This window comes from Arthrobacter sp. CP30 (assembly GCF_053470025.1).
In genome coordinates, this window is record NZ_JBQEMM010000008.1 from 1 (window position 1) to 57096 (window position 57096).

The 57096-nt window shown below is 67.0% G+C and carries 53 protein-coding genes, 2 pseudogenes and 1 other annotated feature; of the genes and pseudogenes, 37 read left to right on the top strand and 18 right to left on the bottom strand.

All coding sequences use genetic code 11. The features are described 5' to 3' along the window. Positions 1 to 1375: hypothetical protein (locus tag ACTIMO_RS11440; protein ID WP_448182492.1), on the bottom strand; the 1375-nt coding region annotated here is incomplete at its 3' end. Between the two features lie 699 nt (positions 1376 to 2074). Here ACTIMO_RS11440 and ACTIMO_RS11445 point away from each other — a divergent pair. Continuing rightward, positions 2075 to 2731 carry a response regulator gene (locus ACTIMO_RS11445; RefSeq protein WP_448182493.1) on the top strand — a complete coding sequence of 219 codons (657 nt, stop codon included), beginning with the start codon at positions 2075 to 2077 and terminating at the stop codon, positions 2729 to 2731. A 259-nt stretch (positions 2732 to 2990) separates the two neighbouring features. Then, positions 2991 to 3254: an ANTAR domain-containing protein gene (locus ACTIMO_RS11450; RefSeq protein WP_448182494.1), complete on the top strand. Its 264-nt coding sequence runs from the start codon at positions 2991 to 2993 to the stop codon at positions 3252 to 3254. A gap of 59 nt (positions 3255 to 3313) precedes the next feature. Here ACTIMO_RS11450 and ACTIMO_RS11455 read toward each other — a convergent pair whose 3' ends face one another. Further along, a complete protein-coding gene (locus ACTIMO_RS11455; protein WP_448182495.1) occupies positions 3314 to 3877 on the bottom strand; it encodes a hypothetical protein in 564 nt (187 codons plus the stop codon). Between the two features lie 334 nt (positions 3878 to 4211). Between ACTIMO_RS11455 and ACTIMO_RS11460 the strand changes: the two genes are divergently transcribed. The 6 genes from ACTIMO_RS11460 (at position 4212) to ACTIMO_RS11485 (ending at position 8825) form a co-directional block, all read left to right on the top strand. After that, positions 4212 to 4829, top strand: a complete 618-nt coding sequence (locus tag ACTIMO_RS11460; protein WP_448182496.1) for a SipW-dependent-type signal peptide-containing protein — start codon at positions 4212 to 4214, stop codon at positions 4827 to 4829. Between the two features lie 2 nt (positions 4830 to 4831). Then, positions 4832 to 5488 carry a SipW-dependent-type signal peptide-containing protein gene (locus tag ACTIMO_RS11465; RefSeq protein ID WP_448182497.1) on the top strand — a complete coding sequence of 219 codons (657 nt, stop codon included), beginning with the start codon at positions 4832 to 4834 and terminating at the stop codon, positions 5486 to 5488. 95 nt (positions 5489 to 5583) lie between these two features. Beyond that, complete coding sequence (locus ACTIMO_RS11470) at positions 5584 to 6246, top strand: signal peptidase I (RefSeq protein ID WP_448182587.1); 663 nt, start codon at positions 5584 to 5586, stop codon at positions 6244 to 6246. 23 nt (positions 6247 to 6269) lie between these two features. After that, positions 6270 to 6947, top strand: a complete 678-nt coding sequence (locus ACTIMO_RS11475; protein ID WP_448182498.1) for a hypothetical protein — start codon at positions 6270 to 6272, stop codon at positions 6945 to 6947. Between the two features lie 146 nt (positions 6948 to 7093). Beyond that, on the top strand, positions 7094 to 7924 hold the full coding sequence (locus tag ACTIMO_RS11480; RefSeq protein WP_448182499.1) for a GAF domain-containing protein: 831 nt from the start codon (positions 7094 to 7096) through the stop codon (positions 7922 to 7924). Positions 7925 to 8408: 484 nt separating this feature from the next. Further along, complete coding sequence (locus ACTIMO_RS11485; RefSeq protein ID WP_448182500.1) at positions 8409 to 8825, top strand: DUF7793 family protein; 417 nt, start codon at positions 8409 to 8411, stop codon at positions 8823 to 8825. Between the two features lie 1237 nt (positions 8826 to 10062). On the opposite strand, the gene mscL is transcribed toward ACTIMO_RS11485, so the two are convergent. The 6 genes and pseudogenes from mscL to ACTIMO_RS11515 all read right to left on the bottom strand — a co-directional run bounded on the left by mscL (position 10063) and on the right by ACTIMO_RS11515 (position 15820). Further along, on the bottom strand, positions 10063 to 10482 hold the full coding sequence (gene mscL, locus ACTIMO_RS11490) for a large conductance mechanosensitive channel protein MscL (protein WP_448182501.1): 420 nt from the start codon (positions 10480 to 10482) through the stop codon (positions 10063 to 10065). A gap of 270 nt (positions 10483 to 10752) precedes the next feature. After that, positions 10753 to 11376, bottom strand: coding sequence for an ANTAR domain-containing protein (locus tag ACTIMO_RS11495; protein WP_448182502.1), 624 nt, complete (start codon positions 11374 to 11376; stop codon positions 10753 to 10755). Positions 11377 to 11696: 320 nt separating this feature from the next. After that, positions 11697 to 12533, bottom strand: a complete 837-nt coding sequence (locus tag ACTIMO_RS11500; RefSeq protein ID WP_448182503.1) for a GNAT family N-acetyltransferase — start codon at positions 12531 to 12533, stop codon at positions 11697 to 11699. Between the two features lie 297 nt (positions 12534 to 12830). After that, positions 12831 to 13226: an SRPBCC family protein gene (locus tag ACTIMO_RS11505; RefSeq protein WP_422389831.1), complete on the bottom strand. Its 396-nt coding sequence runs from the start codon at positions 13224 to 13226 to the stop codon at positions 12831 to 12833. A gap of 122 nt (positions 13227 to 13348) precedes the next feature. Continuing rightward, positions 13349 to 14610: pseudogene (locus tag ACTIMO_RS11510) on the bottom strand (IS3 family transposase). Beyond that, positions 14177 to 14310, bottom strand: a sequence feature (AL1L pseudoknot). Its footprint overlaps the pseudogene before it by 134 nt. Before the next feature lie 253 nt (positions 14611 to 14863). Next, complete coding sequence (locus ACTIMO_RS11515; RefSeq protein WP_422389830.1) at positions 14864 to 15820, bottom strand: hypothetical protein; 957 nt, start codon at positions 15818 to 15820, stop codon at positions 14864 to 14866. A gap of 314 nt (positions 15821 to 16134) precedes the next feature. On the opposite strand from ACTIMO_RS11515, the gene ACTIMO_RS11520 reads away from it, so the two are divergent. The 5 genes from ACTIMO_RS11520 (at position 16135) to ACTIMO_RS11540 (ending at position 19709) form a co-directional block, all read left to right on the top strand. Then, entirely contained in the window at positions 16135 to 16896 is a 762-nt protein-coding gene (locus ACTIMO_RS11520; protein ID WP_448182504.1) for a DUF7793 family protein, read from the top strand. 347 nt (positions 16897 to 17243) lie between these two features. Beyond that, the gene (locus ACTIMO_RS11525; RefSeq protein ID WP_448182505.1) at positions 17244 to 17513 is read left to right on the top strand and encodes a hypothetical protein; all 270 of its coding nucleotides are present in this window, start codon (positions 17244 to 17246) and stop codon (positions 17511 to 17513) included. Positions 17514 to 17854: 341 nt separating this feature from the next. Further along, positions 17855 to 18781: a DUF1349 domain-containing protein gene (locus ACTIMO_RS11530; protein WP_422389829.1), complete on the top strand. Its 927-nt coding sequence runs from the start codon at positions 17855 to 17857 to the stop codon at positions 18779 to 18781. Between the two features lie 200 nt (positions 18782 to 18981). Beyond that, positions 18982 to 19299 (top strand): hypothetical protein, encoded by a 318-nt coding sequence (locus ACTIMO_RS11535; RefSeq protein WP_422389828.1) that lies wholly within the window; start codon positions 18982 to 18984, stop codon positions 19297 to 19299. 320 nt (positions 19300 to 19619) lie between these two features. Beyond that, positions 19620 to 19709, top strand: a complete 90-nt coding sequence (locus tag ACTIMO_RS11540) for a DUF1905 domain-containing protein (protein WP_235498948.1) — start codon at positions 19620 to 19622, stop codon at positions 19707 to 19709. A gap of 171 nt (positions 19710 to 19880) precedes the next feature. Here the strand turns inward: ACTIMO_RS11540 and ACTIMO_RS11545 are convergent. Then, a pseudogene (locus ACTIMO_RS11545) lies at positions 19881 to 20635 on the bottom strand (IS3 family transposase); the annotation flags it as partial. A 451-nt stretch (positions 20636 to 21086) separates the two neighbouring features. Here ACTIMO_RS11545 and ACTIMO_RS11550 point away from each other — a divergent pair. Beyond that, positions 21087 to 22451: an MFS transporter gene (locus ACTIMO_RS11550; RefSeq protein WP_422389827.1), complete on the top strand. Its 1365-nt coding sequence runs from the start codon at positions 21087 to 21089 to the stop codon at positions 22449 to 22451. An 86-nt stretch (positions 22452 to 22537) separates the two neighbouring features. On the opposite strand, the gene ACTIMO_RS11555 is transcribed toward ACTIMO_RS11550, so the two are convergent. Next, the gene (locus tag ACTIMO_RS11555) at positions 22538 to 22660 is read right to left on the bottom strand and encodes a JAB domain-containing protein (protein WP_162237546.1); all 123 of its coding nucleotides are present in this window, start codon (positions 22658 to 22660) and stop codon (positions 22538 to 22540) included. Between ACTIMO_RS11555 and ACTIMO_RS11560 the strand changes: the two genes are divergently transcribed. Both ACTIMO_RS11560 and ACTIMO_RS11565 read left to right on the top strand, forming a co-directional pair. Further along, complete coding sequence (locus ACTIMO_RS11560; RefSeq protein WP_422389826.1) at positions 22659 to 22997, top strand: ArsR/SmtB family transcription factor; 339 nt, start codon at positions 22659 to 22661, stop codon at positions 22995 to 22997. The two genes, ACTIMO_RS11555 and ACTIMO_RS11560, sit on opposite strands and share 2 nt — an antisense overlap. A 257-nt stretch (positions 22998 to 23254) precedes the next feature. After that, positions 23255 to 23746, top strand: coding sequence for a DinB family protein (locus ACTIMO_RS11565; protein ID WP_448182588.1), 492 nt, complete (start codon positions 23255 to 23257; stop codon positions 23744 to 23746). Positions 23747 to 23879: 133 nt separating this feature from the next. Here ACTIMO_RS11565 and ACTIMO_RS11570 read toward each other — a convergent pair whose 3' ends face one another. Beyond that, positions 23880 to 24731, bottom strand: a complete 852-nt coding sequence (locus ACTIMO_RS11570) for a LysR family transcriptional regulator (protein WP_448182506.1) — start codon at positions 24729 to 24731, stop codon at positions 23880 to 23882. An 86-nt stretch (positions 24732 to 24817) separates the two neighbouring features. Here ACTIMO_RS11570 and ACTIMO_RS11575 point away from each other — a divergent pair, with 86 nt between their 5' ends. Together ACTIMO_RS11575 and ACTIMO_RS11580 are read left to right on the top strand one after the other, a co-directional pair. Next, positions 24818 to 25708 (top strand): EamA family transporter, encoded by an 891-nt coding sequence (locus ACTIMO_RS11575; protein WP_082471511.1) that lies wholly within the window; start codon positions 24818 to 24820, stop codon positions 25706 to 25708. A 209-nt stretch (positions 25709 to 25917) separates the two neighbouring features. Further along, positions 25918 to 26304 (top strand): VOC family protein, encoded by a 387-nt coding sequence (locus ACTIMO_RS11580; protein WP_055771324.1) that lies wholly within the window; start codon positions 25918 to 25920, stop codon positions 26302 to 26304. 164 nt (positions 26305 to 26468) lie between these two features. On the opposite strand, the gene ACTIMO_RS11585 is transcribed toward ACTIMO_RS11580, so the two are convergent. Continuing rightward, positions 26469 to 26729, bottom strand: coding sequence for a hypothetical protein (locus ACTIMO_RS11585; protein WP_422389822.1), 261 nt, complete (start codon positions 26727 to 26729; stop codon positions 26469 to 26471). Between the two features lie 201 nt (positions 26730 to 26930). On the opposite strand from ACTIMO_RS11585, the gene ACTIMO_RS11590 reads away from it, so the two are divergent. After that, complete coding sequence (locus ACTIMO_RS11590) at positions 26931 to 27875, top strand: oxygenase MpaB family protein (protein ID WP_448182507.1); 945 nt, start codon at positions 26931 to 26933, stop codon at positions 27873 to 27875. A 117-nt stretch (positions 27876 to 27992) separates the two neighbouring features. Here ACTIMO_RS11590 and ACTIMO_RS11595 read toward each other — a convergent pair whose 3' ends face one another. Then, positions 27993 to 29270, bottom strand: coding sequence for a PrsW family intramembrane metalloprotease (locus tag ACTIMO_RS11595; protein ID WP_448182508.1), 1278 nt, complete (start codon positions 29268 to 29270; stop codon positions 27993 to 27995). A gap of 96 nt (positions 29271 to 29366) precedes the next feature. On the opposite strand from ACTIMO_RS11595, the gene pyrR reads away from it, so the two are divergent. From pyrR to ACTIMO_RS11660, 13 genes are all read left to right on the top strand, one after another. Beyond that, positions 29367 to 29954 (top strand): bifunctional pyr operon transcriptional regulator/uracil phosphoribosyltransferase PyrR, encoded by a 588-nt coding sequence (gene pyrR / locus ACTIMO_RS11600; protein ID WP_055771314.1) that lies wholly within the window; start codon positions 29367 to 29369, stop codon positions 29952 to 29954. Further along, positions 29951 to 30988: an aspartate carbamoyltransferase catalytic subunit gene (locus tag ACTIMO_RS11605; protein WP_055771311.1), complete on the top strand. Its 1038-nt coding sequence runs from the start codon at positions 29951 to 29953 to the stop codon at positions 30986 to 30988. The genes pyrR and ACTIMO_RS11605 overlap by 4 nt, the downstream gene beginning before the upstream one ends. Further along, a complete protein-coding gene (locus ACTIMO_RS11610) occupies positions 30985 to 32403 on the top strand; it encodes a dihydroorotase (protein ID WP_448182509.1) in 1419 nt (472 codons plus the stop codon). Before ACTIMO_RS11605 ends, ACTIMO_RS11610 begins: the two co-directional genes overlap by 4 nt. Before the next feature lie 11 nt (positions 32404 to 32414). Then, complete coding sequence (locus ACTIMO_RS11615; protein WP_448182510.1) at positions 32415 to 32966, top strand: PH-like domain-containing protein; 552 nt, start codon at positions 32415 to 32417, stop codon at positions 32964 to 32966. Further along, positions 32963 to 34312 (top strand): glutamine-hydrolyzing carbamoyl-phosphate synthase small subunit, encoded by a 1350-nt coding sequence (gene carA / locus ACTIMO_RS11620; RefSeq protein ID WP_448182511.1) that lies wholly within the window; start codon positions 32963 to 32965, stop codon positions 34310 to 34312. Before ACTIMO_RS11615 ends, carA begins: the two co-directional genes overlap by 4 nt. After that, complete coding sequence (carB, locus tag ACTIMO_RS11625) at positions 34312 to 37617, top strand: carbamoyl-phosphate synthase large subunit (protein ID WP_055771305.1); 3306 nt, start codon at positions 34312 to 34314, stop codon at positions 37615 to 37617. The genes carA and carB overlap by 1 nt, the downstream gene beginning before the upstream one ends. Continuing rightward, a complete protein-coding gene (gene pyrF, locus ACTIMO_RS11630; RefSeq protein WP_055771302.1) occupies positions 37607 to 38488 on the top strand; it encodes an orotidine-5'-phosphate decarboxylase in 882 nt (293 codons plus the stop codon). Before carB ends, pyrF begins: the two co-directional genes overlap by 11 nt. Before the next feature lie 130 nt (positions 38489 to 38618). After that, positions 38619 to 38957 carry an integration host factor, actinobacterial type gene (gene mihF, locus ACTIMO_RS11635; RefSeq protein ID WP_055771299.1) on the top strand — a complete coding sequence of 113 codons (339 nt, stop codon included), beginning with the start codon at positions 38619 to 38621 and terminating at the stop codon, positions 38955 to 38957. Between the two features lie 9 nt (positions 38958 to 38966). Next, positions 38967 to 39536 carry a guanylate kinase gene (gene gmk, locus ACTIMO_RS11640; protein ID WP_448182512.1) on the top strand — a complete coding sequence of 190 codons (570 nt, stop codon included), beginning with the start codon at positions 38967 to 38969 and terminating at the stop codon, positions 39534 to 39536. A gap of 43 nt (positions 39537 to 39579) precedes the next feature. Continuing rightward, positions 39580 to 39840 carry a DNA-directed RNA polymerase subunit omega gene (gene rpoZ, locus ACTIMO_RS11645; RefSeq protein WP_055771293.1) on the top strand — a complete coding sequence of 87 codons (261 nt, stop codon included), beginning with the start codon at positions 39580 to 39582 and terminating at the stop codon, positions 39838 to 39840. 10 nt (positions 39841 to 39850) lie between these two features. Continuing rightward, positions 39851 to 41062 carry a bifunctional phosphopantothenoylcysteine decarboxylase/phosphopantothenate--cysteine ligase CoaBC gene (gene coaBC / locus ACTIMO_RS11650; RefSeq protein ID WP_448182513.1) on the top strand — a complete coding sequence of 404 codons (1212 nt, stop codon included), beginning with the start codon at positions 39851 to 39853 and terminating at the stop codon, positions 41060 to 41062. A gap of 77 nt (positions 41063 to 41139) precedes the next feature. Beyond that, on the top strand, positions 41140 to 42351 hold the full coding sequence (metK, locus tag ACTIMO_RS11655) for a methionine adenosyltransferase (RefSeq protein WP_338403214.1): 1212 nt from the start codon (positions 41140 to 41142) through the stop codon (positions 42349 to 42351). 43 nt (positions 42352 to 42394) lie between these two features. Then, a complete protein-coding gene (locus tag ACTIMO_RS11660) occupies positions 42395 to 44602 on the top strand; it encodes a primosomal protein N' (RefSeq protein ID WP_422389814.1) in 2208 nt (735 codons plus the stop codon). A gap of 86 nt (positions 44603 to 44688) precedes the next feature. On the opposite strand, the gene ACTIMO_RS11665 is transcribed toward ACTIMO_RS11660, so the two are convergent. From ACTIMO_RS11665 to ACTIMO_RS11685, 5 genes are read right to left on the bottom strand one after another with little or no spacing between them, the layout of a single operon-like run. Further along, positions 44689 to 44973 carry a hypothetical protein gene (locus tag ACTIMO_RS11665; protein ID WP_055771281.1) on the bottom strand — a complete coding sequence of 95 codons (285 nt, stop codon included), beginning with the start codon at positions 44971 to 44973 and terminating at the stop codon, positions 44689 to 44691. Positions 44974 to 45007: 34 nt separating this feature from the next. Next, positions 45008 to 46129, bottom strand: a complete 1122-nt coding sequence (locus ACTIMO_RS11670) for a glycosyltransferase family 4 protein (RefSeq protein ID WP_448182514.1) — start codon at positions 46127 to 46129, stop codon at positions 45008 to 45010. Beyond that, the gene (locus ACTIMO_RS11675) at positions 46126 to 47022 is read right to left on the bottom strand and encodes an alpha/beta fold hydrolase (RefSeq protein WP_055771273.1); all 897 of its coding nucleotides are present in this window, start codon (positions 47020 to 47022) and stop codon (positions 46126 to 46128) included. The genes ACTIMO_RS11670 and ACTIMO_RS11675 overlap by 4 nt, the downstream gene beginning before the upstream one ends. Continuing rightward, positions 47022 to 47855 carry an aldo/keto reductase gene (locus ACTIMO_RS11680; protein ID WP_422389812.1) on the bottom strand — a complete coding sequence of 278 codons (834 nt, stop codon included), beginning with the start codon at positions 47853 to 47855 and terminating at the stop codon, positions 47022 to 47024. Before ACTIMO_RS11680 ends, ACTIMO_RS11675 begins: the two co-directional genes overlap by 1 nt. Before the next feature lie 46 nt (positions 47856 to 47901). Continuing rightward, the gene (locus tag ACTIMO_RS11685; protein ID WP_055771592.1) at positions 47902 to 48900 is read right to left on the bottom strand and encodes a sugar-binding transcriptional regulator; all 999 of its coding nucleotides are present in this window, start codon (positions 48898 to 48900) and stop codon (positions 47902 to 47904) included. A gap of 155 nt (positions 48901 to 49055) precedes the next feature. Between ACTIMO_RS11685 and ACTIMO_RS11690 the strand changes: the two genes are divergently transcribed. The 5 genes from ACTIMO_RS11690 to ACTIMO_RS11710 all read left to right on the top strand — a co-directional run bounded on the left by ACTIMO_RS11690 (position 49056) and on the right by ACTIMO_RS11710 (position 57051). Then, positions 49056 to 50768 (top strand): glycerol-3-phosphate dehydrogenase/oxidase, encoded by a 1713-nt coding sequence (locus ACTIMO_RS11690; RefSeq protein ID WP_055771267.1) that lies wholly within the window; start codon positions 49056 to 49058, stop codon positions 50766 to 50768. Positions 50769 to 50907: 139 nt separating this feature from the next. Continuing rightward, on the top strand, positions 50908 to 51654 hold the full coding sequence (locus tag ACTIMO_RS11695; protein ID WP_055771264.1) for an MIP/aquaporin family protein: 747 nt from the start codon (positions 50908 to 50910) through the stop codon (positions 51652 to 51654). Between the two features lie 66 nt (positions 51655 to 51720). Continuing rightward, entirely contained in the window at positions 51721 to 53238 is a 1518-nt protein-coding gene (gene glpK, locus ACTIMO_RS11700) for a glycerol kinase GlpK (protein ID WP_055771261.1), read from the top strand. Positions 53239 to 53633: 395 nt separating this feature from the next. Next, the gene (gene leuS, locus ACTIMO_RS11705; RefSeq protein ID WP_422389811.1) at positions 53634 to 56132 is read left to right on the top strand and encodes a leucine--tRNA ligase; all 2499 of its coding nucleotides are present in this window, start codon (positions 53634 to 53636) and stop codon (positions 56130 to 56132) included. Positions 56133 to 56205: 73 nt separating this feature from the next. Continuing rightward, entirely contained in the window at positions 56206 to 57051 is an 846-nt protein-coding gene (locus ACTIMO_RS11710) for a DegV family protein (RefSeq protein ID WP_448182515.1), read from the top strand. The last annotated feature ends 45 nt before the right edge of the window (positions 57052 to 57096 follow it).

Here is a 57096-nt window from a genome sequence, read left to right on the forward strand (position 1 = left end):
CTTCCTGGGTGCCGGCAGCTGCGTCCACGGCCGCTTCGGCTTCCAGGACGGCGTCGTTCAATCCGTCGAGTACCTCGATGGCGGTGTTCACGTCTGCCTGAGCGTCGGCGACAGCAGCATCAAGGCCGGGCTGGGCGCCTTCGGCGTCGGTCAGGCCGAGCTCTGCTGCTTCCACGGCGGCCGCCAGCCCGGCGAGGGCTTCCTGCGCGTCGGTCAGGCCGGTCTGGGCGGCGGTGACGTCGGCGTCGAGGCCTGCCTGTGTTTCCGCGCCGGCGGTGACTGCGGCTTCGGCGTCGATTACTGCGGTGTCCAGTCCTTCCTGGGTGCCGGCAGCTGCGTCCACGGCCGCTTCGGCTTCCAGGACGGCGTCGTTCAATCCGTCGAGTACCTCGATGGCGGTGTTCACGTCTGCCTGAGCGTCGGCGACAGCAGCATCAAGGCCCGTCTGGGTTTCCTGAGCTTCATCGAGCGTCACCTGCGCGTCGATCACGGCGGCGGCGAGGCCGTCCTGTGCATCGATGGCTTCCTGCACGTCGGCTTCGGCAGTGATGACGGCCGCGTCCAGTGCTGCCTGCTCCTCCTCAGCGGTGCGGACATCTTCCTGTGCTGCCGCCGCTGCCGCGTCCAGGCCCGCCTGCGCTTCGAGGGCGGCGTCGACGTCGGCCTGCGCGTCAGCGGCTGCCGCGTCCAGGCCCGCCTGCGCTTCGAGGGCGGCGTCGACGTCGGCCTGCGCGTCTACGGCTGCCGCGTCGAGAGCGGTCTGCGCGGTGACGGCGGCGGCGAGCTGCTCCTCAGCGGTCACAACGGCACCATTAAGGCCAGCCAGAGTCTCGATCGCCGCATCGACGTCGGCCTGAGCAGCGGCGACCGCGGCTTCGAACTCGACCTGCGCGGAGACAGCCGCGTCACGAGCGGTCGTCGCCGCATCGACCGCTGCCTGGGCGTCGGCCAGTGCGGTGCGTGCTGCGTCAAGGTCGGCCTGCGCGTCGACGACGGCCTGATCGAGGGGAGCCTGCGCTGCTTCGGCCGCGTCGAGTGCTGCCTGTGCGGCGTCGACGTCTTCCTGCGCATCGGCGAGGACGGCAAGAGCTGCGTCGAGGGCTGCCTGTGCGGCCTCGGTGTCAACGGGGACGGCGGCGACAAGAGCGTCCCGCTCAGCCAGGGCCACGAGTACAGCTTCGAGGGCTGCCGAGAGCTCATCCGAGAGTTCCTGGTCCAGTGCCGCATTCTCCAATGCCGCGCGGAACAGGTCCTGAGCGGCGAGGCATTCTGCGGTATCCGGTGCGGCCGAGGCTGGAGCCGCGGTAAAGAAAAGACCGCCTGCTACGAGAGCGGCGGTCGAACCTGCGGCGAGAAGACGCGTGGGCTGAGACATGATGATATTTCCCCTGTTGATAGAGCTTCCCTGAGTGAAGCGAGCCAGCAGGACACGAAAGAAACCTGAGAATTTCCTGAAACCGCGTCCTACCCCCATCGCACAGCATGGAGAGGGATGACGCCACGCACATCCGGCCACACTTTCAGGTCCGAAAGACGCGCCCAGATAGCCAAACGGACCGGCGCCTCGAGCGGTGCACGATGCTTGTCCCCTATTCCTTTACCGCAAGCTGCATCGCGCACCGAAATTCCTCATCGAACCAAGGAACAGAGCACCCGAGATCCACAGCAGCTCAGATCAGCTCCTCCTCACCCTCCACAGGTCCTCCGCTAGTTCTTCGTACTGATGCCTCAGGTCAATGAGGTCGACTCTCTGAGCATCGAGCCCCGGTGGGAACGGTGGGTCCGGTGCAGCAAGTGCGTCGGCGCTGGTTCGGGCAGGTGTAAGGGGGACGGTCGTGCGAACTTTGCACTTACGGGTAGTAGGTCCCTTGCCTTGTGCCCCGATGAAAGACGCTCGTTCAAGGTCTTAGGTGGTCGCTTCGATTTACGGGTTGCTCCGTCGGCTCGGTCAAGGGTCCGTCTAGCTATCGGCGCCTGGATCGGATAAACCCTTGTATGTAGTCGGATGCTTACGAGCGACGACCGCAGGATCAGTGACGGGCAGGTCGCTGACGTCAGGGGGAAGGTCTCAACAATGCAGCAAACAACGCTTCGAGTTCATCTGGTCGACAACGACTATCTCGTGCGCCTCGGTATGGAACGTCTCCTTGAGACGATGGACGGCATCGAGCTTCAATACGTGAGCTCAACGGGGAACGACGCCATCAAGGCAGCCCTAATGCATCGACCCGACGTCATCCTCATGGAGACCATGGTGCAACATGTCGATGGTGTTCAGGCAGTACGGGAGATTGTCACCCGCGCTCCTGACATCAGAGTGGCCATGGTGTCCTCGGCGATGGATCTGGACTTGATCTGCGATGCCTACCGCGCCGGCGCCACGAGCTACCTGTCGAAGTACTCAGTCACCACCGATCTGGGCGCCGCTATCAGAATGATCCACCAAGGCGACAGCATCTTCTCCCTACCACCAGATCTTTCACGCTTCCCGCTACCGGTGAAACAGTCACGTTCCATCGAGGTCGATCTCATCAAAGGTCTACCGAGTCGGGACCATGCCATCCTCACCGCGTTGACTGCAGGTCGAACGAACCTCCAGATCGGGGCTGCTCTGAGACTGAGCGAGGGAACGGTCAAGGCACGTATCGCAAAGATCATGCTGAAGCTCAACGTCGAAGGCAGGGTGCAACTAGCAGTCCTCGCAGTCCAGGCCGGCCTCGCCGCACACTGAGGTCTTACCGGTCACCAGGATAGGGCTCGTCAACGCGTCACCTGCATACCAGCTACGTACAGCTGCATACCAGCTACGTGCCAGCTACGTGCCAGCTCCGTGCCAATTGCTGTCAGGGCGCCATGCATTGGCTTTGACTCAGTTGGGTGCTTCGTGTCGAACAGGCGAGGAGCAGTGGGGCGGATGCGGCGAGGAAGGGTAAAAACCTTCTATACTCAAGCGCCTGACCGATACCCCGCTTATCGAGCAGTAGGAGCCCATGAACGACCTCGACACGGACGTGCACGACGTTTCCGGTAAGCCCTTCACCCAGGACTTTCGTCGGACTGCCACCGATGACGAGTTCGATCAGGCCCTCGCTAATCGCTCGGTCTTGGATGTAGCGGTGGGCATCACGATGAGGTCCAACGACTGCAGGCGGGATCTGGCCCTCGCTCACCTGCACAGAGTCGCCAGAACCTTCGACATCACAGTGCTGGAACTGGCCCGCGGACTCATCGAGAGTTCCGGCAAGCACCTCTGACCGCCGGCATCTGACCAGTACACCCCTCTCACTGCTGCCATCGACCGATGAGATCGCGCTCAGGTCAGGTTGCGGCAGGTTCCCCCCAGACCGGCGATCAGACCAGCGTTCGTAGCGGTCGATGCCGCCTTGGACGTCCACCCGTACTCACTGATCACGATAGATACTTCGAGTTCCGTGCCCAGGCCCAGGAGTCCGCCGAGAAGATTGGTCGGAACCGTGGTGATGTAGTGACCGGCGGTGTTATCGAACCGGGTGTTCTGACTGAGGTTGTAACCGGTCAGGGGTGCCAGGACCGATCCGAGACCAGAGGTCGAAGCCCAGACCTGCGCCTTGGATATGTCATAACCGGTCGGTGGGATCCAGTAGATTTCGACCCGCCCTCCAAGACCAAGGACGCTGACGTACCGGCACGTCCTGGTGAGCTGGGCCGAAGGAATCGTGACAGTAGCAAGAGTGCCACCAGTGACCTGCATGCGCTGCCAGGAAGCGACAGAGGGCTCTACGACCGGCAGTCCCGGTCTCAGCAGGAGCAGGGTCGCAGCTATGACCGACAGGGCGGTCCGGCGCATCCGGCGGTCCCTGAACGCCAGCGGCCGAAGCGTCGCCAGACGAGTGCTCATCAATGACTCTGTTCTAACAGGAGTGGCAGGGGCGGCAGGAAAAGTTCGGCGAGGACTTGGGCGGTACCGCCCTACTCCCAGAGGACGGAGGAGCGTCGACATGTACCTTCGGATTGTCAGCTTATGCGGCACAGACGCCATTCAATACCTTCTGTTGGTGCTCCGCGTTGGTCATCCGGCCCCTGCGCGCAGAAGGGACTGATACGGGTCAGCAAGAGAACCCTGTCGGCCATCAGGTCCGGGCAGAAGGGCCATCCCTGAATAGCCGGTTCATCCTCTAGCGTGAAGCCGCCGGTCGTCTCAGCCGGATCCACGCAACGTCTAGGACTGCATCATGACCACAACCACGCCCGACACCACTGCCGACAGCCGCCACGTGAAGCGCCGCAGGGTGCGCGCTATCCTCGCGGGAGGTCTGGTGCTGGGTGTCGGTGCTGCAGTTACTCTCGCAGCATGGAACGATTCCGAATTCGCTATCGGGAACTTCCAGGCCGGCAGCTTCGACCTGGTAGGCAGCACCAACGGGACGGACTTCGACGACCACGCAACAGCAGCGGGCGCAGCAACGCTCGACTTCTCACTGAACCCCACGAACCTCGCACCGGACGACGTCGTCTATGCGCCCTTCTCCATCGCTCTCGACACCGGCACCACCTACGGCGCTGACGTCACCATCACATCAACGCCGGTGACCGGAACGCTCGAGAACGTCACCTACGAGCTGCTGCAAACCACAACATTCGGGTGCACCGCCGACACAACCGGCACAGCTCTCGTACCCACCGCAACGGACGTGGGAACCACTCCCGGCACCGCGGCCTTCAGCTTGGCAGCGCCAACTGGGCAGACTCTGGCGCCAGTGAACCTCTGCTTCAAAGTCACAGCCGGTGCAATCGCGCAGGGTGACACCGGATCCGCGACGTGGGAGTTCGCGGCCGAGTCGCAGTCCTGACCATGGGCGCGCACAGCGCTCCTGTACGCGCATGGCCGGCGAGGATCCGAGCGGTCCTCGCGGGGGCGCTGGTCCTCGGGGTCGGAGGATCTGCCACCGTGGCGTCCTGGACGGACAGCGAATACGCCTCGGGCACCTTCTCCGCCAGTACCTTCGCCATCGAATCGACGATCGCCAACCCCTACGCCGCTGCTGGCCCCTGGACAGTGAACGAAGCAGCGCCAGGGGCGACCCTGGCCTTCAATGCCAGCGGAATGTATCCAGGCGGCGCCGTGTATGCGCCGATCGCCCTCCGAACACGGACCGGATCTGTTGCAGGTACCACGACGCTCAGCGGTGCGACCGTCAGCAACACCTCTACGACCCCACCCCTCCTCGGCTCAGCGCTGGTTTACCGCGTCGTCCGCTCCGATGTGTGCGCTGCATCAGCGTTCAGTACCGGCGCGACCTTCCTCATCGGAACTGACACAGTCCGCCAGCCACTCATCACAGCGCAAGCAGCAGGCGACAGCACCATCCTCCCCGCAGCCACTCCTACAGGCCCAGGCACCAGCGTCCGCTTCTGCTTCGAAGTCACCCTCCCGCTCGGTGCGGACAATCGCCTCCAAGGCACCTCCGCCACCGCCGTGTGGACCTTCACTGCAACCTCGACTCCATGACACCAAGGCCAGCATCATCAGGGATAACAGGGCCATCGATGGCGTCGGCGACATCCGGGCTGGTGAGCTCGTCACGTGAGCAGGCTGAGGCAACGATGGGTCGGAGACCCTCGAGCCTGCGCGTACTGCCCGTCCTTCGTGAGCTCCTGTTGAACCTTGCCGCTGTGGGTGGGGCCCTCTGCGTCCTCCTCGTCATCCTGGCGCTACTTCTCGACATCACCCTGATCATGTTCAAGACAGGGTCGATGGCACCGTCGATCCCAGCAGGGTCGGTTGCTGTCGTTCAGGAAATACCGGCCTCCGACGTGCACGTTACGGACGTTGTGACGGTCGATCGCGCCGGCGCTTTGCCCATCACGCACCGTGTCACCTCGATCAAGGACGCGGGCGGGCCAGCACGAACCATCACCATGAAGGGCGATGCGAACGTCGCCGGGGACCCGGCTCCGTACACGGTTACCAGTGTCCGTCGTGTCCTATTCTCGGTACCCCGGCTCGCCCCTGTCATCGTGCGAATGTCAGAACCAGCAGTGATGGCCGTGATCACCCTCGCCGTAGCAGGCCTCGTGACTTGGGGGAGCTGGCCCACCCGCACCCCGGCCAACCGCACCACGCCCGCACGCACCACGCCCACCTCACCCCGGCACGGTACCCGCGACTCCGATCTGTTTCACCGTAAGAGCAGGCGCCGAGCCGATCACCGAGCTGAGCGTCGAGCGGTGAGGAGCGGGGCACTCGGACGCATGACGACGAAATGAAGAGACGCGGACGCCACTACGCAATGGCGGCCATCACCCTCTCCTGCCTGCTGCCGACACCAATCAACGCCCACGCCTCGGGACCCGGCAGTTCGGTGACCGGAACACCTCCGCCTGCGGACTTGCTCCGCCTCGACTACTCGAAGGAGCGCGTCCGTCTCACCCCTGGGGAGCAATCCTCTTGGGACGTCGACGTGATTCTCAGTCCGGGCCTCGTTGACGTCCTCGCCCTCGATCTCACAGTCCCCGCCATGATCCCCGTGACGGCGGTCAGATCACAGGATGTTTTCACGGTATCGGTGAACGGGTGCACCAACCCCTTCACATCCATCGGCTGCCGAGGGGACACCATCGTGCTGCTCGATCCTGTCGGGACAGCAGCGAAACTAGTGTCAGAGCGCGTAGTCCTGCAACCATTTACGGTTGGTGTGAAAGACACCTTGTACCTGCGCGTCACCGTGGACTGGCAAACCACCGGTACCTCCCCGACCTCGACACCCGGCACTTCCTTACCAGTTCACCTGTCCGTCACAGCCTCAAGCAGCGATGAGAAGCAAACCTCGGAAGCTCAGCTGACTGGCACACGCCTGCCCACGACAGGCGCATCCATCAGCCTTGCATTTTTCTTCGCGACCAGCGCAGTCAGCGCCGGACTGATCATCTCCAGCGTCGCCCGACAGCGATACCGCCAGCCCGAGTGATGACCGCCCTTTGTCCATTGAGGAGATCTTCGACCTATATCGATTTCTTTGCCTGATGTTCATATGACAGTGGGATGTTGAGTCTGTACCTTTGAGGGCACGACGAAGAGGTCGTGGCTGGGGAGCCTAAAGGGGGCGATGGGTGTATGAAAGATGCCGACGTGCAGCAGGGTATTACCGTCGATGTCGTACAGCAGCACGCTTTGAACGCATCCAGTATCTATGCCCTGTACGCGCAAATAGGTGGAATGAACACCGAAGACGAAGTCTTGAGCTACTTGACGGGAGCCTCTACCCTTCCGCAGCTGCAGCGTGACCTCCTCGCGGAGGCGGTCAATGAGCAGCTCAATGATCTATGCATACGGGTCGGCTCAGGTGGAAGTATGCGGGCCCCGTACAGCAGTGTGAATGTGGCAACAGCCGGCGGGTACTCGGTCAGCGAGTTCGACGGCGAACGCCTGATCCAGCACCGGCTACCACCACACCATCCATTCCCGCTGCCGAAGGACGCAGAAGAAGACCGCATCGCGTCCTTGTACGCATCGGGGCTCTTGGATCGCACGTCGGCAGGAAGTCTGGAGAGACTACCGCGGATGACGCGGGCGTATTTCAACGTCATGGGCGCAGCGCTGACCCTCATTACCGAGGACAAGCTCATCACGAAGTCGCTCATCGGAACCCTGGAAGGAGCGATGCCGCGGGATCAGACCTTTTGTAACCAAACCATCCGGTTCGACCAGACTCTGGTCATCTCAGACACTCACACGGACCCGCAGTTCAAGAACAGCCCATTCGTCACCGGCCCGCCGTTCATCAGGTTCTACGCCGGCCATCCGATCTACGGACCAGGCGGAATGCGGATCGGAGCTTTATGCATCATCGACGACTCGCCCCGGAGCTTCAGCATTGCCGACGAGCACAAGCTCCGCACCCTCGCAGCGCTCGTACAACTGGAAATCTGGGATGTTCGTGGATGAACCCCGAGCAGCTCAGGCCAAATCCCATCAATAGTGGTCAGGTGTGGTGCAGCGACGGCGGGCCCTGCAGGTAGCAGGCCGCCGTCGGCTTCCTCCACGTTCAGTTTGACCACCAACATGACGCACCGCCGCATCAACCACGGGGCGCGGACGGCGCCCGTGGACCACACCGTAGGACCGCGTGCAGGAAGAGTCCACACCGAGGTGATCGCCGCTCACTTTCTGGCGGCACGTAGGGTGATCCCTTAGCGCTGACCCCACCCACCTGTGACCCGCCATCGGGAACCGACTATTGACCCGATGCCCTGCGACAGTCGGACAATCCACCATTCGATCAGCCAGTATCTGCTGGCCTCCGATCGGCATGTCATAGGGCAGTCTGTAGCTTCACAGCGCACCCAGACGTGCCTTACTCTGGGTCCACTGGTCTCAAAACCTTGTCGTGCCGGCCTCGCAGTCGGATGTCTCCACGAAGGAGTGCGTTATGGATCAGTTCGCAGTGCGCCGCGACAGCGATGTCTTGTTCCTCCGGTGGACGCCGGGAACACGTATCACCCACCTACTCGCGATCGAAGCAGCACTGGCCCTCAAACACCTCAGCGACGGGCAGACACTGCCATTGATCGTCACCATGTCCGGCATCGACGGGCTGGCGTTGAAGGCCCGCATGGGAATGAACGCTTACCCCGGGTTCAGTGCTGTCGCATTGATCGGTGACAGCCCTGTTGATGAGGTCCTGTCCGGCTTTTCCCACCAGTCCATGACCGACACCCGCTACTTCACCAGCGAAGGGGCCGGCCTGGCATGGCTTGAAGAAGCTTCCGGACCTAACGCCACCGCGCCGAGGGCAGCACGGACGCGAACGGTCATGACCGACGAACAGGCGGAATCAGCAGCCTGAATCAGCTGCCTGAATCATCGGCAGGCTCGCCGGCGACCGGCCAGCAACAGAAGTGCCCGGTCCGCGGGTGATGCGACGTCGGGTTCCAACGTGTTCCACTCGAACCAGTTGACCAGGGGCGATCGGCGCCGATCGCGGTGTCCGCTCACGTTCAATGACAGGTCACCCCGTGCAGGTTCGGGTACACGGGGTTACGGCCATCCCCTTTCACCGTGAGTGTTCCACCTGCCGCGCTCCAGGACAGCTCGTACCGTTCGTCGGCGATCGGCCGGGTCCCGTCGTCGGCTGTCCATGTTCCTGTACGAAAGCCGATTCCTGTCGGGTGTATCGAGTAGACCTGGCCTGCACCGGACGTGAGGAACGAACTTTCCCGCGCAACAGCTCGGCATCCTCCTGGCGGGGATGGCTCCAGAACGGCGTAGGTAGCAGAAAAGATAGCGTCGCCGAGAAACGCGGTCACGCACCCCGCGGCGGCGATCGTGCTCACGACACGCTATGCGACCGGCACTGTCAGGTCGTTCTCGCGAGCGCTCACGCGCCGAGAGCTACGGGTGAGGATGACGGCCGCGATCACAAGGGCGGCACACGGGATCCACGGAGGAAGGATGAACGGGCCGACCACCAGGATCAGTCCGCACCACCCCAACACCACAAGCATCAGCGCGGCCACCGCGCACAGGACACAAGTCCAGCCGAGCCGCTGTCTTAACAAGCGACCCGTCGAGCGCCGAGGCGTGGTCATCGTGGAAGCGTACTACGGCTGTCTTGCTCGTCGGTGAGTTCGATCGAGTCCAACCTGCCCCCAAGCATCAATGGGCTCGCCCGCTTCTGGTCGTGGCCGCCTGATGAGGGGGGGCAGGTCGTACCACGGAGGACCTTCACCACAGGAAGGCCGTCAAGGGTCGTGACAGTCGGTCGAGAGCGCTTTCGTGAGGCTACCTGCTGCTCCTCAAGGAGAAGCGAACCTCGCCGGCGATGATCAAGACTCAGGAGACCGGAGCGCCCACCACATCGGTGGGAACCCCTCCTCCAGCAGAAATCAAGACGCCGATCACTACGGACACCGCGGCGACAACGAACCGGATGGTGCGAGCTCCTATCGAGAAGATGCCACCTTTCACGTGAGGCGGTGATGCTTCAGGCGAGGCGATGGGGCATCCCCGATGGTGCTGGTATGTGGTGACGTCGAGTAAGCGGGCCCGAGCTTCGATGGTGGTAAAGCCACAGTGTTGCCGTTTCAGAGGCGACCGCTGCGTGAGTCGATGCGCTGGAGCAGGTCACGCATTTCGGTGAGCAGGGCGACGTCCACCGGGACTGGTTCGGCTGCCGGCTCTCGGACTTCCGCTCGAGCCCTCACGCGTGCCGCTGCGTGGTTCATCGGGACGACGAACACGAAGTACACCACTGCTGCTGTGATGAGGAAGGTGATGGCCGCGGTGATCAGGCTGCCGAAGTCGACGAATGTTGCTGTGTTGCCGGGCCGGATCTCGAAGCCGAGACCTGCGGCATCGACGCCGCCGGCCGAGGCGATGACCGGGTTGATGATGAAGGTCGAGAAAGCGCCGACGAGTGCGGTGAACGCACCGCCAATGACGACGGCGATCGCCAGTTCGATGACATTGCCCCGCATGATGAAGTCCTTGAAGCCCTGCAGCATGATGGGTGCCCTTCGTTTCCAGCCGTACGGTGTGCACGGGCGTCGATACCCACACAGTAGACCGGGAACGTTCTTTCGCGGGTGGCAGGGGGAGAAGCAGCTGTACTCAATTGCGGTGATTGAGGACCGCAGACGAACCGACTCCAATGACGAATAGCGCGCCCATCAGCAGTGTCATGACCATGGGCGTCTCGGCGCCGAAGCCGATGGCCGGCGTGGCGATCCCGATCAGGGGAAGGGATGCGAGCCCGACGACGGCCGAAGCGCTGGTCAGGAGGGTGTCCTCACGCTCGTCGCCGGTCTGAGTTCAGGCGCGTTCGAACGTCGTGGCTCGACTTTGCGGTTGACGTTCTGGCTGTAGCTGCTGATGCGTTGGAAGGCTTCCAGCGCACTGATCCCGTGCCGGCTCATGAGGATGCCCTTGGCTTGTTCGATGACTGCCCGGCTGACTGTTGACGCGGCGACGGCTTCGTTCGCGAGCTGGTGCCGGTCGGCGTGGATGGACCGTGTGAGGTCCACGACGAGCCCCCATACCCCGACGGGGGTGTCGCCGTCGAGGATGAGGTCGGCGCTCATCAGGATCTTATGGACCCGGCCGTCCACCGACCGCAGGGACGCGTACGCTGAGGCGGGGCCCTTGGTCGTGGACACGCGGTCCCAGAACGCCTGGATCCTGTCCCTGTCGACGGGTTCGATATGCGCGAGACCGAGCTCGAGAGTGGGAACGATGTCGCCGCGTTCATAGCCGTGGATCCGGAACAGCTCATCGGACCACTGGAACGTCGGTGATCCGAAATAGTATTCGACCGTCCCGGTCGGACAGTCGATGAAGGAGTCGATACCTGTGTCCCCGGTGCGGGGTGCCGCCGATTCATCGGAAATGGTCATGGTCATGAAACCCATTCAACGGACTTGCCTCGGGCTAGCGTGTTAACCCGAACCTCAGAAAAGGACAGTAGCAAAGTCCTCCGACACCATTCCCCGTCATCACTGTGGCGGATCGGACGCGTGCCATTGATCGCCCTACCACCACGACGGCATCGGCGCTCCCAGTGGCACCTGACTGGGGGGTACGGGCGGGCGACGATGGGATTGATCCTGGTCACTGCCCTCACCTGGGACGAGCTGAACGTCCCGGAGTGTCTGGCAGTGTCGCCTGCTCCGTCTTCTGTGGTGGCATTTTGAAGGTTGTCCGCAGTGTTGCGCGGGTCGGTTCAGGTGTGGACGAGTTGCTTGTACTGGGGGTTGAGCTGGAGGAAGTCCTGGGCTTTCTGGCAATACGCGATAGCTGCGAGGCGGCGCCGGTGGGCGGTGAGTAAGACCTGATGGATCAGGATGCCCTCAACGCCCTGATGCTCGAACGGCTCCGAAACGACCGTTCGCTTCAGGCGCAGCACCCCTGCCCGCATGGAGTAGGCGATATAGCCGGCAAGCACACCGTCGCGGAAGAGTTCGAACCGTCGGCCCAGAGCGTTGTCCCGGAACTTCTGCCGGAACTCCGGCGGGTTCGCGCTGGAAGCCGCGTCGGCATCACGGCGTTCGATTTCCTCGATGACTCGTGTGTAGTCATCAACGATCATGAAGGACGGCGAGTCCCTGTTCAGTTGCTTGAACAGGTCATTACTCCACCGGCGTAGCTGACGGTCGCTGGCCTCGCCCAGGTGGAACGGGATGACGTCCGGCGCTTCGCTGGCCGGCCGAGACCAGCCCTCGAGCTCCGAGTCCGAAAGGCCCTCGATGCGATCCGAGGAAGACGCAATACCGTCGACACCATCAACGCCGTCGACGCCGTGGAGGTCATCATCAGGTGACTCGGATGAGGTTCCCGCTTGCGCTGAAGCGGCGACGGTGAGAGCGACGACGGAGCCGATGACTTCCTCAGCGACACATGCCGGATCAGGCGCATGAGCCGCCCTCGTCGCTCCGGAAGTCGGAGCCGGATCAGCCAGATCCGCCGGGTTCGCTAGATCTGTTGTCTGCGGGCACATAGATGGGGAGCCGTAGGCTGCATCAGTAGCCTCAGCGGCGTCGGTCACGGGTGAAACGGACATGTAGTCGTCCTTCGTGCAAAAAGCTGTAGTGGCCGTTTCTTGACCTGAGGTCCACTGTACGCACTCAACTCACGACCCGTAAAGCTAGGCAAACTAGCTATCAGCCTTGTTCGGATACACTGACCTGCAACGGGGGCTCCTGACCGCGAGTTGTCCGCGCCGTCGTCTTACTCGAATGCGTTCTGCCTGAGCGGCCGGCTCGCAGGTGTCGTGTCGGCAGCGGTGCGGACGCGGTTCCTGTCGTCGGTCTCGTCGGGAGATTCTTCGGTGAAAGTGGCGTTGACAGCAGCCCGATGGCTAGGACTGCTGACCAAGCTGGCGATCAAGTCGCTCTAGATCGGCTTCGACCAGGGTGATATCCCTGGCGAATTGTTCGTCGTCGAGCTCGATCTGGCGGACCGTGAAGACCACTTCAGCCCCATCCGGGTGCGCTAGCACCCGAACAGGGTTTGTGACCACGGTCCCGGACGGCAACGTCACATCGTGGTCGAGGACGCCGAAGCGGTTTTGTTCGACGAAGCGGACCTCCACCCGACCCATCGGTGATTCCACGAACAGCGTGTCGCCATTCCTGACTACTTCGCTCTGTGCAAGTCCCTCAGCCCATGCGGGAAGGTTCTCGATGTTCGACGCATAGTCGTAGACGACATGCGGGGGCGCGCTGATGACTCGGCTTACATGTTGGCTCTTCATAGCGGCATCATGCGCTCAATCGAGTCGGCCATCAAGCGTGCACTCAGGAGATTGTCGAAGGCGGTTCCAAATTATCGAAGGTCGTCGCGATCGAACCGCTCTGGGTTTGATGGAGACTCGGGTTATGTGACTTCGACCAGCTGATGGCGGTCGGTGTGCCCAGCATTGAACCTCCGCTCGAACTCCGCAGGCGGAACATCGCCGGGGTAGCCGTGAATGCGCTGCGTGTTGTGCCAGTGGACCCATCCGAGCGTCGCTAGCTCGAGGTCCTCGACGGTTTTCCAAGGTCCCGGGCGTGCTGGACGTCGAACGAGCTCGGCCTTGTAGTAACGGTTCACCGTCTCGGCCAGAGCGTTGTCATGTGAATCGCCAACAGTCCCGATCGACGAGGTGGCGCCTATCTCAGCAAGGCGTTCGCCGTACCGGATCGACGTCAATTGGCTCCCCGCATCGCTGTGACACCGAAGGTCCGCAGGGCGAGTGCCTCGGCCCACATCGCCATTTCGATGGCGTCGAGGATCATCTCGCTGCGCTTGAGAAACGCGCACCTCCACCCGACGATCGTCCGCGAGTACGCGTCGATGATGAAGCAGACGTACGCGACGCCGGCCCAGGTCGGAACGAAGGGCAGGTCAGTCTCCCACAGCCGGTTTGGCGCTGGCGCCGTGAATATACGGCGAACAAGGTCCGGGTGTCGTGTCGCGGCGGGATCAGGCCGCGTGGTCCTCACCCTCTTCGAACGTGTCGCACCTTCAATGCCGGCGGATTGCATCAATCTGCCCGTCTGGTCGCGGCCGATAGCGATACCGGCGGCGGACGGTTTTCCAGAGTTCAGGGACACCGTAGACCCGGTGATCGGCCTCCCACGGTGTGACCAGCTCGGGTGTGAGGGCCGCGTCGCTGTCGGCACGCGTGGATGGCACGCGGTTCTTCGCGGCGTAGTCCGTGCTCGGGGCCACCTGCAGCAGGGTGCAGATGGGCTCGACCCCAAGCGGTCGCCTTCGACGATGTCGTGTCTGTTCGCGTTGATGAACGCAACTACTTCCGGTGGTGGCGGTCGAGCTCCGCCCCGACGAAACGCGCGGCCCGCATCAGGATTTCGTTCGCCCCGCCACAGCTCCCGGACTTCTTGTTCAAACTCCCGCAACCACTAAGCCTGGGCGGTACTCACGCCGGCGGCGTGACCTTCATCGACGCCGGCCTGCCGGACCCATGACCGTGCCGATTCCGTTCCGAACCCGAGCTGCGACGCGACCCGACGGACCGTCCCGTGCTCGGTCCCGAGCTCTGCCCGCAGCGTTCGCACCACCAGGACCGCTGCGGCTTTGTCTTCCGGCGAGTACCGACGTGCTGTCGGCTTGCCCGCTCCTTGACTTGATGCCATGACTCTCTTCTCGTTTCAAGGTCAGAAGTTTCCATCAAACCCATAGCGGTTCAACCGGCCGGCGGCGGCACATATGGGCCAGCATCGGTCTCCTCGCGCATTCCGCTCCCGCCTCCGAGTGCTCTCAACAAGGGTTCGCTGGGAGGACGATCAGGCGAGTTCGGCGGCCGACCTACGAGTCGCAGCGATGAAGGCTGACTTGTCTTATTGTTGAGTCACCTTTGTCGGATGGGACGGGTCTTTCCGGGCCGGGCTAGCGGGGAAGAGTCCTGATCCATTCCGAGAAGTAGGTGAGTTCAGTTCCGGTGAGCGCGGCGGTGGGTCCGCTGTCCATGGGGTCGGCGAGGAGGGCCAGCGAGTCGGCTGGGAGGTTTTTCGTGGCCTCCCAGACGACCGACGACGGTAACGCTGCGTCGGGCCAGCAGAGGAAGCTAAGGGCATCCGAAGGGGTGGACTCCACGATGCCGACCCGGTGCTTGAGCAGGTCGATGAGTTCACTCGTGTACATGCGCCCGGCCACCGCGCCAGCAGTTAGGAGAACGCCCGATTCCAGAGTGCCCTTGCGTCCGCGGGGAAGAGGGATCCATTCGGCTCGAAGGGTTGCGCCTTGCCAGGGCTCGACGTCGCTGGGCGCCGGGGAGTTGTGGGTTTGCTGTTTGGGAAATCGCTGGTGCAGGTAGGCGACGATGTTGTCATAGCTGATGCTGATCTTTGTCGCAGTGAAGAGCGCCCTGCCGTTCACGTCCTTCACGTCGATTCCGCCAAAGCTATGGAGTGCCCGGCGGATCGAACCGATTTCGGTCAGTGCGACGATCCGCGTCGCTCGGAACCAGGGGCGGACCGTCAGGTGGTTGTCGAAGGCGTCTACCCGGAATCGACGAATACCAATGGCGAGAACGACGAGGAGAGCTCCAGCGACCGCGATGCCGGCCGCACTGATGAGGGGACCCGGCCCGTCCATCTCCTCGGATTCCACGATCGAGACGAGCGTGGATAAACCGCCGATTACTAGGAAGGCGATGCCGAGCGCGCGAAATAGGACGGACTGCCAGCGACGATTCGTCACCGTGAACAGTGCCTCCGTGTCTGGGTTCCGGCGAACCCCTGCGTGACCGTTGCGGTCAATTCGCCGGCCAGCCGCTCCGACGATCACGGGGATCACGATAGACAGCAGAACTGCAACGAGCACGGGAAACGCGATGAGAAACACCCGCCGAATGTCATGCCGGTCTCGTGCATGCGATCGCCGCAACGCCCAAGCAAAGGATTTTTGCTTGGATGCCGCAACTGCCGGGGCCACGATGGGGTGAGTCGTGTGCCGGTCGCGTCGATCGTGAGTTGGCGCAGTCTCCGCAGTGTGTCGCAAGGGAGAATCTCATGTAGCCGCTTTTGATATTTTCGTTGAGGGTGTCTGGTGGCGCTGACGTTGGTGCCTGTCGTTGGTGGGATGATGATGGGTCGGTTGGGCCCCCGTCCGTTCGTTCCGGGAAATTTCTCGGTGGTGTGAAGGTCAGGAACTGTGTGGTGAGACAGACAACGAGCGGACGGTACGCGCTCGAGGACGCCGGCGACCATCTCCGCCTCCGGTGGTCCGCAGACATCACGGTCGACTCCGCGGACGTTGCCTCCGTTTCGGCTGAGATCACCGTCGCATCCCCGGAAGGGCCGCGTCCTTTGCTGATGTACGTCAGCCTCGTTGGCGGCATCACCGCCGAGGCCAAGCAACTTCTCATGAGGAACACCAGGTGTTCCCGCATCGCCATCGTCGGAATCGACGACATCGGACGGATCCTCACCGCTTTCACCCACCGGTCGGTGACACCGACCGGGTACTTCACGGATGACACCGCTGCCCGCGAATGGCTGCTCGATGACACCCACGAGCATCCCAGTATCTTCGGCGAGAGCTACGGTGTGCAGCACGCCTTCGTCTCGGAGATGAGGGGCGGTGTGCTGTGGGTGAGGTGGACGCAGGCCTTCCACATCACCGAGAAGATTGCTGAGAACCTCCTCGCACGGGCCGAATTCATGAATCCCACCACGTGCCCGCCACTGCTCCTGGAACTTCACGAGATGCTGTCCGCGTCCGAGGGTGCCATGAAGATCCTGGCTGATGGTTTGAACATCACAGCCCTGGCCGTCGTCAGCGCTGACCCGAGCGGTCGGACCTTGACCAGTTTCTACCGGCAGCGGGCCCGCCCACCCTATAAGACCAGCTACTTCACGACCGCCGAAGAAGCACGCCACTGGCTGGCAGGACATCCCTCACCGCCTGCAACGGACTGATGCCAGCGCTTGTGAGCGACGTTTGACCCGTATCTGATGGTCGCGTGCGACAGTAGCAGCCCGGTCTCCCCTGTAGTGAGGTGATACAGATGTCGCAAGCGGATCGCCTTCTACGCGTTGCCTTGCTCATCACGTCGACGGTCCTGCTGACCACCTGCACTTTGCAGGTGAGTAGCGGCGGCCCGCTCAGGGCGGGAGGTGATCCCTCTGAAGTCTGCAGCGTGCAACCCGACTAAGGCAGCGCTGTCTTCGGGAACGTCGTAACGAACGACGGCGATACGACACTCACCATCACGGGGGCCGTTCTGGTCGAGGGGGAGAGCCTCGAAATCCGGGATGCCTACGTCATGCCGGTCGATGAGACTCACTCGTTCGTCATCGGCACGGGTTCGACGGATCCGACGGAACCGGAAGCGATGGCGGCCTGGGACAGCGCGAGGAAGCTTGATGACGACAAACTCAGAGCCGGCCAGCAGGTGAACATCGTCCTCGTGATCGATAACGGAGCTGCAGACGTTGGCACCACCCGAGCTGTCCGCTTCACCTACGAGCAAGGACCCGAGCAGTTCACGGCCGATACGAACATGATGCTCGAACTCACGGATAACCAGTGCTAGCACCACAGACAAACCCCCCGGCGGTCGAAAGCAGCAACCCGCTCAATAACGTCTACCACGACGAAGAGACAAGCTTGAGTAATGCCTACCGCGCTCCGGGTTCTGCCGGGCTCACCGCTACCACACTGTCCCTCCTCGCCGCCTAAGTCTTCGCAACCAACCTCGCCCTCACCTTCGACGTCACATCCAATCCGCAATTCTTCTTCACTGTGTCGCACGTCAGTCCTGCCCTGCTCTACGTGAGCGTCCCGATCCCTTTCGCCCTGGTTGGTAGAAAAAGTAGCTGCCGTGCGGGTCTCGTGGAGCTAGGTACGATCCTTCTGGCCGGCGCCACGCTGCCCATGCTCATCGCCAATGGAATGTATCTCGCAACCGTCACACCACAAGCAGTCGGCAATCACATCGGCGGGGCCGGACTCATGCTGTTAGGCGCGGTAGACCTTCTCGCCACCTCGCTTGTTGTCGTCTTCGCCCTTCCTGCCCGCCCCGTCGGCGTCGGCCGCCTCGACAACCAGCCCACCCACGGTCACAGACAAGCCCATCGGGACGATGCGCAATGCCGGGAAGCGGACCGGCTTACCGGAACCTCGCTGTTGTGTCGGATGTGTCATTGGTTGAATGGGGTCCGAAGCTTGAACGAAAGACATAGGGGATATGGCATGACACGAACAATCAGTGAGGCCGGCGATGTCTGGGACCGGGGGACATGGCGCAATTCGCCTGTGCGTGCCGTCGCTGAGGGGGGAGCTCTGCGGGTGACTGCGGCCGAGAACAGCGACGCCTGGAGGCACACCTCGTACGGCTTCGTCCATGACAGCGCGCATGCCTTGCTGGCACCGCTGCCCGCCGAGGGTGCAATGGAGGTCTCATTTCTCCTGGATTACACCGAGCAGTTCGACCAGGCGGGGATCTACCTGCACGTTTCGGATTCCGTGTGGATCAAGGCCGGTGTGGAGGTGTCAGACGGAGTCCCCCAGGTTGGGGCAGTCGTGACACAGGAGGTCTCTGACTGGTCGGTGGCACCTGTCCCTGAGTGGATCGATCAGGAGATCACAGTACGCCTCAGCAGGGCCGGTAACGCCGTCACCATTCGGGCCCGCGCTGGGGATGAGCCTTTTCGGCTTATCCGCGTTGCACCTCTGAAGGAGACCGCGAGCGTCGAGATCGGCCCATTCTGCGCCTCGCCTACCCGGGCCGGCCTCACGACCACCTTCACCCGATGGATTGAAACCGATGCAGATGCGACGCTGCACCCTGAACACGACTAGAGCTACACCACACATCTACGGGATGCGCAGCATGCTCGGCTGAACGAGTGAATCAACGCGACCAGTAAATGGATCCCGCTGGAGGATCGTGCTGCGGACGGCGGGGGATCATCGACCGGGCAGGCGGGAAGTATGGTCCCCAGGTCATGTGGCAGTAGGTTCCGGGGAATTCGCATGAGCGAGGAAGTGAGTGGAGCATCGTGAGAGAGGGCGATGCTACGAAAGCCGTGTCGGTTGCTGCGGCTGTTCTGTTCGCCGGTTTCCTGGGGGCCTGGTTCTGGATCACGATCCAGCAGGGTGTTGCGCTTAAAGTTGCCGGCGACACCCAGGCATTTCGGCTTGCTGTCGCAGTTCTACTCTTCGCGCCCTTCCTCGTGCTGATCTACCTTTGCCTCGAGCCTGAGGTTGCGCTCAAAACACGGTCCTCCCAGGGAAGCCTTCTGTTCGCTGCCTTGAGGTTCGCCTGGCTACTGTGCGCACGGTTTTACTCTCTTCTCCTCGGATTCGCTCCGTTCTGAAAGCGCTGAGACGGAATCTCGTAGGTGCCGACTGGCTGTCCGCACAAGGATCCGCTTGCGGGCGTCGTCCCGATATCCTCTGAAGGACCGCGCCACCAGAGACGATGAGGAAACTACTGTGAGTACGAGAGTCGGTCCACTCGATCTCGCCTTCTCCGCGCTGATCGGAGTCATTGTGAAAGGTGACCTCTGGTCATGCGTGGAGGTGCCAGACTCGGTTGAATCCTTCGGAACAGGTAAGACAATCAAGGTCGTCGCTACCGTCGATGGTGAACCGCTTACAGCAGGTCTCCTGCCCACTGGTATCGGGGGGGGGGCACATGCTCTCGATCAGCGTCAAGCTACGGAGGAAGCTCGGCAAAGAGCTCGGCGACACCGTTACGGTGCACCTGACTGAACGCCTCAACTGACAGCACTTCTTCAGTGAGATTTGGTGCTCAGCTAGCTCTTTTCTGACCAGCGGCACCGTCATCACTGTCGGAGGTGATGTGGGCCGTTCCGCGTTGACTGCGCTTGGTCCTACTCGGGTGCCGTGGGCGGGGGACTGCCCACGGTTTGGTTGACTCGTGGGTTGATAGATTTCAGGCGGCTAGCGCCATGTTGTTGATTGTCTCGAATTCAAGCGGGGCGAGTTTGCCGAGTGCTTTCTGCCGTGTCCGACGGTGGTAGGTTCGCTCGATCCAGGTGATGATGGCCAGGCGGAGTTCCTGCCGGGTTTCCCACCGTTTGCGGTTCAGGACGTTCTTTTGCAGCAGGGCGAAGAATAATTCCATGGCAGCGTTGTCACCGCATGCACCGACCCTACCCATCGAGCCGTGCAGCCCGTTCGCGTGCAGCGCGGAGCCGAATGTCCGGCTTCTGAATTGGCTACCTCGGTCCGCATGCACGACCGTTCCCGAGGGGCTTCTGAGCGCCACGGCGTGGGCCAGTGCTGCCACCGCGCAGGAGGCTTTCGTGCGCCCGTCGATGGAGTGGCCCACGATGCGGTTCGAGTGCAGGTCCTTGATCGCGCAGAGGTAGAGCTTGCCCTCAGCGGTAGGCTGCTCGGTGATGTCCGTGACCCACCGCGTGTCCCTCGTAGTGGCGGTGAAGTTCCGCTCGAGCAGGTCATCGTGGACCGGTGGACCGGTGGGCCCGCCTGCCGGTCGCCGACCCGTTTGCGGTGGATGACCGAGAGGATGCCGCTGGCTGAGCACAGTCGCCAGATGCGACGCTCGCTGGCCACACGGGTAACACCGGCGTTGAGCCCGTCGGCGATGAAGCGGTACCCGAACGCCGGATCATCGGCGTGAAGATCGAGGGCCGCGTTGATCAGGCGTGCTTCTTCCCAATCCCGGTTTGGGTCAGCTGTATGGACCAGAAGAGCCGTGCGCGAGAGGTTCGGGCGGCCCGCGTGGATCGAGATGCGCTCTGACACTGGTCGCAGAGCGGTGCGATAGAACACACTCAACAGGGCAGCGCGACATCGCTGGAATCGCGTTGCTTTATCGCCCGGTCACAGTGTCGGAATCGTTGCGCCTGGGGCTCGGACACCGTGCGACCGGGGTAGCAGGCGGATGGCAGCAGGGGGTACGAGGGGTATAGAGGCCGAATCTCAGGCAGCGCTGCAGGACATGTGCACCACCCGCCGGTAGGGCACCCTGTCTCGACTCGTGTGCGCGCGATAGGCGACATCCTTTAGTTCCTCGGCTGGACCGTCCGACCCGCAAGTCAGGCACATATACATCAGTGCGTAATAATGCACGTATCATTGGCGGTCGTGTTCCTGCTGAAGATGGGTCCCCCTCGTGCTTTCTGTTCTGCGCCGCACGGCGTACCGCAACCTCTTCACCGCTCAGGTGGTCGCCCTACTGGGTACTGGCTTGTTGACGGTCGCCCTGGGCCTGCTCGCGTTCGATCTGGCCGGTGGACAGGCCGGTGCGGTCCTGGGAACGGCGCTGACGATCAAGATGATCGCGTATGTCTTCGTCGCCCCCGTGATGGCGGCACTGGTCGAGCGCTTGCCGCGCAAGGGTGTCCTGGTCGGCGCGGATCTGGTGCGGGCGGCGATCGCGTTGAGTCTGCCCTTCATCGATCAGGTCTGGCAGATCTACGTGCTCGTGTTCATCCTGCAATCCGCCTCGGCGACGTTCACGCCCGCGTTCCAGGCCCTGATTCCCGTCGTCCTGCCCGGGGAGAAGGAGTACACCAAGGCACTGTCCCTGTCCCGGCTTGCCTATGACCTGGAGTCCCTGGTGAGCCCGCTGCTGGCGGCTGCTCTCCTGGCGGTGATGAGTTTCCACAACCTGTTCGTCGGGACGATGATCGGATTCCTCGTCTCCGCGGCGATGGTCCTGGCGACCCGGCTGCCGGCCATCCCGGCGTCGCACTCTCAGGGCTCGTTGCTGCACCGCACCACGCTCGGAACCCGGATCTTCCTTAGGGAACCCTCCCTGCGCGGCCTGATGGCACTGAACCTGGTGGTCGCCACCGCAACGGCTCTGGTGCTGGTCAACACCGTCGTCTACGCGAGGGACCTGTTCGGCGGTTCCAACACCGACGTAGCAATCGCTTTGGCCTTCTACGGGGTCGGCTCGATGCTGGTGGCCTTCCTCGCACCTCGGGTCCTGGAACGGACCCCGGACCGCACCTTCATGCTGACAGGTGGGTGGATCCTGATTGCGGGCCTGATCGCCGCGGCCTTCCTCGCGTCCACGGAACAGAGCAGCATCCACCTCACCGACAACTCGTGGGCGATCTTCCTTGGCCTGTGGGTGCTGCTCGGCATCGGCACGTCGATGATCAGCACACCGTCCTCCCGTCTACTGCGCCGGGTCGCGACCGACGACACCCGCAGTTACCTCTTCACCGCCCAGTTCTCGCTGTCCCACGCCTGCTTCCTCCTCGCCTACCCCCTCGCCGGGTGGGTCGGCGCCGCCGCAGGGCAGGAGACCGTGGCGTTGGTCCTGGCGGCATGTGCTCTCATCGGGACGATCGCCGCGCTCGTCCTCTGGCCCGCCACCGTCCCTTCCGGACCACAGGAGGAGGTAGGGCCGCCTGCACGGAACGGTTCGACGCAGTTGGCGGCGGAGGCTGAGGGAGAAGGATCTGTCGACGCGGCGTCCGGCGAATCAGCTGAAAAGGCGCAGCACGGTACCGAACGCGGGCAGTAAGGGGTAGGGGAGGGCGGTAACGTGGATGACGTACCTGCGGGACGGACAACGGCGTTCGGGACGATCCACCGGTATCAACAGGGCGATCAGGGGGCCAGGAACATCATGGGCGACGTACAGGCCGACCGGTCGAGGGCATCCACGACCACTTCCCGGACGTCCACGGGTGAGGACGTCAGGCCTGAGGACGTCACGGGGGTGCGCCCCATGACTCCGAGTCTGGTGCACTCGGTCCACCCCGACGCGGATCGCCTGGCCGCAGGTGCGGCGACCTTTCAGATGCTAGCGGACCCCACCAGGCTGCACATCCTCTGGATCCTGACACAGGGCTCGGCCGACGTCGGGACCCTCGTCGCCGGAACCGGAGCGAACCGCACCGCGGTCAGTCAGCACCTGGCCAAACTCCGCCTCTCCGGGCTCGTCTCCACCCGCAAGCAAGCTCGCAACGTCATCTACAGCATCATCGACGGACACCTCACCCGCCTCATCCTCGAGGGGATGAACCACGCCGACCACCGCGTCACCGGTGAACCCGTCCACGAATAGACGCCGACCGGCACTCGAAGGGTGGTGGGTCTCCGCGATACAGTGCCACGTTCCGTGATCGATGGGACCTTCCGGCCGGTGGGAGGGCCACGGAACTGGATCACCTGTCGTAGACCCTCCGACCTCGATCGTCGGGACCGTCGAGCTCCCGTGTCCATCCGTCGACGTTCCCTTCCAGGTGTTGTCACCCGCGCCGCCCCCACCGCAGGGGGCGACCGCCACGGGCGGGTGACGACCGGGACGTCCACGTCCCGGTACTGACGGACGCCGAATACCTGTGGGAACCGGTCGGCGGGTGCTGGTCGGTGCGACGGCGTGCCGACGGTCCCGGACGCGGCGCTGCACAGCTGATCGGCGCAGGGGAGTGGGGGCGGGACGGAGCCCCCGACAGTCCGTGGCCCCCGCCTCTCACAACGATCGCCTGGCGGCTCGATCACCTGTCCGAGACGCTCATGGGCCGCGCCAGTCATCTGGGCGGTGATCGCACCTTCACTCGAGCTGCCTACGTATCCCCCGCCGATGCAGCCGGCGCCATTGCACAGATCCGGCGAACGGCGGCCGACTGGCGCCGGTCGCTACTCCAGGTCGCCGAGTCCGACGACGACCGGACCGGCCTCAGCAGCTACCCGTACGGCAGTGATGCCGAGGAGACGTTTCCCTCGATCGTCTGGTGGATGAACCAGGAGATCCTGCACCACGGTGCCGAGATCGCGCTCCTCCGCGATCTCTACGTTCACCGCGCGCGTTGAGGACGAGCGAACCTCGGACCGCTCAGGGCATGGACGTGCCCCCGCGCCCGGCGCAGCTGCGAACGACCACCTGAGGAGCCCGCACCCTCGCCGTCGTAGCAGGAGTCCCATGCAGCCAGCACCTCCTTCGGGCTCAGCGGTAGAGGCCCGCGAGGAGCACGATGATGTCCTGCAGGATGGCTGGCGGGTCGGTCCGGGTCCAGGCGGCGTAGACGGGTACGGGTGCTGCATCGCGGATAGGTCGGTAGGTGAGCCCCTGGCGGCGGTACTGGTGTGCTGTCGATTGCGCGGTCACTCCACGGGCTTTTCCACTGCTGATGACGGTGAGCCAGTCATCGACGTCGGTGGTGGGGATGGTCTGGCGTGGTTGGCCGGCGTCGGGCCAGAGGTCGAGCTGGGTGCTTCCGGTCCGGTGATCGATCGCCAGCGGAGCTGCAGCTACGTGAGCGAGTGTCACTGTACGTTTGGCCGCCAGGGGGTCCCCGACGGCCATTGCGCAATAGCGTTTCTCGGTACCGATCAGGACCAGGTCGAGGTTTGCCACATCCGGTAGCCGACGCAGGATCACCACGTCACTCGTCCCCTCGGCCAGTCCTGCTGTGGGTGTGTTGATCCGGGTCAGTCGCAGCTCGTGGTGGGGGAGGGCTTCGGCCCATCGGCGTTGGAACTCGGGGGTGTGCCTGCCCAGGGCTGACCATGCGTAGCCGACCCGGAGGGTGCTCAAGCCGGCGACGGCGTCCTGGCGCAGGTCTCCGACGACAGCCAAGGCTCGGCGGGCATGCCGAAGCACCCTTTCACCGTCCGGAGTGAGGTCCACGGTCCGGGTCGTGCGGTGCAGGAGCCGGACCAGGAGGATGGACTCGAGCGCGGCGACATTGCGGGAGACAGCGGTCTGCGAGATACCGAGCTCGATTCCGGCGTCGGTGAAAGTGCCCGTATCGATGACGCTGACGAAGGATCGAAGGTGACGCAGTTCGATATCCATCCCTGAATCCTACTCATGCCTCAAACGCATCAATCATGGGATTCATGCATTGTGAGCAGGCCGTGGCGGTTCTGCACACTTCCAGCATGACAAAGCTGAAGCACGCGGCGGGTGACCGCACAACCGGTCTGGCAACTGCTCTGGGCGGTGCGCTCTCGAATCAGTTCGGGGCGGCCAGTGGGTCTCTGGCTTTCCCGGTCATCGGGCCGCTCGGTGTCGTTGCTGTCCGCCAGATCGTCGCCGCCGCGATCCTGCTGCCGCTCGTCAGACCCCGGGTGCTCGACCTCACCCGGGCTCAGTGGTGGCCGGTCCTGCTCCTGGCGCTGGTGTTCGGGACGATGAACCTCACCTTGTACCTGGCCATCGATCGCATCGGCCTCGGCCTGGCTGTGACCCTCGAGTTCTGCGGGCCCCTCGCGGTCGCCCTGCTCAGCGCCCGGACCAGGAGCAGTGTGATCTGCGCTGTCATCGCAGGAGCCGGCGTCACCGCGATCAGCCGGCCTCAATCCACCACGGACTATGCGGGCATCGGGCTCGCCCTCATTGCTGCGTGTAGCTGGGCCGCCTACATCCTGCTCAACAGGACCATCGGCTCCCGCATCCCTGGAGCACAGGGTACCGCCACAGCGACGGGAGTCTCCGCCGTTCTCTTCCTGCCCATCGGCGGCTGGGTCCTCGTCACCAGCCGTCCGGACGCATTCACCCTGCTCTGCGCCATCGGTGCCGGCGTCCTCGCCTCGGCGGTTCCATTCATGGCGGACCTGATTGCCCTCCGGAGGATCCCTGCGAATGTGTTCGGCATCCTGATGAGCATCAACCCGGTGCTGGCCGCACTCATCGGAGCGGTACTCCTCGACGAGCACCTGGGAACGGTGGAATCGGTCGGGATAGTTCTCATCGTGACCGCGAACACGGCCGCCCTACGCCTGGCCGCCCGCACAACACGATCAGCAACCGCGCGAGCCGATGAAGGCTGATCAAGCAGTGACCTCGATCCACCTGCGCGACCGTGCGGAAGCCGGTGGAATCTCGGCCCGTGCAGGCAGCTCCAGCCGCGCACGGTGGGACGGGCGTCCCGTGGTCCGGGCCCCCGTCGGTTCCCGTGGCCGTCTGCCGAGTCTGCCGAGAGCTGTCCACGGACGTCCGACTCTGGTGGCCACCCATCCGGAGTGTCACACTGAGCCGCATGATCGATCAGACGAAAGCATTCAGTGGCTTCTCGGTGCGGGACCTTCACGAGGCGAGGGTGTTCTACGAGGAATCACTCGGACTGTCGATCACCGAGGAACACGGAATGCTCTCGATCGATCTGGGGAGTGATCATCATGTGCTCGTGTACCCGAAAGGGTCAGCTCATCAGGCTGCGTCGTTCACCGTCCTGAACTTCCCGGTTCCGGACGTCGACGCCACTGTCGACGAGCTCGCGGCCAAGGGCGTTGTGTTTGCACGCTACGACGGTATGACCGACGACAAGGGGGTGAATCGACACGGTGGTCCCCTCATCGCCTGGTTCACGGACCCCTCCGGCAATGTCATGAGTATCATCGCGATGCAGGAGCTGGGTGAACCGTAGCGCTGGAGACGACGCACTTTGGTCGCGCGTCGTCGCACCCGAGGGTGGATCCTCGGCTCGTCGCCGCCCGCTCAGTCCATGCCATCACGACATCGAAGCCGGGGCCACTGTCCGCTTCATCGTCCGAGTGGGCGAGCCCTTCACCGACCTGCAGGGGATGATGCCTACGCGATGATGCCCAGAGCACTGGCGATGGTCCGGGCGAGCAGGACCGGAAGGGCCGGGGTGATCAGGTCGACGCTGACGCAGATCCCCAGCCACATCAGAGCGGCCGTGGGCGGAGGCTGCAGGCGAAGGACGGCGACAACGTCGGCGCGCAGTGCTGCAGTGAAGGCTCCTCGGGTAGGGCGTGCGTCGTAGCGCGAGCCGCGCAGCCTTGGGGCCGGGCAGGCCCCGGGTGCCGGTGCACGGCCCAACTCGTTCATGTCGATACCCGCTCACCGCGGACGGCTGATCGTCGCTCGTGTGGCCGGACCCCTGTGCTTCTGCTCAGGTGCATCCCGTCGTCGGCTCCACGACGTCACTGGTCCTCGCGTCGATCGCCGTGTCAGAGCGGTGTTCTACGCTTCGTAGTAGATTCCTGTCCGGGGTGTCCGTCGTACCCGACCTACCGTCGTTGGAGCATCATGCCTGTCAGCTCGATACCGCGCCCCGCCGAAGTGGCCCACCGCGTCCGCAGCGCTTTCCGTGCCCGGGTCTCCGGAGACCCCACCGGTGCACCTGACTGGGTGCGCGACATCGCCCTGGTCGGGGAGGGCCCCGGCTTGTTCGAGCCCGACGGCGTCGTCTGGCAGGTCCACGGTGGCCTCTCTACTCTGGTCGGCGGCGTCGCGGCCCTCCTCGGACAGGGTGCGCACCCCCTCGCCATGGCCGGTGTTGCACGTCACTCCTCCTACCGCAGTGACCCCTGGGCCCGCCTCGCCGGGACCGCGCGCTGGCTCACCATCACCACCTTCGGCTCCGCGGAACTCGCCGAGCGGGACTCGGCTCGGGTCCGCCGCATGCACGGGCGGGTCAATGGCACCACCGACGACGGCCGCGCCTACTCCGCCTCCGACCCCGCCCTCCTGCGATGGGTGCACCTGGCCTTCACCGATGCCTTCCTCGGGGCCCACGAAGCCGTCGGCCACGACCTGGCCCCACGGTTCGGCCGCAACTGGGCCGACACCTATGTCGCCGACTGGTCCCGCAGCGCCCGGACTCTGGGAGCGGAAGATCTCCCGGTCAACCGCCGGGAACTCGCGGACGCACTGCGTGCGCTGGAACCCGAGCTCGAACCCGTCCCCGCCGAATTGCTCACGTTCCTGTCAGCCCCGGACGGGCTGAACCGCGCGGAACGGATCTTCTACAGCGGCATCGCCAGCGCTGGAGCGCTGGTCATATCACCGTCCGTGGCACCCCTCGCCGGGGTGCCCGGCCGCGGTGACCGCTCGCTCGCAAACCGCCTCCGGTTGCAGCGCACCCGCGTGCAGCTGCGGACCTTCCAGCTGGCCCTCGGACCTCACAGCCCCTCCGTGGATGCGGCGCGCTACCGGTTGGGCCTCGCCGGCCGCCCGGACTGGCTCGACTGACCCTCACCGGCGGAGCGCGCGGCGGCGTAGCGTAGGGCGGCCGGCGCATCGGCTTCGCGCCGAACGACTTGCGGTCCGGACTCGCCCGCAGAGACGAACGGAGTGCGCGGGGAGGACCTACCGGGGCGTCGACGCGAGCTGGAAGATGCGCGCCCGCCGCTGCGTCGCCTCGTCGAGGAGGACGCGCTCCTCGGCCGCGTAGTCGGCGTCGCGCCGTCCGCCGAGCATCCGCTGGCGGGTGTAGGCGATCCGCGATGCCGTGCGGATGAACCCGCGCATCTCCTGCCGGGCACCGACCGAGCCCGCCCACGCCAGGGCCTGCGAGCGCCCGGGCCGCGTGGCCAGCATGCGCACTTCCTCCGGGGTGAACCAGCCCGCGCGGGCGTAGTCGCCGAGGCGTGACTCCGTCAGACGGCGCTCTGAGCGGCGGAGGAGCACGACGGCGATGACGGCGGCGACGAACAGCGGCACCTGCACCACGAGGTAGAAGAGGAAGAAATCGTGGAACAGCACGAGAGTGCCGCCGTTCCAGAGCATGTGTCCCGCGATCGCGGGGATCAGCCCCAGCACGAACGCCCCGAGGATCCGCGCATTGCCACCCCCGCGGCTGAGGGCGAATCCGAGCACGAAGCCGAGGAGCGAAGTGAACATGACGTGCGCGAAGGGCGAGAACAGGCCGCGGAGGATGAACACGCCCACCACCGCCGCTGCGTTCCCCGACTCCACGACGGCCGAGCCGAAGTAGAGGATGTTCTCCGTGAAGGCGAAGCCGGCCGCCACCGTGCCGGCATAGACGATCCCGTCCACGGGCCCGTCGAAATGGCTGCGGCGCGTGTACACGAGGATCAGCACGCCGAGGCCCTTGGCGAACTCCTCGACGAGCGGTGCCTGCAGTACGGGTCCGATGAGGTCGGGTGACGTGGTGGTCAGCGCACTGCCCAGCAGTTCCACCACATAGGTCCCCAGGAGCAGGGTCACCACCACCGAGGTCCCCGCGCCCCACAGGAAGGCGAACAGCAGGGCCCCCCTCGGCTCGGGATCCCAGCGGTCGATCCAGCGCAGTCCCAGCAGGCAGATCCCGAGGGGGACGAGCGCGAGGATGCCGCACAGGATGAACGCCGACGGCCCGAGGGAGAGCGAGAGCAGGAGCAGCACGGCCGCCACCACGAGCGCGGCGACAACGACCAGGATGACGTTGAGCACTCCGCGCCGCCGGGGCGCGGGCTGGTCCCAGACGGGCCGGGACGCCGGCCCGCCCGGACGCAGGGGCGCGGGCCGGTGCTGCCGGACGGTGGTGGTGCCCCACCAGCCCTGGTCCTGCCGATCGGGCGCGTACTGCTGGTGGCCGACGTCGCGCGGCTCGCCGCCACCGGGTCCAGGGTTGTTCATAGCCATGCTGCAACCCTAGGGGTCGGCGCTGCTGTGATAGTTTTGACCCCGCAACCAGCCTTTAAATTCCGTCCCGTGAGGCGGGGAAGGAGGAAGCGTGTTATGACTGTGCCTGCCTCGGAATCCGGCATCCACAAGCGCGTCGTTCTCGCAGAAGCAGACATCGATCGCGCCCTCACGCGCATCGCCCACGAGATCCTCGAGGCGAACAAGGGGTCCCGTGACCTCGTGCTCCTCGGCATCCCCCGCAGGGGTTTCCCCCTCGCCCAGCGACTCGCGCAGAAGATCGCCGCCGTGGACCCGACGGTCGATCCCGACCTGATCACCGGCCAGCTCGACGTCACCATGTACCGGGACGATCTCCGCCGCCATCCCACCCGCTCCCCGCTGGCCACCCAGCTGCCGCCGTCGGGCATCGACGACAAGGTCGTGGTGCTCGTCGACGACGTGCTCTACTCGGGGCGGACCATCCGGGCCGGCCTCGACGCGCTCGCCGACCTCGGCCGCCCGCGCGCGGTGCGCCTCGCCGTCCTCGTGGACCGCGGGCACCGCGAACTGCCCATCCGCGCGGACCACGTGGGCAAGAACCTCCCGACGTCGTCCCAGGAGCGCGTCCGCGTGCACCTCGCGGAGATCGACCTGATCGGCGGCTCGCCGGTCGACGAGGTCGTCATCGAGGACCGCGCGTGAAGCACCTGCTCAGTACGCAGGACCTCTCGGCCCGGAGCGCGCTCCGCCTGCTGGACACCGCGGAGGAGATGGCGGCCGTGGGGGAGCGGGAGATCAAGAAGCTGCCCGCCCTGCGCGGCCGCACCGTCGTGAACCTGTTCTTCGAGGACTCGACGCGCACGCGGATCTCCTTCGAGGCCGCCGCGAAGCGCCTGTCCGCGGACGTCATCAACTTCGCGGCCAAGGGCTCCTCCGTGTCGAAGGGTGAGTCGCTGAAGGACACGGCACAGACGCTCGAGGCCATGAGTGCCGACGCCGTCGTCATCCGCCACCCGGCCTCCGGCGCACCCGCACGGCTGGCCGCGTCCGGCTGGATCGATGCTGCCGTGGTCAACGCCGGTGACGGCACGCACGAGCATCCCACCCAGGCGCTCCTCGACGCCTTCACGCTCCGCCGCCACTGGGCGCGGATCGCCGGCACCCCCTCCGCGGGGACCACGCTGGCGGGCATGAAGGTCCTGATCGTCGGCGACGTGCTGCACTCGCGCGTCGCCCGGTCCAACGTCTGGCTCCTCACCACCCTCGGTGCCGAGGTACTCCTCGCGGGTCCGCCCACGCTCCTGCCGGTCGGCGTCGGCAGCTGGCCCTGTAGGGTCTTCTACAACCTCGACGACGCCCTCGCCGAGCGCCCGGACGCCGTCATGATGCTGCGGCTGCAGGCCGAGCGCATGAACGCCGCGTTCTTCCCGTCCACGCGGGAGTACTCGCGGCGCTGGGGCTTCGACGACGGCCGCCTGGCGCTGCTCGACACCATGGGACTCGACGACACCGTGATCATGCACCCGGGGCCGATGAACCGCGGGCTCGAGATCTCCTCCGCCGCCGCCGACTCCCCGCGGTCCACCGTGCTGGCGCAGGTGCGCAACGGTGTCTCCGTCCGCATGGCCGCCCTCTACCTGCTGCTGTCCGGTGACCCGCAGGACGACGACGCAGCGGACGGCCGCGCCGACCAGGACGACCCGCCCGCCACGACCCCGGAAGGCCGTACTCCGTGAGCCACGACACCACACCCCGTCCAGACGACGCCGGATACCTCATCCGCGGCGCCTCGCTCCTCGGCGGCGCGCCCACCGACCTCCTCGTCCGCGGCGGCGTGATCGCCGCCCTCGGCCCGGAGGCCGGCCGTGACGCCGGCACGGACGCCGTCACGATCGAGGCCGACGGGCTCGTCGCGCTGCCCGGCATGGTGGACCTCCACACGCACCTCCGCGAGCCCGGCCGCGAGGACGCCGAGACCGTCGAGACCGGCTCGCGGGCCGCGGCCCTCGGCGGGTTCACCGCGATCCACGCCATGGCCAACAGCTCGCCCGTCGCGGACACGGCGGGCGTCGTCGAGCAGGTCTACCGCCTCGGGCTCGCCTCCGGGTGGGTCGAGGTCCGGCCGGTCGGCGCCGTCACCGTCGGGCTCGGCGGCGAGCGCCTGGCCGAACTCGGTGCCATGGCAGAGTCGCGGGCCGGCGTCCGGGTCTTCTCCGACGACGGCATCTGCGTGCACGATCCCGTCCTGATGCGCCGGGCCCTCGAGTACGTGAAGGCGTTCGACGGCGTGATCGCGCAGCACGCGCAGGAGCCCCGCCTGACGGAGGGCGCCCAGATGAACGAGGGCGACGTCTCCGCCGTCCTCGGCCTGACGGGGTGGCCGGCGGTCGCGGAGGAGAGCATCATCGCCCGCGACGTCCTGCTCGCCCAGCACGTGGGCTCGCGCCTGCACGTCTGCCACGTCTCCACCGCCGGGTCGGTGGAGATCATCCGCTGGGCCAAGGCCCGCGGCATCGACGTGACGGCCGAGGTCACACCGCACCACCTGCTGCTGACCGACGAACTGGTCCGCAGCTACGACCCCGTGTACAAAGTCAACCCGCCGCTGCGCACGTCCGACGACGTCCACGCGCTCCGGGCGGCCCTCGCGGACGGCACCATCGACGTCGTCGGCACCGACCACGCCCCGCACCCGAGCGAGCACAAGGAGTGCGAGTGGGCACAGGCGGCGATGGGCATGACGGGCCTCGAGACCGCCCTGTCCGTGGTGCAGCACGCCATGGTGGAGACCGGTCTGCTCGACTGGGAGGGCTTCGCGCGGGTCACCTCGGCGACGCCGGCACGGATCGGCCGCCTGGCGCACCAGGGCCGTCCGCTCGCCGTCGGGGAGCCCGCGAACCTGATCCTCGTCGACCCCGCGGCCCGCTGGACCGTGGACCCGTCGACGATGGCGACCAAGGGGCGCAACAGCCCCTTCCGCGGCCTCGAACTGCCCGGCCGCGTCCGGGCCACGTTCTTCGGGGGCCACCCAACCGTCCTCGACGGCAGCCTCGCGACCCCACGACCGACCCCGCATTCGGCCCCGCACGGGGAGCAGACCGGGGCGCAGGGCGGTCTGCAGGGCGGAGAGGCTCCGGCATGGAATATCTAGGCTGGATCCTGATGACCGTCGCGATCATCGTCGTCATCGTGGCACTCATGGCCCTCGGCTGGCGGAACCGGCTCCGACGCCAGTCGGACGTCCCCCCACCACCCGAGATGCCCACCGATCCCGGACGCGTCCTGTACGAGGCCGACGGCCAGTACGTCGCCACGACGACAGCCGGAGACTGGCTGGACCGCATCGCCGTCCACGGCCTCGGCCTCCGCGGCAACGCCGTCGCCACCGTCCACCCCCACGGCGTCCTGTTCACCCGTACCGGGGCCCGCGCCGTCTTCGTACCGCGCGAGGACCTCGTCTCCGTGCAGCTCGCCGGCGGGATGACGGGCAAGTTCGTCGAGAAGGAGGGCCTCGTCGTCGTCACCTGGCGGCTCGGAACCGGCCCGGACGGCGAGCAGCGCCGCGTGGACACCGGCTTCCGCACGCGCCACGCGGTCCACAAGGCCCAGCTCGTCGCGGCCGTCGCCGCCCTCATCCCCGCTGGGCCCCCGAACGGGACCAGCCGCACGACCCACCGAACTCCACCGACCCCCGAAGGCAGGGAACAGCTGTGAGCCACGCTCCATCGACGGCACCGATCCAGGCGAAAGCACTCGCGGTGCTCGTCCTCGAGGACGGCCGGACCTTCCGCGGCCGCGCCTACGGCGCCCGAGGCACCGCGCTCGGCGAGGCGGTCTTCGCCACCGGCATGACCGGCTACCAGGAGACCATCACCGATCCGTCCTACGCACGCCAGCTCGTCGTCCAGACCGCACCGCACATCGGCAACACCGGCGTGAACGCGGACGACGCCGAGTCCCGCCGCATCTGGGTGGCCGGATACATCATCCGTGACGCCGCCCGCCGCCCGTCGAACTGGCGCTCCGAGCAGAGCCTCGACGACCAGCTGCGCGAGCAGGGCGTCGTCGGGATCGAGGGCGTGGACACGCGCGCCGTCACACGCCACCTGCGCGAGCGCGGCGCCATGCGCGCCGGGATCTTCTCCGGCTCCGAGGCCGGGCTGACGGAGGCGCAACTCGTCGAGAAGGTCCTCGCGCAGCCGTCCATGACGGGCGCCCGGCTCGCCGAGGAGGTCAGCATCGACGAGGCGTACGTCGTGGAGCCCGCCGAGCACGGGTGGACCGGGGAAACCCTCGCGACCATCGCGGCGCTCGACCTCGGCATCAAGGCCATGACACCGAAGCACTTTGCCCAGCGCGGTGTGCGGACCGTCGTCCTGCCCGCTGCCGCCACCTTCGAGGACGTCGTCGCTGCGCAGCCCGATGGCGTGTTCATGTCCAACGGACCCGGCGACCCCGCCACCGCGGACGCGCAGGTGGAGCTGCTCCGCCGTGTGCTCGACGCCCGCATGCCGTTCTTCGGCATCTGCTTCGGCAACCAGATCCTCGGGCGCGCCCTCGGCTTCGGGACCTACAAGCTCCGCTACGGCCACCGCGGCATCAACCAGCCGGTCCTCGACCGCCGCACCGGAAAGGTCGAGATCACGTCGCAGAACCACGGGTTCGCCGTCGACGCTCCCCTCGACGGCCCCGTCGAGGCTCCCGCCGGACGCTACGGCCGCGTCGAGGTCAGCCACGTCAGCCTGAACGACGACGTCGTCGAGGGCCTCGCGTGCCTGGACCTGCCTGCCTTCTCGGTGCAGTACCACCCGGAGGCGGCAGCGGGTCCCCATGACTCCGCCTACCTCTTCGACCGGTTCATCGACCTCATGCAGGCCGAGAAGGCCGCGCCCGGCTCGGGGAACGCCGTCCTGGCCTCGGCACTCGATGCCGGCTCCGAAGCCGGGGCACTGGCTGAGGCAGCCGCCGCCGAACTCGGCACCCACGGTTCGAAGGTGACGGGTAACCAGTCCCGGCACAGCCACGCAGAACAGACCAGCACCACGCAGGAAGAGAACTGATGCCCCGCAGAACCGACCTCAAGAGCGTCCTGGTCATCGGCTCCGGCCCGATCGTCATCGGGCAGGCCGCCGAATTCGACTACTCGGGCACCCAGGCCCTGCGCGTCCTGCGCGAGGAGGGCCTGCGCGTCATCCTCGTCAACTCGAACCCCGCGACGATCATGACGGACCCCGAGTTCGCCGACGCCACCTACGTCGAGCCGATCACGCCCGACGTGGTCGCGAAGATCATCGAGAAGGAGCGCCCGGACGCCCTCCTGCCCACCCTCGGCGGGCAGACGGCCCTGAACACGGCGATCGCCCTCGACAAGAACGGGGTGCTGGAGAAGTTCGGCGTCGAGCTGATCGGAGCGAACATCGCCGCCATCGAACTCGGCGAGGACCGCGAGAAGTTCAAGGGCGTCGTCGAGCGCTGCGGTGCGGAGTCGGCGCGGTCGGCGATCATCCACTCGATCGACGAGGCGCTCGTCGCCGCCGACGACCTCGGCTACCCGATGGTCGTCCGGCCCTCCTTCACCATGGGCGGCCTCGGGTCCGGGCTCGCCTACACCGAGCAGGACCTGCGCCGGATCGTCGGCCAGGGCCTGCAGTACAGCCCCACGAGCGAGGTCCTCCTCGAGGAGAGCATCCTCGGATGGAAGGAGTACGAGCTCGAGATGATGCGGGACAGGAACGACAACGTCGTGGTCGTCTGCTCCATCGAGAACTTCGACCCCGTGGGCGTGCACACCGGTGACTCCATCACCGTGGCCCCCGCGCTGACGCTCACCGACCGCGAGTACCAGCGCCTGCGCGACATCTCCATCGCCGTCATCCGCGAGGTCGGCGTGGACACCGGTGGCTGCAACATCCAGTTCGCCGTCGAGCCGGACACCGGTCGCGTCGTCGTCATCGAGATGAACCCCCGCGTGTCCCGGTCCTCGGCCCTCGCATCGAAGGCCACGGGCTTCGCGATCGCCAAGATCGCCACGAAGCTGTCCCTCGGCTACACGCTCGACGAGATCCCGAACGACATCACGCTGAAGACCCCGGCGTCCTTCGAGCCCACGCTGGACTACGTGGTGGTCAAGGTCCCGCGCTTCGCATTCGAGAAGTTCCCGGCGGCGGACCCCACGCTGACCACCACCATGAAGTCGGTCGGCGAGGCCATGGCGATGGGCCGCAACTTCACCGAGGCCCTGCAGAAGGCGCTCCGCTCGCTCGAGCAGAAGGGCTCCCAGCTGTCCTACGCTGCCGTGGCGCCCGAGGAGGTCGACGCCCTCGTCGAAGCCGCGAAGCGCCCCACCACCGAGCGCCTTTCGCAGGTGCAGCGCGCGCTGCTGGGAGGTGCGAGCGTGGAGCGCCTATACGAGGCGACGGGGATCGACCCCTGGTTCCTCGACCAGCTCGTGCTGCTCAACGAGGTCGCCGAGGAGGTCCGCACCGCCCCCAACCTCTCCGAGGACGTGCTGCGCCTGGCCAAGCGCCACGGCTTCTCCGACGAGCAGATCGGCGCCCTCACGCACACCCCCGACGCCGTCGTCCGCGGCGTGCGCCACGCGCTGGGGATCCGTCCCGTGTTCAAGACCGTGGACACGTGCGCCGCCGAGTTCGCGGCCTACACCCCGTACCACTACTCCTCCTACGACGAGGAGGACGAGGTGGCCCAGCACGAGAAGCCGTCCATCATCATCCTGGGGTCCGGTCCCAACCGGATCGGCCAGGGCATCGAGTTCGACTACTCCTGCGTCCACGCCACCATGGCGCTCCGCGAGGCCGGCTACGAGACCGTCATGGTCAACTGCAACCCGGAGACGGTGTCCACGGACTACGACATCTCCACGCGCCTCTACTTCGAGCCGCTGACCCTCGAGGACGTCCTCGAGGTCATCGCCGCCGAGGAGCGCACGGGAGGCGTGCTCGGCGTCTTCGTCCAGCTCGGCGGCCAGACCCCGCTGAAGCTCGCGCAGGAACTGGCCGACGCCGGCATCCCGATCCTCGGCACGTCACCGGAGGCCATCGACCTCGCCGAACACCGCGGGGCCTTCAGCCGGGTGCTCGACGCCGGCGGGCTGATCGCGCCGAAGAACGGTACCGCGGTGTCCTTCGAGGACGCGAAGCGGATCGCCGACGACATCGGCTACCCCGTGCTCGTGCGTCCGTCCTACGTCCTCGGCGGGCGCGGCATGGAGATCGTCTACGACGAGCCCAACCTCTCCCGCTACATCGCCAACGCCACGGAGATCACCGAGGCGCACCCCGTGCTGATCGACCGTTTCCTCGAGGACGCCATCGAGATCGACGTCGACGCGCTGTACGACGGCACCGAGATGTACCTCGGCGGCATCATGGAGCACATCGAGGAGGCCGGCATCCACTCCGGCGACTCCGCGTGCGTCCTGCCCCCCATCACCCTCGGCGCCGACGTCCTCCAGCGGGTCCGTGAGGCCACGCTGGCGATCGCGCAGGGGGTCGGGGTCCGCGGACTGATCAACATCCAGTTCGCCCTCGCCTCCGACGTCCTCTACGTCCTCGAGGCCAACCCGCGGGCGTCCCGTACCGTGCCGTTCGTGTCGAAGGCCACGGGGGTGCAGCTGGCCAAGGGCGCCGCCCTGATCGGCACCGGTGTCACCGTCGCCGAGCTCCGCACGCGGGGGTTCCTGCCCGCACAGGGGGACGGGGGCTCCCTGCCCCTGGACGCCCCGGTCTCGGTCAAGGAGGCCGTGCTGCCGTTCAGCCGCTTCCGGACGCCGGAGGGCACCGTCGTCGACTCGCTGCTCGGCCCCGAGATGCGTTCCACCGGCGAGGTCATGGGGATCGACAAGTACTTCGACACCGCCTTCGCCAAGAGCCAGGCCGCGGCGAATGCAGCCCTGCCGGTCGAGGGCAAGGTCTTCGTCTCGGTGGCGAACCGGGACAAGCGGTCCATCATCATGCCGGTCAAGCGGCTCGTGGACCTCGGCTTCGAGATCGTCTCCACGGGCGGCACCGCCGACGTGCTGCGCCGCAACGGCATCCACGCCACGACGGTCCGCAAGGTGGCCGAGGGAGCCGGCGAGGGGCAGGGCACGGTGGTGGACCTCATCACCGAGGGCGGGATCGACATGATCATCAACACGCCCTCCGGTGGACAGGCCCGCGGTGACGGCTACGAGATCAGGGCCGCTGCGACCTCCTACGGCCTGCCGGTCATCACGACGATCCCCGAGGTCGGCGCCGCCGTGCAGGCCATCGAGGCCATGCGGTCCTACGAGTGGTCGGTCACGAGCCTGCAGGAGCACGCCGCGAACCTGCGCGCGTCCACCGAGGCACGCGATGCGTCCTGAGGTCCCTGCCGCCGCACCCCGGGCATCCAGCACCTCCCGCGCTTCCTTCGGGGAGCGCCTCGCGGCGGCCCGGAGCGGCAAGGGCAGCCTGTGCGTCGGCATCGATCCCCATCCGGCGCTCCTCGCTGCGTGGGGCCTCCCGGACTCACCCGAGGGCCTGGAGCGGTTCTCCCTCGCGGTGCTCGACGCCGTGGGGCCGGTGTCGGTGGCCCTCAAGCCGCAGGTCGCCCTGTACGAGCGGCACGGCTCACGCGGGCTCGCCGTCCTCGAGACGCTGCTGGCCCGTGCGGCCGACGCCGGTGCCCTGACCATCGCGGACGCCAAGCGCGGCGACATCGGCTCCACCATGCAGGCGTACGCCGAGGCGTGGCTGGGGGAGGGCAGCCCGCTGGCGGCGGACGCAGTGACCCTCAATCCGTACCTCGGCTTCGAATCGCTGCGGCCGGCGCTCGACCTCGCTCGGTCCACGGGGCGGGGGGTCTTCGTCCTCGCCCTCACATCCAATCCCGAGGGCCGCTCGGTGCAGCACGTCGGCGGGGACGCCTCCGTCGCCCGCTCGATAGCGCTTGCCGCAGCCGGCGAGAACGCGGACCAGGACGGCGCGGGCCGACCGGGCCATGTCGGGCTCGTCGTCGGAGCGACGATCGGTGACGCCGCCGAGCGGCTCGGCCTCGACCTGGCACGGTTGAACGGCCCGATCCTCGCCCCGGGAGTGGGCGCGCAGGGGGCGGGGACGCGCGAGCTCCGCGCCGCGTTCGGCGGCGCGCTGCCGCTCGTGCTCCCGACGTCGAGCCGTGCCATCCTCGCTGCGGGGCCGGACGGGGCGCGGTTGCGGGCAGCCGCCGAACGGACACGCGACGAGCTCGCGTGAAGCAGGGGCAGCATTGATTTCAGGGGTGTGCGCCCGGTAGGTTCGGTTCCAGTCCGACCCCGGAACGTGACCGATCCAATCGACGAGCAGCCGCCGCCCTCCGTGGTGCCGTCCAGCGCAGGGAGCATGAGTGAGCCTGAAGCCATTGACGGATGACGAACGAACCCGGGCGCGTGAGAAGGCGACGGCTGCGCGGGCGGTGCGGGCGGACATCAAGTCCCGGCTGAAGACCGGTAAGCTCTCTGTTGCGGACGTGATCGAGAACCGCGACGGCGACGACGCCGTGGGCCGCCTGAAGGTCCTCGACCTCCTCAAGGCACTGCCCGGCGTCGGAGACGTCCGGGCGGTCGCGATCATGGCGGAGGTCGGCATCGCGGGCACGCGGCGCGTCCGCGGCCTCGGCATCCACCAGCGCAAGGCCCTGGTCTCTCACCTCGAACAACATCACACCGGCCCGGCCGGTAAGTAAGGAACCCCAGTGTCACAACCCCGGTTGACAGTCCTCGCCGGTCCGACGGCGGTCGGCAAGGGAACGGTCTCCACGTACATCCGTGACAACTATCCCGAGGTGTGGCTGTCCGTCTCGGCCACCACGCGCCCGCCCCGCCCCGGTGAGGTGGACGGTGTGCACTACTTCTTCCTCTCGTCCGAGGAGTTCGACCAGCTCGTCGACGAGGGCCAGCTCCTGGAGTGGGCCGTGGTCCACGGCCGCAACCGCTACGGGACCCTCAGGAGGACCGTGCAGGCCGCCATGGACGAGGGGCGACGGGTGCTCCTGGAGATCGACCTACAGGGTGCGCGGCAGGTCAAGGAGAGCATGCCGGACGCCACTTTCGTGTTCCTCGCCCCGCCCAGCTGGGAGGAGATGGTGCGCCGACTGGTCGGCCGCGGCACGGAAACACCCGAGGAACAGCAGCAGCGGCTGGAAACGGCTAAACTGGAACTTGCTGCCGAGCCGGAATTCAACCACACCGTCGTCAACGACTCCGTGGAGCATGCGGCAGACGAGCTCGTATCACTGATGGGACTGCTTCCGCTGCAGCGCTGACAACGCCCTGCACCCGCCGTCCCGCCTAATATTTGGAGATTCTGTGTCAACTCAGCCCGAAGGCATCATCAACCCGCCGATCGATTCTCTGCTGGAGGCCTCGGACTCGAAGTACGCCCTCGTGATCTACGGTGCCAAGCGCGCCCGCCAGATCAACGCGTACTACTCGCAGCTCCACGAGGGCCTGTTCGAGTACGTCGGCCCCCTCGTCGACACCAAGCTGAACGAGAAGCCGCTGTCCATCGCGCTGCGCGAGATCAACGAGGGCATGCTCGTGTCCTCGCCCATGGAACAGTCCGAGTAACCGCCGAGCGGTGCGCATAGTACTGGGTGTCGGAGGAGGGATCGCAGCCTACAAGGCTGCATCCCTCCTCCGTCTTTTCACGGAGTCCGGCCACGACGTCACGGTCATCCCCACGGATGCTGCGACCCGCTTCGTGGGGACGGCCACCTGGGAGGCGCTGTCCGGCCACCCCGTCAGCAACAGCGTCTGGGACGACGTCGACAAGGTGAACCACGTGCGCCTGGGCCACGAGGCGGACCTGATCGTCGTCGCGCCCGCCACCGCGGACGTCCTGGCGCGTGCCGCCGCGGGGCTCGCGAACGATCTCCTGACCGGGACCCTCCTGATGGCGCACGGCCCGGTCGTGATGGCCCCGGCGATGCACACCGAGATGTGGCAGCACGCCGCGACCCGCGCCAACGTCGAGACCCTCCGCTCACGCGGCGTGACGGTCATCGAGCCGGCGTCCGGGAGGCTGACCGGCTCCGACTCGGGACCGGGCCGGCTCCCCGAGCCCGCCGACATCTTCGCGGCGGCCATCGCGGCCACGGGTGCCGCGGGATCCGGAGCCCTCGCGGGCAAACGGGTGACCATCACGGCCGGCGGCACGCGCGAGGCGCTGGACCCCGTGCGGTTCCTCGGCAACAGGTCCTCGGGCAAGCAGGGGATGGCCCTCGCCGAGGCGGCGCTGGCGCAGGGGGCCCACGTGACCCTGGTCCTCGCCCATGCCGAGGTGGCTCCGCCGTCGGGCTGCGACGTCGTCCGGGTCGAGTCCGCGCTGGAGCTCCGCGACGCCGTCCTCGGCCTCCTGCCGACCACCGACGTCCTGGTGATGGCCGCCGCGGTGGCCGATTTCCGACCGGCAGAGGTCATGGCCACGAAGATCAAGAAGACCGACGACGGCGCCGATCCCGTCATCACGCTCGTCCGGAACCCCGATGTCCTCCGTGAGGCGGTGATCGCCCGCTCGTCGCTGGCGGAGCCCCTCGTCATCGCCGGATTCGCGGCGGAGACCGGGGACGCAGCAGCGGACCCGATCACCCACGCCCGGGCGAAGCTCGCCCGGAAGGGCTGCGACTTCCTCGTCCTCAATGTCGTCGGCTCCGGCCTCGTCTTCGGCCAGGACGCCAACGAGGTCACCATCCTGGACGCGGACGGCACCGAATCAGGTCCGGTACGCGGGTCCAAGCGGACGGTCGCGGACGCTGTGATCGACCACGCCGCCCGCCTGCTCGTCCGCTGACGCCGTCGTCCGTCCCGTCCCGTCACGTGGCTCGCCGCCCGGGCAGGATCGTCCCTCCGACCAAGTAGAGTGAGCACGTGAATTCACCCAGCACCGATTCCCCCCTGCGCCTGTTCACCTCGGAATCGGTCACCGAGGGCCATCCGGACAAGATCTGCGACCAGATCAGTGACGCCATCCTCGACGGCCTGCTGACGCAGGATCCCGATTCCCGGGTGGCCGTCGAGACGCTCGTCACGACCGGCCTCGTGCACGTCGCGGGCGAGGTCACCACCGAGGCGTACGTGGAGATCCCCGAGATCGTCCGGAAGACCATTCTGGGAATCGGCTACGACTCCTCCGCCAACGGGTTCGACGGCGCACGCTGCGGTGTCTCCGTGTCCATCGGCCAGCAGAGTGCGGAGATCGCGTCCGGCGTCTTCACCTCCCTCGAGACCCGCGAGGGCACCGGGGTCGACCCCTACGACGCGCAGGGAGCCGGCGACCAGGGGATCATGTTCGGCTATGCCAGCGACGAGACGGCCGTCCTGATGCCGACGCCCATCTGGCTCTCGCACCGACTCTCCGAACGCCTCACGCACGTGCGCAAGGACGGGACGCTCCCGTACCTCCGTCCGGACGGCAAGACGCAGGTCACCATCGGGTACGACGGCGATCGCCCCGTCTCCATCGACTCCGTCGTCATCTCCTCGCAGCACTCGGCCGAGGTCTCCCTCGACGAGCTGCGCGCCGATCTCGCCGAACACGTGATCGGGCCCGTGCTCGCCGAATCGGAGCTCGACACCTCCTCGGTCCGGCACATCCTGAATCCCGGCGGGGCCTTCGTCATCGGCGGTCCCGTGGGGGACGCAGGCCTGACGGGCCGGAAGATCATCGTCGACACCTACGGCGGGATGGCCCGCCACGGTGGTGGCGCCTTCAGCGGCAAGGATCCCTCGAAGGTGGACCGTTCGGCCGCCTACGCCATGCGCTGGGTCGCGAAGAACGTCGTCGCCGCCGGGCTCGCGCGCCGCGCGGAGATCCAGATCGCCTACGCGATCGGCATGGCCCAGCCCGTCGGCATCTACGTCGAGACCTTCGGCACCGAGACCGTCGATCCCCAGGCCATCGGTGACGCCATCCGGGAGATCTTCGACCTCCGGCCCCTCGGCATCATCAACGCGCTCGACCTGAAGCGTCCCATCTACCAGCGCACCGCGGCCCACGGGCACTTCGGACGCGAGGACGAGGACTTCACCTGGGAGCGCACCGATCGCGTGGAGAAGTTGCGGAGCTACTTCAACGCCTGACGCGGAGGGACGGGACGGGCCGCCGAGGCGGACGGCCGACACCATGACCGACAACGAGAGCCGCACCGCCGGGCCGTCCCGGCGCGACGGTGAGAGCGGGGGACAACTCTCCCTCCTGCACGGCTTCGGGGCCGCGAACCTCCCGATGGCGGATCCCGAACGGGCCGCCACCCTGCCGATCGCGCGCGTGGTGCTCGACGCGCAGCTGCCCCACCTCGACCGGTACTTCGACTACGCGGTGCCGGCGGCGATGGACGTCGACGCCCAGCCGGGCGTCAGGGTGAAGGTGCGCTTCGCCGGGCGCGAGCACGCCGGTTTCCTTGCCGAACGCGTCGCTCGGTCCAGCACGACCGCGACCCTGCTGCCGCTCGGGAAGGTCGTCTCCCCGCTGCAGGTCCTGACCCCCGACGTCCTGGCTCTCGCAACGTCGGTCGCCGCACGCTCCGTGGGCACGGTGAGCGACGTCCTGCGGTCCGCGATCCCGCCGCGCATGGCGCGCGTCGAGGCGGAGTTCCTGCCGGCCGCAGGATCGGGGACGGGGCACGCACCGGCGTCGTCCTCCGGCGTCGCCCCCGCATCGGACAGCCCGGGCAGCGTCAGCAGCTCCGGCGCCTTCGGGCGGTACACCAACGGCGTGGCCTTCCTCCAGCACCTCGAGGCCGGCGAGGCGCCCCGTGCCGTCCTCAGCAGCCTCGGCGGGTTCGGGCCGCGAGCCTGGACGGAGGAACTGACCGATGCGGTCGCGGCGACGGTCGCCTCGGGGCGGGGAGCCCTCGTCGTCGTGCCCGACCAGCGGGACCTCGCCCGTGTCGAGGCCTCGCTCGCGGCGAGGCTCGGGGCCGGGACCGTCGCACGGCTCACGGGTGAGGACGGAGCGACGCCGCGCTACCGGAACTTCCTGCGCCTGCTCCACGGGTCCGCCCGTGTGGCCGTCGGGACACGCTCGGCGGCCTACGCCCCCGTGGCGGACCTCGGCCTCGTCTGCCTGTGGGACGACGGCGACGACCAGCACGTCGAGCAACGCGCGCCCTACCAGCACGTCCGGGACGTCCTCCTGCTCCGTGCGGAGCAGGAGGGTGCGGGCATGCTGCTGTCCTCCTTCGCCCGCTCCACCGAGGCGCAGCGCCTCGTCGACACAGGCTGGGCGCGTGCCATCCAGGCGGACCGGGCGGAGGTACGGCGGGCGACCCCGCGCGTGGTGCACGCCGCGGACGCCTTCCAGATGGAGCGGGACCCGCATGCGGCGCAGGCCCGCATCCCGCATGCTGCGTGGGCCGCTGCGCAGGCCGGACTCACCCGCGGGCCGGTGCTCCTGCAGGTGGCCCGGACGGGGTTCTCGCCGGCGCTGGCGTGTGATCGCTGCCGGCACCCCGCTCGGTGTTCCTCCTGCTCCGGGCCGCTCGCGCAGGGCAGCCGCAACGCCCCGCTGTCCTGCCGCTGGTGCGGCCGGCCCGACAACCACTGGGTCTGCGCCGAGTGCGGCGGCACGCGCGTCCGGGCGACCGTGGCGGGTGCCACGAGGACCGCCGAAGAACTGGGCCGGGCCTTCCCCGGCGTCCCGGTGATCTCCTCGGCGGGCGATCACATCATCGACACCGTCCGGGATTCTCCCGCCGTCGTCGTCGCGACACCGGGTGCCGAGCCGGTGGCCGCGGGCGGGTACACGGCGGTCATCCTGCTCGACGGCAACGCCCTGCTCAGCAGGGAGTCGCTGCGTGCGGGCGAGGACGCGCTGAGACGCTGGTTCTCCGCGGCGGCGCTCGCGCGGCCGTCGTCGGCCGGAGGCACCGTGGTGATCACGGGGGACGACGACGTCGCCGTGGGTCACCTGGTCCGCTGGGATCCCGCGGGCGCCGCGTCACGCGAACTGGCCGAGCGCCGCGAGCTGGGCCTCCCGCCCGCGGTGCGCTACGCCGTGCTGACCGGCACCCGCGAGGCCCTCACCCACTTCCTCGAGGATCTGGAGCTCGAGGGAGCCGCCCGCGTGGTGGGGCCGGCCCCCATCCCGCCCGACATCCGCCGAGAGGCCGTCCTCATCGCGCGTGCCGCCGGAGCGCTGCGCGGTGCGGGCAAGGGTGCGCCCTCGACGGAGGTGCTGGCCGGGCAGGGGAGCCACCGTGTGCTGCTGTTCTTCCCCTACCGGGCTGCGGCCGGGATCACCCGGCAGCTGCGTGCCCGCCGCGCGGCGCTCTCCGCCAAGCGGACGGGTGATCCCGTGCACGTCCGGCTCGACGCGCTGGACGTGCTCTGAGCGCGTCCTGCCGCGCGCGGTCATCGGCCTCCGAGACCGGCTCCGGGTGCGCCCGAGGTGTCAGGTCCGATCGGGGACACCGCCCGTCACGGCGAGCGCACCGTCCACCCCTCGGAGTCGACCCCGACGATGACCGGCGGTGCGCCGCTGATGCCGTGGGCGCGGAGAGCCGCCACCAGGGCGGGCGCCGGGGCCGCAAGGACGAGGGTCTCGCCCCGGAAACGATCGGCGGCGTCGTCGACGAGGGCACAGACATCCGCCTGCGCCGGGGCGTCGACGGTCTCGGCGATCTTGAGTCGGCCGAGCCAGGCCGGTAGCGGGGCGCCGATCCCGAGCAGGACGACGACGGCAGCGCACTGCAGGTCCGTCATGCGCGCGCCCTGCGTCGGCCCCGGCGCGACGCGGTCATCGCGATGGGCCTCGTCCGGCCCGCCTCCGCGAACCCGGTCTCCGCCGTCCGTGCTCCTCGATGGCGCGGCGGCAGGCGTCGCGCAGCTGACTGGCGGACGCCGACCACGAGTACATGGCGGCCCGCTCGAGGCCCAGCCGTGACGCCTCCGCCCAGCGGCCGGGATGGTCGAGCTGACGGACCGCGTCCGCCACGGCCTGCGGATCAGCCGGGTCGACGAACAGGGCCGCGTTCCCGCCCACCTCCCGGAAGATCGGGATGTCGCTGGCGATCACGGGCGTGCCGGTCGCCATCGCCTCGATGATCGGCAGGCCGTATCCCTCGGCCCGGGACAGGGTGACCAGCGCGGTGGCGTCGTCCAGCAGGTCCTCGTACTCGGTGTCCGTGACCCCGCCGTGGAAGACGACTCTGCCTGCCGGCGCCCGCAGTACTTCCAGTTCGGCCTGCCGTTCCGGGGTGATGCGGCTCAGGAGGTGGAGCACATGTCCGGGGAGCCCGGACATCGAGCGGACGAGCGTCTCGACATTCTTGTACGGCATGAACGAGCCCATGTAGAGCAGCGACGGTGAGCGGGGAGCCTCGGGATCGCGGCGTCGTCCGGTCGGCTGCGGGGCGTTGCCGACGAGCATGACGGGCCGCCGGGTGAGGCGGTGCGCGGCGATGAGCCCGGCGGTGGTGCGGGAGATCGTGGCGACGACGTCGGCACGGTCCAGCAGCAGCCGCTGGGGCCAGTACGCGCGGTGGTAGAGCCGCCACAGGAGGCGCACCGGTAGCGGCAGGAAGGAGGGGGGCGTCGGGTTCTCGTAGTAGATGAGGTCGTGCAGGGTGAGCACCAGCGGATAGCGGCGCCCCCAGGAGCCCATGGTCTGCATGGGGCAGACGACGACGTCGGGTCGCAGGGCGTTGATGCGCCGCGCCACGAACAGCTCGGCGGGGGAGAGCGGGCTGCTGATCCGCACGTGCGGTACGTCCGGGAGGAGGGCGAGCTGCCGTGGGTCGCTGATCAGCATGACGACATCGTCCGTCCGAGCGAGGGCCTCGATGAGGCTCGCCCCGTACCGGCTGATGCCGTCGTGGTGGTCGGTCCGCGTGAAGCGGGCGTCGAACAGGATCCTCATGCGGGCAGGGCCTCCAGGAAGGTCTCGATGAGCTGCGCCGCCTCGCGCGGCTTCTCGTAGTGGACGAGGTGTCCGACGTCGGGGATGACCCGGAGGGTCGCGGCAGGGAAGAGCGCGGCGAGGTCCCGCTGGCTCGCGACCGACCCGATGTCGTCCTGCTCGGCGGCGATGAGCAGCACCGGAACGTCGATGTCCTGTGCGCGGTCGCGCACCGTGCCGGAGATCGACGCCTGGAAGGCCTCGAGGACCACGCGCCGGCTGGCGAAGGAGCTGAACCAGGCGTCGTGCTGCCCGTGGATCCAGCGGCGCAGCGTCCGGTCCTTCGTCTTCGCCATGAAGGCGCTCATGCCGCGCACGATCACCGGGCTGGCGAGCAGTGCGCGTCCCGCGGCTTCGGGCAGCCGGTCGGCAGCCACGTAATAGCCCTCCGCGACCCGCGACGCCGCGCGGCTGGGTCCCTCGAGGGCAGGGGTACTGATCGGATTGACCAGCACCAGGACCGCAGCGAGGTCCGGGTCCGAGGCCACCGCCTCGGCCGCGACGATGGACCCGAAGGAGTGACCGAGGAGTATGCGCGGTCCGGGACCGACGAGTCGCGCGACATGGGCGGTGAAGCGGGCGTAGGTGCCGACGTCGTGCGTGGACGTCAGTTCCTGGCCCTGCCCGAACCCGGGCAGGTCCGGCAGGACGACCCGGTGGCCCGGCAGCTCCTCGACGAGCCGCAGCAGGCCGTGGTGGTCACCCCGGAAACCGTGCACCATGACGATCGGCAGTGCGGCAGGGGTGGCCGGTCCGGCCGGTCCCGCCGGTTCCGGGGACCCGACGGCAGGGAAGTCCCAGATGCGTTGCAGCGTGCCTTCCCAGCCTATGGTGCGGACGACGGCGTCGCGCATCAGCCCACCCGGTCCGGGTGTGACCCGAAGCGCCGGCCACGCTCCAGCCCGTCGAGGGCGGCCATCCGGGCGTCGTCGAGCTCGAAGCCGAAGATGTCGAGGTTCGAGGCGATGCGTTCCCTCGAACTGGCCTTCGGGATCGTCAGGATGTCCTGCTGGTGGTGCCAGCGGAGGATCACCTGGGCAGGGGTACGGCCGAGTTCAGCCGCGATGCGGACGATCACGGCGTCGTCGAGCACGTTGCCGCGCCCCAAGGGACTCCACGCCTGGGTGGCGATGCCGTGCTCGGCGTGGAAGGCGCGCAGCTCCCGCTGCTGCAGGTAGGGGTGCAGCTCCACCTGGTTGAGGACCGGGATCACGTCGGTCTCGTTGATCAGCCGTTCGAGGTGGGTCCGCTGGAAATTGGAGACGCCGATCGAGCGCACCCGGCCGTCGCCCTGGAGCCGCTCGAGGGCGCGCCAGGTCTCCACGTACAGGTCCTTGGAGGGGCAGGGCCAGTGGATGAGGTAGAGGTCCAGCCGGTCGAGTCCGAGGAGGTCCATGCTCGTGTCGAAGGCCCGGAGCGTCGCATCGAAGCCGTGGTCGTCGTTCCACACCTTCGAGGTGATGAAGAGTTCGTCCCGGTCACCCGATCCGAGGTACTCACGGACCGCCGATCCCACGCCGGACTCGTTGCCGTACAGCGACGCGGTGTCGAGGAGTCGGTAGCCGGCGTCGAGCGCCGTGGAGCAGAGGCGCGCTGTGTCCTCGGGCGGCACCTTGTACACGCCGTACCCCACCCGGTCGATCATTCGTCCGTCGGCGAGTGCGGCACGGGGCGCGGGAGAGCTCATGCGTGCACTCTATCGAGGACGGGGCGCACCCGGCTGCCCCGGGCCGTCAGGAGTGCACGAGCCGCCGGGCCGAGCCCTCGTCGAGGATGAGGTCCGTGGCGAGCCCCGCCGCCAGGGCGCCGCGGAGTCCGTTGATCTTCGACTCCCCGGACACCACGCAGATCCGGCGTCGGACCGTGCGCAGCTGGTCGAGCTCGGGGCCCGTGCTGCGCGTGTTGAGCACGATGTCACGATGCGTGCCGTCGGCGCGGAAGAACATCGTGGCCACATCACCGACGACCTCGTCCGTCTCCAGCGTCTCGAGGTCCTCGCGGTCCAGGTAGCCGCCGCTGTACACGTGGCTGGGGATCCCCGCCCCGATCGATCCCACGCCGAAGATCGCCATGGTCATGCGCCGCTGCAGGTCGAGGATGCGGCGGACGCTGCGTTCCTCCCACATGGCGGTCTTCGTGGCGGCATGGTCGAAGAAGGCGGGGACGGGGAACTGCTCCACCCGCGCTCCGTAGGCCTGGCCGAAGCGCCGCAGGATCTCGCTGGCGTAGGTGATGCCCGTGGTCTGGGTGTTACCCGCCCCGTTGAGCTGCACGATCGTGCTGTCGTGGGTCTGCTTCCGGGTCAGATGGTGACTCACCGCGCTGAGGGTGGATCCCCAGGCGACGCCGACGATGGCGTTCGAATCCACGAGGGGGCCGATCGTCCGGGCGGCCTGGATGGCGACGCGGTCGAGCACCTCTGAGTCGTTCACACTGTCGGCCACCGGGACGACGTGCGCCTCCACGCCGAAACGACGGCTGATCTGCTGCTCCAGCGCAGGAGCCCGGTCGGACGGGTTGTTGACCTGGATCTGCACCAGTCCCGTCTCCCGTGCCATCGAGAGCAGGCGGGAGACGGTGGAGCGGGAGGTACGCAGCTCCCGCGCGATGGCGTTCATGGTGAGGTCCTGCAGGTAGTACATCTGGGCTGCCCTCAGGGCATCCCGCGAGCGGTTGCCCGGTGCCCGGTCGGGGTCGCCGATACCGTCCGACGAGCCGTCCTCGATGGTCATCATCCCGTCAGTCTGACGCGCTGTGCACGTTTGTGCAATGCGGTTGACTGTTATTCCCACTGCTCGAAGAATTAGTAGCGCAGTAAACATTCCCGACATTGAAGTTACGGAGTAGTCCCTTGAGCATTCCAGCCGACCGCACCCCCGGTGAAGGCATGACATCTTCGACGCGCACCGTGGTGCAGGAGCTCAGGGACAACCCCCGGGCGTCCGTACTCATCATCGGTGGCGGCATCAACGGGGTCGGAACCTTCCGCGACCTCGCGCTGCAGGGCATCGACGTCGCTCTCGTTGAACGGGGCGACTACTGCCAGGGCGCATCGGGCGCGTCCTCCCACATGATCCACGGCGGTATCCGCTATCTCGAGAACGGCGAGTTCCGCCTCGTGCGCGAATCGGTCATCGAGCGGAACGCGCTGATGAAGATCGCCCCCCATTACGTCAAGCCGCTGCAGACCACCATCCCGATCTACACCACGTTCTCGGGCATCCTCTCCGCCCCCCTGCGTTTCCTGACGCACAAGCAGGGCAAGCAGGTCGAGCGTGGCGCGGTCCTCATCAAGGCCGGCCTGACCATGTACGACTTCTTCTCGCGCGACGGCGGCAACGTGCCCCGTCACTCGTTCGTCGGTCGCAAGAAGGCGCTCGCCGCCATGCCCGAACTCCGCAAGGACATCAAGTACGCGGCCACCTACTTCGATGCCTCCGTCCACAACCCGGAGCGCCTGACCCTCGACGTCCTGCGCGACGGACAGATCGCCAACCCCGCCGCGCGGGCGGCGAACTACGTCAGTGCCGTCGGCACGACCGACGACGGCGTGCTCCTGCGCGATGAGCTCACCGGCGAGACCTTCGGCTTCCAGGCCGACGTCGTCGTGAATGCGACCGGCGCATGGACCGACGGCACCAATGCGGCCCTCGGCACCGAGACCCTGTTCATGGGTGGCACCAAGGGCTCGCACATCGTCCTCGACCACCCCCAGCTGCTCGAGGCCTGCAATGGCACCGAGATCTTCTTCGAGCACGTCGACGGCCGGATCGTCCTCATCTACCCCATGGGCGACCGCGTGCTTGTCGGCACCACGGACATCGACGTCGACGTCGAGGAGCAGGCCGTCTGCACGGACGAGGAGATCGACTACTTCTTCGAACTGATCGGCCATGTCTTCCCGGACATCGCGGTCTCGAAGGACCACATCGTGTACAGCTTCTCGGGCGTGCGGCCGCTGCCGCGCCACGACGACACCCAGCCGGGCTTCGTGTCCCGCGACTACCGCATCGAGAAGCGCCAGGAGAAGGTGGGCGACCGCCAGGTCACCACCCTGAGCCTCGTCGGCGGCAAGTGGACCACCTTCCGCGCCCTCTCCGAACACCTCGCCGACGACACACTCGCCGCTCTCGGGGCCGCTCGAAAGACCTCCACGGCGGGAGTCGCCATCGGTGGTGGCCAGGACTTCCCGACGGACGACGACGCCGAGCGCCTGTGGATCCGGAATGCCGTCCGGCCGGGCTTCGACGAGGCCCGCGTGGACGTTCTGCTCACCCGGTACGGAACACGCGCAAAAGACGTCATCGAATACCTCGCCGAAGGTCCCGACAGGATGTTTAATTCCACGAAGGAGCTGAGTACGCGTGAGCTCGCCTACATGGTGGAGCACGAGCAGATCGGCCACCTGATCGACGTCCTGATCCGCCGTACATCGCTCGCCTTCCGGGGACTCGTCTCCGAGGAACTGCTCTCAGAACTTGCCGGGACCCTGGCCCCCCTGCTGGGGTGGGATGCTGCACGGTCAGCATCGGAGATCGAGCTCGCCGAGAACGTCCTCGCCGCGGCCCACAGGGTCGAGGTCAAAAGCCTGATCGCCTAGCGGCTCCCGCCGTCACGTGATCGAACCGCTGTCACTCGCAGCGGTGCTATGCCAACGGCAGTGGTTGCCGGGGGGAACCAAACGGGTGCCGTCGAGGCGGCGGCACCCGCCAATAAATGAATAGATAGAGGAGTCAAAGATGTCTCTGGAAGTATTTGTTGCCGAAACCTTCGGCACGATGCTGCTGTTGTTGCTCGGTACGGGTGTCGTCGCGAACGTGGCGCTGGCCAAGACCAAGGGTAATAACGGCGGCTTTCTCATGGTCAACTTCGGCTGGGGCCTCGCGGTCTTCGCCGGTGTCTATGTCAGCGCCCTGTCGGGAGCACACCTCAACTTCGCGGTGACGATGGGCCTGCTGTTCAACGGCGACGCGGCCGAGTACGCGCCCGGCGTGGACAAGACCTTCGCCACCACCCTGGCCTACCTCGCCGCCCAGATGATCGGTTCGATCCTCGGCGCGGTGCTCTGCTGGCTCGCCTACAAGCAGCACTTCGACGACGAGCCGGACCCCGCCAACAAGCTCGGCGTCTTCGCCACCGGCCCGGCCATCCGCAACTACGGCTGGAACCTGGTCACCGAGATCATCGCCACCTTCGTGCTGGTCCTGGTCATCCTCTCCTTCGGCAACACGCCGTCGGGACTGGGCCCGCTGGCCGTCGCCCTCCTCGTGGTCGGCATCGGCGCTTCGCTCGGTGGCCCCACCGGATACGCCATCAACCCGAACCGTGACCTCGGGCCCCGTATCGCGCACGCCTTCCTGCCGATCAAGGGCAAGGGCGGCAGCGACTGGGGCTACGCCTGGGTGCCCATCGTCGGCCCGATCATCGGCGGCGCACTCGCGGGTATCGTCATCCAGTTCATCTCGTTCCCCGTCCCTGCCGCCTAGGCCCCGACGCCAGCACCGCAGTCGTCACCGACCGCCACCACCTGTCATCCAATGAAGGAGTAGGACATGTCGCAGCAGTACGTCATCGCCATCGACCAGGGCACAACTTCCAGCAGGGCCATCGTCTTCGACCACAAGGGCGACATCGTGTCCTCGGGTCAGAAGGAACACGAGCAGATCTTCCCGAAGGCCGGGTGGGTCGAGCACGATCCCGCCGAGATCTGGGACAACACCCGCGAGGTCATCGGTACAGCGCTCTCGAAGGCGAACCTGACCCGCCACGACATCGCCGCGGTGGGCATCACGAACCAGCGCGAGACCGCCGTCGTCTGGGACAGGACCACCGGCAAGGCCGTCTACAACGCGATCGTCTGGCAGGACACCCGCACCCAGAACATCGTCGACGAACTCGCGAAGGACGGGGGCGTGGAGCGGTACAAGTCGAAGGTCGGGCTTCCGCTGGCCACCTATTTCTCGGGGACCAAGATCAAGTGGATCCTCGACAACGTCGACGGCGCGCGTGCCAAGGCCGAGGCCGGTGACCTCATCTTCGGCAACACCGATTCGTGGGTCACGTGGAACCTGACGGGCGGGGTGGACGGCGGAGTCCACATCACCGACGTCACCAACGCGTCGCGCACGCTGTTCATGGACCTCGAGACACTGTCGTGGGACGAGTCGATCCTCGCCGACTTCGGTGTGCCCCTGTCGATGATGCCCGAGATCAAATCCTCCTCCGAGGTCTACGGCTCGGTCCACACCTCGCAGCTGCTCCGCGAGACCCCCGTGGCCGGCATCCTCGGTGACCAGCAGGCGGCGACCTTCGGTCAGGCGGCATTCGCCAAGGGCGGCGCGAAGAACACCTACGGCACCGGCAACTTCATGATCGTCAACACCGGTGAGGAGATCGTCCACTCCAAGAACGGTCTGCTCACCACGGTCTGCTACCGGCTCGGTGACGCGAAGCCCGTCTACGCGCTCGAGGGATCGATCGCCGTCACGGGTTCGCTCATCCAGTGGCTCCGCGACAACCTCGGCATCATCAAGAGCGCACCCGAGGTCGAGCAGCTCGCCACGACGGTCGACGACAACGGCGGCGTGTACATCGTCCCCGCGTTCTCCGGCCTGTTCGCGCCGTACTGGCGCTCGGATGCGCGCGGTGCGATCGTCGGCCTGACCAGGTTCGTCAACAAGGGCCACATCGCGCGCGCCGCTCTCGAGGCGACGGCGTTCCAGACCCGCGAGGTACTGGACGCCGCGAACGCCGACTCCGGCGTCAACATGGAGGACCTCAGGGTCGACGGCGGCATGGTCGCCAACGACGCCCTGATGCAGTTCCAGGCGGACATCCTCGGTATCCCCGTGATCCGTCCGAAGGTCACGGAGACCACCGCTCTCGGTGCCGCCTACGCCGCGGGCCTCGCCGTCGGATTCTGGAAGGACACCGACGAGCTGGCCACCAACTGGGCCGAGGACAAGCGCTGGAACCCGTCCATGGACGACGCCGAGCGTGATCGCCAGCTGCGCCTCTGGAAGAAGGCCGTCACCAAGACCTTCGACTGGGTCGACGAGGACGTCAGCTAGCACGGGCGCCCTTCCGGGGCTCCTGGCACCACTCGACAGCGCCCGGTCCGTCATTCGACGGGCCGGGCGCTGCCAGGCGGCCCCTGGGCCGGGCGCTGCCGCGCTCGTGCGGATCGGGTGCCGTCGTGGCTGCCGCCACCGCTGCGCACACTGCTAAACTGGCCGCATGTCCCGGAACCTCCTGCTTACCTAGCCGCACGGTATCGACCGTGCGGCGGCCCCTCCTGCGTGAGGGGCTTTTGTGTGTCCGGCGCAGGGTGCGTCGGATTCCCGGTTCCGCAGCGCAGGACGAAGGGGCAGGAGCAGCATCACCCCGCGCGTCCCGCCGCCTTCCACCAGGGTCCCTTGGGTCCCACCAGGTTCCACCAGGTTCCACCGACAGAACAGGTCACACAGTGAGCACCAATCCCGAGGTCGCCCAGCCGGACGAGAACACCTACGACATCGCCGCCATCGAGGCGCGCTGGCCGGCGGTCTGGGACGAGCTCCGGGCCTTCGCCCCGGCGGACGACGGCTCGCGGGAGCGACGGTACGTGCTCGACATGTTCCCCTACCCCTCCGGAGACCTGCACATGGGCCATGCGGAGGCCTTTGCCATGGGTGACGTCGCCGCGCGCTTCTACCGGCAGAAGGGCTACGACGTCCTGCACCCGATCGGCTGGGACTCCTTCGGGTTGCCCGCCGAGAACGCCGCCATCAAGCGCAACGCGCACCCGGCCGAGTGGACCTACGCCAACATCGAGACACAGGCCCACTCGTTCAAGCGCTACGCGATCAGCGCCGACTGGGAGCGCCGCCTGCACACCTCGGATCCCGAGTACTACCGATGGACGCAGTGGCTGTTCGTCCGGTTCTTCCAGAAGGGCCTCGCCTACCGCCGCAACTCGCCGGTCAACTGGTGCCCGAAGGACCAGACCGTCCTCGCCAACGAGCAGGTCATCAACGGTGCGTGCGACCGTTGCGGCACCATGGTCACCAAGAAGAACCTGAACCAGTGGTACTTCAAGATCACCGATTACGCCGACCGCCTGCTGGACGACATGGAGCAGCTGAAGGGCCACTGGCCCGAGCGGGTGCTGGCCATGCAGCGCAACTGGATCGGCCGGTCGGAGGGCGCGCACGTGCGGTTCCGCATCGAGGCCGATGCCGACCAGGCGGCGTCGGACGTGGCCGTGTTCACGACACGCCCCGACACCCTGTACGGGGCGACGTTCTTCGTCGTCGCCGCGGACGCCGACCTGGCGCTGGACCTGGTCACGCCCGCGCAGCGTGCCGAGCTGGAGGCGTACCGCGAACAGGTCAAGAAACTGTCCGAGATCGAGCGCCAGGCCACCGAGCGTGAGAAGACGGGGGTATTCACCGGCCGCTACGCCGTGAACCCCCTGACCGGGGAGAAACTGCCGGTCTGGGCCGCGGACTACGTGCTGGCCGACTACGGCACGGGCGCCATCATGGCAGTGCCCGCGCACGACCAGCGTGACCTCGACTTCGCCCGCGCCTTCGACCTGCCCGTGCGCACCGTCGTGGACACCGGCGCGGAGGATGCCGCCGTGACCGGTGTCGCCACCACCGGCGAGGGCACGCTGGTCAACTCCGGCGAGCTGACCGGCCTGGACAAACCCACCGCCATCCGCCGTGCCGTCGAACTGATCGAAGAGCAGGGGACGGGCGAGCACACCATCAACTACCGGCTCCGCGACTGGCTGCTGTCCCGCCAGCGGTTCTGGGGTACACCCATCCCGATCATCCACTGCCCGTCCTGTGGCGAGGTGCCCGTACCGGACGACCAGCTTCCCGTGACACTGCCCGAGGGGTTGCGCGGCGAGTCGCTCGCGCCGAAGGGTACCTCGCCCCTGGCCGCCGTCGAGGACTGGGTGAACGTCCCCTGCCCGTCCTGCGGCGGCGCTGCGAAGCGCGACACCGACACCATGGACACCTTCGTCGACTCGTCCTGGTACTACCTGCGCTTCGTGAACCCGGACCTGGAGACGGCACCGTTCGACACGGACGCCGTCAACCGCTGGCTGCCGGTCGGCCAGTACGTCGGCGGCGTGGAGCACGCCATCCTGCACCTGCTCTACAGCAGGTTCTTCACCAAGGTGCTGTTCGACCTCGGCATGGTCGGCTTCACCGAGCCCTTCAGCGCACTCCTGAACCAGGGGCAGGTGCTCAACGGCGGCAAGGCGATGAGCAAGTCGCTCGGCAACGGCGTGGACCTGGGGGAGCAGCTCGACCGCTACGGCGTCGACGCGGTGCGCCTCACCATGGTGTTCGCGTCGCCGCCCGAGGACGACGTCGACTGGGCGGATGTCTCGCCGTCGGGCTCCGCGAAGTTCCTGGCCCGTGCCTGGCGCCTGGGGAACGACGTGACGAGTGCAGTCGGGTCCGACCCGGCGACAGGCGACCGCGCACTGCGGTCGGTGACGCACCGGACGGTCTCCGACGCCGCCGAGCTGATGGAGGCCAACAAGTTCAACGTGGTCATCGCCAAGCTCATGGAGCTGGTCAACGCGACGCGGAAGGCGATCGACTCCGGCGCCGGCGGTGCCGATCCCGCCGTCCGGGAGGCCACCGAGGCGGTCGCGATCCTGCTCAGCCTGTTCGCGCCCTATACGGCCGAGGACCTCTGGAACCGGCTGGGCCACGAGGCCACGGTGGCGACGGCCGGCTGGCCGGCGGTGGACCCCGCGCTCCTCACGCAGGAGACCGTCGTCGCCGTCGTGCAGGTGCAGGGCAAGGTCCGTGACCGCCTGACGGTGTCGCCCGACATCGCCGAGGAGGAGCTGCGGGAGCTCGCCCTGGCGAGCGAGCAGGTGCAGCGGGTCCTGGACGGCCGGGGCATCCGCACGGTGATCGTGCGGGCGCCGAAGCTGGTCAACATCGTCCCGGCCTGATGCGTCCCGGCCTGATGCGTCCCGCTCCAGGTGCCGCACGCGCGATCGGGAGACGACGGTGCGGATAGCTGTCGTGACCGATTCGGCGGCCGGCTTCGCTCCCGGGTGGAGCGCGGCCGGCGGTCTCGCCGACGGCATCCGGGTGGTGCCCATGCCGGTGCTCGTCGGCCACGACATCCTGACGGGTGAACACGACGACGTCACCGCACCCCTGATGGTCGCCCTCGCCGCCGGTGCGGACGTGAGGACCTCGCGGCCCTCGCCCGGTCAGTTCGACCGCGTCTACGGCTCCCTCGCGGAGGAGGGGTACGACGGCGTCGTCTCCGTGCACCTCTCGGGCCAGCTCTCCGGCACCGTCGAGGCGGCGAGGATGGCGTCCTCGCGATCCGTCCTGCCCGTCGAGGTGATCGACACGAGGACGGCCGGGATGGCCCAGGGCCGGGCTGCCCTCGCCGCGCTGGCGGCGCTGCAGAGGGGTGGGGACCTGCAGGCCGCCGCTGCCGCCGCCGCGATGGCTGCCCGGGCCTCGGCCCTCTATTTCTACGTCCCGAGCCTGGAGCAGCTGCGCCGCGGGGGGCGTATCCCGGCGGCGGCCGGCTGGCTCGGCACGCTGCTCTCGGTCCGGGTGATCCTGCACGTCCAGGGTGGACGGCTCGTACCCCTGGAACGCCTCAGGTCCGCACCGAAGGCCCTGCAGCGGCTCGAGGAAGTCGTCCTCGCGGACGCCGCTGCGCGGGTCGGTGCGGTGGACCTCACGGTGCACCACTTCGGCAACGAGGCCGAGGCCGTTGCGCTGGCAGGACGGATCGAGTCCGCCAGTGGGGGAAAGGTCACCACCGCCCCCTGCCCGTCGGTGCTCGCGGCCCATGCCGGTCTCGGTGTCGTCGCCGTCACCGTGAGCCCGTCCGTCCGGCTGTGAGCCCGTCCGTCCGGTATCGAGCGCATCCGTCCGGTACCCGGTCCG

Excerpts from the sequence above, each read along its gene's own strand:
- ACTIMO_RS11445 (WP_448182493.1), top strand. The coding sequence starts at position 2,075 with ATGCAGCAAACAACGCTTCGAGTTCATCTGGTCGACAACGACTATCTC.
- ACTIMO_RS11450 (WP_448182494.1), top strand. The coding sequence starts at position 2,991 with ATGAACGACCTCGACACGGACGTGCACGACGTTTCCGGTAAGCCCTTC.
- ACTIMO_RS11455 (WP_448182495.1), bottom strand. The coding sequence starts at position 3,877 with ATGAGCACTCGTCTGGCGACGCTTCGGCCGCTGGCGTTCAGGGACCGC.
- ACTIMO_RS11460 (WP_448182496.1), top strand. The coding sequence starts at position 4,212 with ATGACCACAACCACGCCCGACACCACTGCCGACAGCCGCCACGTGAAG.
- ACTIMO_RS11465 (WP_448182497.1), top strand. The coding sequence starts at position 4,832 with ATGGGCGCGCACAGCGCTCCTGTACGCGCATGGCCGGCGAGGATCCGA.
- ACTIMO_RS11470 (WP_448182587.1), top strand. The coding sequence starts at position 5,584 with ATGGGTCGGAGACCCTCGAGCCTGCGCGTACTGCCCGTCCTTCGTGAG.
- ACTIMO_RS11475 (WP_448182498.1), top strand. The coding sequence starts at position 6,270 with ATGGCGGCCATCACCCTCTCCTGCCTGCTGCCGACACCAATCAACGCC.
- ACTIMO_RS11480 (WP_448182499.1), top strand. The coding sequence starts at position 7,094 with ATGAAAGATGCCGACGTGCAGCAGGGTATTACCGTCGATGTCGTACAG.
- ACTIMO_RS11485 (WP_448182500.1), top strand. The coding sequence starts at position 8,409 with ATGGATCAGTTCGCAGTGCGCCGCGACAGCGATGTCTTGTTCCTCCGG.
- mscL (WP_448182501.1), bottom strand. The coding sequence starts at position 10,482 with ATGCTGCAGGGCTTCAAGGACTTCATCATGCGGGGCAATGTCATCGAA.
- ACTIMO_RS11495 (WP_448182502.1), bottom strand. The coding sequence starts at position 11,376 with ATGACCATGACCATTTCCGATGAATCGGCGGCACCCCGCACCGGGGAC.
- ACTIMO_RS11500 (WP_448182503.1), bottom strand. The coding sequence starts at position 12,533 with ATGTCCGTTTCACCCGTGACCGACGCCGCTGAGGCTACTGATGCAGCC.
- ACTIMO_RS11505 (WP_422389831.1), bottom strand. The coding sequence starts at position 13,226 with ATGAAGAGCCAACATGTAAGCCGAGTCATCAGCGCGCCCCCGCATGTC.
- ACTIMO_RS11525 (WP_448182505.1), top strand. The coding sequence starts at position 17,244 with ATGCCGGTCGATGAGACTCACTCGTTCGTCATCGGCACGGGTTCGACG.
- ACTIMO_RS11530 (WP_422389829.1), top strand. The coding sequence starts at position 17,855 with ATGCTCATCGCCAATGGAATGTATCTCGCAACCGTCACACCACAAGCA.
- ACTIMO_RS11540 (WP_235498948.1), top strand. The coding sequence starts at position 19,620 with ATGCTCTCGATCAGCGTCAAGCTACGGAGGAAGCTCGGCAAAGAGCTC.
- ACTIMO_RS11560 (WP_422389826.1), top strand. The coding sequence starts at position 22,659 with ATGACTCCGAGTCTGGTGCACTCGGTCCACCCCGACGCGGATCGCCTG.
- ACTIMO_RS11555 (WP_162237546.1), bottom strand. The coding sequence starts at position 22,660 with ATGGGGCGCACCCCCGTGACGTCCTCAGGCCTGACGTCCTCACCCGTG.
- ACTIMO_RS11570 (WP_448182506.1), bottom strand. The coding sequence starts at position 24,731 with ATGGATATCGAACTGCGTCACCTTCGATCCTTCGTCAGCGTCATCGAT.
- ACTIMO_RS11575 (WP_082471511.1), top strand. The coding sequence starts at position 24,818 with ATGACAAAGCTGAAGCACGCGGCGGGTGACCGCACAACCGGTCTGGCA.
- ACTIMO_RS11580 (WP_055771324.1), top strand. The coding sequence starts at position 25,918 with ATGATCGATCAGACGAAAGCATTCAGTGGCTTCTCGGTGCGGGACCTT.
- ACTIMO_RS11585 (WP_422389822.1), bottom strand. The coding sequence starts at position 26,729 with ATGAACGAGTTGGGCCGTGCACCGGCACCCGGGGCCTGCCCGGCCCCA.
- ACTIMO_RS11590 (WP_448182507.1), top strand. The coding sequence starts at position 26,931 with ATGCCTGTCAGCTCGATACCGCGCCCCGCCGAAGTGGCCCACCGCGTC.
- ACTIMO_RS11595 (WP_448182508.1), bottom strand. The coding sequence starts at position 29,270 with ATGGCTATGAACAACCCTGGACCCGGTGGCGGCGAGCCGCGCGACGTC.
- pyrR (WP_055771314.1), top strand. The coding sequence starts at position 29,367 with ATGACTGTGCCTGCCTCGGAATCCGGCATCCACAAGCGCGTCGTTCTC.
- ACTIMO_RS11615 (WP_448182510.1), top strand. The coding sequence starts at position 32,415 with ATGACCGTCGCGATCATCGTCGTCATCGTGGCACTCATGGCCCTCGGC.
- carB (WP_055771305.1), top strand. The coding sequence starts at position 34,312 with ATGCCCCGCAGAACCGACCTCAAGAGCGTCCTGGTCATCGGCTCCGGC.
- pyrF (WP_055771302.1), top strand. The coding sequence starts at position 37,607 with ATGCGTCCTGAGGTCCCTGCCGCCGCACCCCGGGCATCCAGCACCTCC.
- ACTIMO_RS11660 (WP_422389814.1), top strand. The coding sequence starts at position 42,395 with ATGACCGACAACGAGAGCCGCACCGCCGGGCCGTCCCGGCGCGACGGT.
- ACTIMO_RS11665 (WP_055771281.1), bottom strand. The coding sequence starts at position 44,973 with ATGACGGACCTGCAGTGCGCTGCCGTCGTCGTCCTGCTCGGGATCGGC.
- ACTIMO_RS11670 (WP_448182514.1), bottom strand. The coding sequence starts at position 46,129 with ATGAGGATCCTGTTCGACGCCCGCTTCACGCGGACCGACCACCACGAC.
- ACTIMO_RS11675 (WP_055771273.1), bottom strand. The coding sequence starts at position 47,022 with ATGCGCGACGCCGTCGTCCGCACCATAGGCTGGGAAGGCACGCTGCAA.
- ACTIMO_RS11680 (WP_422389812.1), bottom strand. The coding sequence starts at position 47,855 with ATGAGCTCTCCCGCGCCCCGTGCCGCACTCGCCGACGGACGAATGATC.
- ACTIMO_RS11685 (WP_055771592.1), bottom strand. The coding sequence starts at position 48,900 with ATGACCATCGAGGACGGCTCGTCGGACGGTATCGGCGACCCCGACCGG.
- ACTIMO_RS11690 (WP_055771267.1), top strand. The coding sequence starts at position 49,056 with ATGACATCTTCGACGCGCACCGTGGTGCAGGAGCTCAGGGACAACCCC.
- ACTIMO_RS11695 (WP_055771264.1), top strand. The coding sequence starts at position 50,908 with ATGTCTCTGGAAGTATTTGTTGCCGAAACCTTCGGCACGATGCTGCTG.
- glpK (WP_055771261.1), top strand. The coding sequence starts at position 51,721 with ATGTCGCAGCAGTACGTCATCGCCATCGACCAGGGCACAACTTCCAGC.